Source organism: uncultured Litoreibacter sp., from assembly GCF_947487515.1.
GTDB lineage: Bacteria > Pseudomonadota > Alphaproteobacteria > Rhodobacterales > Rhodobacteraceae > Litoreibacter.
This window is the reverse complement of record NZ_CANKWO010000005.1, coordinates 1-57,671: the sequence shown is the minus strand read 5'-3', so window position 1 is coordinate 57,671 and position 57,671 is coordinate 1. Positions and strand designations below refer to the sequence as shown.

Here is a 57,671-nt window from a genome sequence, read left to right as displayed (position 1 = left end):
TGGCACTGCGCATCGCTTACAGGTTTCATCACAGTGCCGGGAAGGGTGCCGGTCTTGCCTTCCAGCGCCTTTCTGAACCGGTCTAAATCGGCTTGGTTCTTGGCAAAGGTCTCGAAGCGGAATGCGCCATCTTCCGCCAGAACCGGCAGCGCCGCGAAGCAAGGCCCGCCATCAAAGCTGCGCATGAAATCTAGCACGGCAGTATAGGTCTCTTGGGCTTGCTCGGTTGTTTGCGCGGCCACATTGGCGGAGGCCACACCTGCCTGCGGCTCTGTCGTGGGGCTAACGGGAGGCGGAAGGGAGTTGGCCAATTCGGGCAGGGGGGCCGGTTCGGGTGCGGGTTCTGGGGTGGGCTCCGGAGCCAACTCAACCCCCGTCACCGTCTGCGCCTCAAGGGTTGCGACCTGCAAGGTTTCTTCTGGCTGAGCAGAATCAGGGGTGACCGTCACTGGCGTGATTGGGGCGGCATTTACGGGGGCCACGCCTGGCTGCGGCGGTGGCGGCGGCGTATCAGCGATCGGGGTCGCTTGGGCAACGGTCGGAGGAGCAACAGCTTGCGGTGCCAAGGTTTCAACCGCAACCGGAGCAAGAGACGGCGCAAGGCTGGGGGAAGACTGAAGACTGGGTTCAACGGTGTCGGACAAAGGGGTCGCAACAGGATCCGCCGTGAGTTCCGGTGGCGGCTCTGCCCCTTCGATCTGAAGAGCGGACGCAAAAATTTTGGTCTCTGTGACTGGCTCTTTGGCCTTTGACACCTGCCCTTGATAGGTGGCAATTCCAAATTGCAGCAAGGCGAGATGTGCCAGAAAAGCTAGGGCGCCAGTGGCCAGCCAAAGCATCGGATTTGCGTCTGGACGATCCCAAATATTGGTGCTGCCAACGCTCATGACTTTGGCTTGTGTTGGCGCAGGGTTACAAGTTTTATCTCGATCCCGCGCAAGTCGGGTCTTTGTATCAGTGTCACCAAGGTTCCGGCGGCGACGTCACGATCCGCCAGTATATGCAGCCTCGGCGCAGTCGGGTTTAGCAAAGGAGTGAGGGCCGACAACAATGTATCGGAGGTGACCGGATCACCGTTCAGGCGCAACTTGTCGTCCACATCCATCAGCAGCAAAGGGCGCGGCAAACGATCAAGCGGTAGCTCGGAGGTTTCGGCAAGATCGACCGTTAGCTCTTCGGTTTCGACCAAGGAGCCGGACACGAGGAAGAAGAAGATCAGTAACAACACAATGTTGACGGTCGTCAGCGAGAAATCCAGCGGAAACTTGCGCTGCGTTTTGGGAAGAGTATTGCGCTTGTCAGGGGTCATCTGGCGCTGCCCGCGACGACTTCGACAGTGGGCACATTGGCCAATGTCAGGGCCTCTAGCACTGCGGTCATATCCTGCACAGTCGCCGAGCGACCGGTCAGAAGCACCACGCGGTCGAGGCCTGCTTCAATCAACGGATCAACCAGCCCGTGAATTTCGGAAAGGGCGACTTTTTCGCCGCCCGCCCGCAATGTGCCGCGACCCACAGACCAAACGGCCACCCGCTGTTCGTCGGTTGAGACCTGCTCATGTTTGGGGGCGTCACCTGCGGCCTCGATTGTGCCCGCGGACCCGGGTGTAAGGGACATCAGGGAATAGGGGGCCAGCGACGAGGTAAGCATGAAGAATACCAAAAGCTGAAACATCGCGTCAGCCAAAGGCGTGAACGAAAAGCCGTAGCGGCGCGCCCTGTTGGATTGGGGCAGGCTGCGGATCATGCTCATCGCGGCGGCCTCAACTGCGCCCAGAGGTGCCGGTGACGCGCCCGTAGATGGCGGCGGACATCAAGGTTTCCATGGAATGACGTTCGCTGTCTATTCGCCCCTCTAGCCAGATGGCGACAAAGTAGAACACCAAGGCAATCACCAGCCCAACGGCGGTGGTGGTTAGGGCGGTCCAAATGCCGCCAGCCAAAAGGGCAGGGTCAACCGCGCCCTCGGCCTGTGCGAGATTGCTAAAGGCGTCGATCATTCCGATCACCGTCCCCAGCAAGCCAAGCATCGGGGCGGCCTGAACCACGGCTTCCAGAATACGCATGCGCCGCGACATGGCGGCAAGCTCGATCAGCGCGGTTTGACGGCCCAACTCTTCCGCATATGTCGGGTCTCCGGGGCGGGCTTGCAGCCCCGAAAAAGTTGCCTGCAACACCCGAAGCAAGGTGGTTTTGCGGGTGGATGCCTCGCGTAGGGCGGCGTCCGACTTGCCCGACAGCCAGTCAGATACAGCGGCCTCTGCGGGCTTTCTGCGCCCAACGCCAAGGGACATGAATTGCGCAATTTTATAGAGGGTGACCGTGGTGGCGACCATGGAAAGAGCCGCCAAAGCCGTAAAAACGGCTATGGTAACGGGGTTCAAAGACGAAAAATCGGGGGCGTTCATGGATAATGCTCCGCCCCCGATAAAAACAGGTGTGCTGGCTGGGGGCCTTTCAGGTCAAAAACTAGACGCCCAGCTGGATGTCGCCGCGAGAATTCGTGATCAGGCCGGTCATGCAGAAATCATGAGTGCCATCAGCCGATTTGCAAGCAGACACATCATTGATCAAAATCCGCGAAATCGTGGCGCATTTTTTGCCTGCAAGGTTGAACTGCACCACTTTGGTTTTCCCGACCGGCAGCGCGCCAAATTCCAGAACCAAAGTACCGGTGACAAGACTGTTCTCGTCAAATAATGCGACCTGATAGGCTGTTTCCACCAAGGCAATGCCGGTGTTGTTGGTTGCAACATAGGTAAGTTGGCAGCCGTCCCCGATGTCTGTGGCGTTATTGAGCTCCAACGCGAAATTGCCGCTTTGGGCCAATGCTGGAGTGGCAAAAGCCAATGCCGCAGCGGTTGCTGCAGTTGCGGTTGCGTTAAAAATGGATTTGGTCAGCTTGTGCACGCGAGGTCCCCCGAGAAATATTGATATCAAAGGTCCCGTGATCCTGCACAAAACCGTTGCACATAGAAGGGCGCATCATGGCCTCGCTGTCAACGGAAGATCGCGGCAAGTTCGGGGCAAATTTGCCCCGAAGGTGTTGATTTAGCGATAAACGCCAGTCGCCCATGTTTGCCGGAACCGTGCGTTACGTTGCACGGCGCGTGTGGCGCGCGCAGCGGACGGGCGACGCGGTTTCGCGGCCTTTAACACGGGTTCCCGTGGGACAGTGGTGTCAAATTGGCTGTTGCCGGTCTCGGTTGGCCCGTTTCCGCGATCTTGAGAGGTCTCTGTGTGGCTGCGGAAGCGGCGCAAAGTTCCCGGTGTTGCAATCGCGCGCGGGGCAGAGGCGACGATAATTTCGAGCGCCATTGGCGCAGGGGCGGCGGATGTCACTGGCTTGGATGGGGCTGTCGCTGCTGCTGTGCTTGCGGTTTCTTGCAAGGGCGCTGCGGTTTCCGGCACGACATCATTTTCAATATGCGCAAAGAGCGGCGTGGACGTCGGGATGTTATCCGTGATTGAGCTGGAGATCGACGTATAGCGCAATAGTGGTGGTTCGGGCTGCTCAATGGAGGCAGGCTTGTCCAATACAGGGGTGGCTACATTCGACTTTTCCGGCGGAACCCATGTTGTGACGGCTGCGGCCACAAATTTTGCGGGGGCGGCGGTGTCTGTAGGGGCTTCGACTTCAGGTGAAACCTGTGCGACCACAGGGTCCTCTGCCGGTGAGGTGAGGTTCTGAATCAAGCCATAGGATGCGCCGGCTGAAACGCCGATGATGACCATACATGCACCTGTGCCGAGGAGCTTCTTGATCGACATGATAAATTTCTCCAACTAAATATACCTCTACCTTAGCAGAAGTATGACACAAGTGAGCAGGTTTTTCCAGTAAATCAAGGGAAACGGCGGATTGCAGCCCTCTCTTTAGCTTTTGAGCAAAGCACAGTAGCCTAAATACCATGAAACATGTCGCCGCATCATTGAGTTACACGTCCCGACGCATTGCCGCCCTTGTGCTGGTATTGATCGGCGGCTTCACGCTTGCGCCAAGCCCTGCCCGAGCGGAGTTTGCTATTTGTAACCAAAGCTTTGATGTGGTGAACGTTGCCATCGGGCGCGATGTGGAAGGCGATTTCCAGACCGAAGGCTGGTGGACGATCGGGACCAACCAATGCGCAAACGTTATCCGTGATGAACTGGAAAGCCGCTATATCTACGTCTATGCGCAAGACGTGTTTGGCAAGCCGATGCTGAATGGCACGACGACGATGTGCATCGAGGGAAAGCGGTTCACCATCAGGGGCATTGCAAGCTGTTGGTCGCGGGGACATGTGCAGGCGCGGTTTATTGAAGTGGATACTGAGAAAACCCAACGATGGTCTCTTTTTCTGGCTCCGCCCAACTAAGAACCAAATTCGTGCAATTTTCCCAAAGAAGTGACTCGCCGTTCGAGGGGGATTCGGGCTACACTCTTGGATAAGATTTGAGTGGAGCGGATAGCCAAAGGTCTATGACGCATATTTTTAAAGAGTTCGGGCTTCTATTTGAACGTCTGATTGCCGTCTCGGTAGTCGCGTTCTTTGTGCTTGCCGCACCTCTTTATGCACAAGATCGTGTGGCGTTGATCATCGGTAACTCTGACTACGAAGCAATTCCCGCCCTGAAAAACCCAAAAAATGATGCTGCAGCTGTGAACGACGCGCTCAGCAATTTGGGCTTTGACGTAACATTGCTGAAGGATGCGACGTCGGATGAATTCTGGCTGAAGCTGGAAGACTTCGTCAAAAAGGCAGAAAACGCCGAAACCACCTTGTTCTATTATTCTGGCCACGCCTTTCAATTGGAAGGGGCCAATTATCTGGTGCCGGTAAATGCGAAACTGCGGTCGCGTCAGGCTATCTTCGACGAAACGTGGAGCCTAGACGGGATCATCAAACGCCTGCAGGCGCGGAACCGTCAAACGCTGATCTTCTTGGACGCTTGCCGCGACAGCCCCTTGCCACAAAACATGACAGCAAATGGCGGCGGTCTGGCGCGATTGAACACTGGTATCGGAACATTCGTGGCCTTCGCAACTGAACCTGGTGCGGTGACCTATGATGGCCAAGGCGACAACAGCCCTTTTACCACGGCGCTGTTGAACCACATCGAGACGCCGTCGATCTCGATCTCGGACATGATGATTCGGGTCCGTAACGAAGTCGAAGAACGCACGTTGCGCCGTCAAACACCGTGGGATCAATCGTCTTTGCGGTCGCAGTTCTACTTCCAACCGGAATATGAAAACGCACCGACGTTGACGGCCGCCGACTATGAAATGTTGGCGCAGCTTGACCCTAAAGGCCGAGAGCGGTTTTTGGCTCTATTGGCCGAAAGCGGAATTGCAGTGGACGCGCCCGCAGAGTTGATTGAAGGCGAAAGCCTTGAATTGGCTGTGGCAGACGAAAACTCATTGATTGTTGCAGCTCCGATTCCTGCAAGCAATCCCATCGAAGTGCCAGCAACATCGGTTAAAGTTACCGAAGCAATTCGCCCAGAAGACGTTGCTATCGTAGATGACGTGGGCCTCATCTTCTCAGTGCCGGACGTTGTGAAATCGACAGAGAAGGCCGTGGCTTCAACCGGTGTGGCGGAAAATGTCGGGCCAGTGGTGATAGAGCTGGCGTCTTTGGAACGGGCGCCAAGCAACACATTGAACCGCCAGACCATTGATACGTTTTTGCCAAGCTCCGCCCCCGCCGCGACAGCGAATGGTACAATAGACATCCAGAACATTGAGGGGGCAGGCCCGACGGGTTCTGCCGCAATCGCAAGCAGCAGCGGCGCCATCACTGCAAACCAAAGCTCGCAAGCCGCAGCCCAACTTGCGCGCGCCGGCACCAAGATTGCAGCACGTGCACGTGACGAAATCGCGCTGGTTGCCTCTTTGACATCCGCCACGCGCAGCTTGCCTGCCTCCATCTTTGAAGCGCCAACCATTATCGGCCAAGAGGTATTGCCAGATACCGAAGAGAGCCGTGTGCTTCTGGCGAGCATTGACCCGACGTTGTTGAACGAACTTGCCGCGACTACCCAACCCGGCGTTGAGCAGCCTGTGGTCCCAGAAATTGACCCAGAGGAAATGGCGTCAAACGTGCAGACCGAGCTGTCGCGTTTGGGCTGCTACCGGATGCGCATCGACGGCGATTGGGGCAACGGATCACGCCGCGCGCTGACCAGCTACTTCCTGAACAAGCGCATCGTGCCTGAAAGCCTTGAGCCTAGCGTCCCGTTGCTTCGTCAGTTGAAATCTGAAGGCAGCGTTGTTTGTAAAGTGCAAGTGGCCCGCGCCAAACCGAAAACGGTGAAGAAGAAGACTGTTAAGAAGGCCGCGGTTAAGAAGAAAGCCGCGCCAACGAAAACCAAGAAGAAGAGAACAATTCGCAAGATTACCAAGCCTCAAGCTACAGCCAAAGGCACGACCCAAAAACGCGTCACAAGGCTGAACACTGGCGCGTTCCGTTAAGGTTGGTTTGGGCTTAGTCCATGGAAATTGACCCTCGCTTCAAACAAGCCAAAAAGAAGTCGTCACGCCGAAAATTCCGCAAAAATCACGGCCCCGCCATCTTCATTGGCTGTGGTGCCCTTTTGGTTATCGGCTTTGTCACATGGATTGTGATGAGCGGCTTTATCACTATTTCCGCGCCACCCGATAGGGGGACGCTAACACCCGATGAATTGGCCGAGACCCTTGAAGACCTCGATGAAGGGTTGGGCGAAGATATCACTGCCACTTCGACCGCTGACGCCCTTGCCTATGCGTCAGCCTTCGTCGACGTCGCGGGCGATCCGATGGTTTTGCGCTTTGACGCCAGCCTTGCCACAAAAGCCAAACCCCTGCCAAGCCACCCAGACCTTCCCTTGGTGCGCGTCGGGCAATTCGCCATTGATACATTGGTGCTTGTTCAAGATGATATGATCACGCGCCAAGAGAAACTTATCACCACATTGCCATCCAGCCGCGAGGAGTTCGCTTTCTTCCAAGCAAAGCGGTCGCAGCCTCTGACACCGGCCGCCGTGACACCGGTTGTCCCAGATGTGCCAGACTTGGAAAACACTTCGGATGATGAGGACAGTTTGGAGGGCGACAGCTGGGGTGACAGTGTTGACGGTGAAGAAGTCGAAGCCGACACCTACACTCAAACAGTGATTGAAAACACCACAAGCCTGACCGTTGTGAAGCGCGAAGATCAACGCAATTTGGGCTTCAACGACTTGTTCTTGCGCCTGAAAGACGCGCGGGCTTTGACTGACATCTTGGTGGACAACGGCTTTGATCCAGAGGCCGCCAAACTGTTTCAGGACAAAGGCGTAGCGCATATTCCGGAACTGGAAAAACTGCCTGCGGACCATGTGTTGGCTGTACGATCCGTGCCATCAGAAAAGGGGGCGAAAGCGGTGCAACTATCCGTCTACACCCGCGATACCTATATCGGTTCGGTCGCGCTGGAAGATGACGGCAGCGTGGTGCAATCGGCGGATCCTTGGGTGCAGGACGAATTGTTCTCCTATGTCGAGGATGACGGCAGCACGGATAAAGTATCCGCGCGAAAATACCGTTTGCTGGATGCATTTTACTCGGCAGGTATCCGCAATGGCGTGCCGACGTCGGTGGTGGGTGAGAGCATCGTTTTGCTAAGTCAGGACAATGATCTTGAGGCCTTCGCCACGACAGGTGACAAGATGACGTTGCTTTATGCGCGGGAGCCAGGGCCAAATGGCGCCGGTCCGGGTCAGGTACTTTATGCCGCCATTGAAGGGCCGTCGGGGGATAAAATTTGCTACGTGGCGCAAGTCGCGGGAGAAGGGTTCAAGTGCTTTGCGGAAAAAGGCGAAGCGGGACCGGTGAGCGGCTCCAACGGAATGGTGACGCCTGTGTCGGGTGTTTTGACGTCGCCATTCGGTCCAAGATTTCACCCGATTTTGAAAAAGGTAAAAGTCCATCACGGCGTGGATTGGGCCGCACCGACGGGGACACCTATTCTGGCCGCCTTTGCCGGACGGGTCAGCTTTGCGGGCAATGGCGGCGGCTACGGCAATGTCATAAAAATTGCCCACGCGGGCGGGCGTGAGACCCGCTATGCGCATTTGTCGAAGTTTTCGCCATTGGGGAAAGTCGGCTCGGTGGTGAGGGCAGGCGATGTGATCGGTTTTGTTGGCACGACGGGGCGCTCTACCGGTCCACACCTGCATTTCGAGCTGCGCGAAAACGGGCAAAGCATGGACCCGTTTACGGCGCCCCCCGTCGGGGCGGCTCCGGTTATCATGGCATCGGCCTCCAATGCGGTTGAAAGCCTCGTGAACCAGATCATTCGGGTGGAAAGCGCCGGCAATGCCAGAGCCAAAAACTCTCGGTCTTCGGCCACGGGTTTGGGACAATTCATCTCGAGCACTTGGATCAGGATGATGAAAACCTACCGTCCGGATCTGGCCTCTACCATGAGCCGTGAAGAACTGTTGAAGCTGCGGTTTGACCCGACATTGTCGCGCGAAATGGTCACCAATCTTGCCCGCGAAGGCGAAGCTTACCTGCGTGCAAGGGGGCATGCGATCACCGCGGGGCGTTTGTATCTTTGCCACTTCCTTGGGGCACAGGGCGCACATGTGGCCCTAAGCGCGCCGGATCAGGCGTCGATTCTGGACGTGATGGGGGCAGGGGTGATCAAGGCAAACCCCTTCTTGAAGGGCCGCGACATTGCATGGGTTAAAAACTGGGCCGAGCGAAAGATGAACCGAAAAGGGGGCAAGCTGACGATCACCAATGCTCCGGCGTCAACTCCTGCCGTGGCACGCATTCCTGCGGAAGTCGTGGCCTATAAGAAAACCATCAAGGCGGTGCTGGAACAGGCGGGGTAGTCGTTCAGGATTCGCTATGGGTGGCCAAATCTGGCCACCCACACATGCATCACTTGATGGTTAGATCTTACGAGAAGTTATACTCGAATTTCCCATCCTTCAGCGTTACTTCAACAGCGCTGATTTCGTCGCCGGATACCATCTTGTTCAAAACCTGACGGGACAATTCCGGCAGGATCGAATTGGTGATGATGTTGTCGACCATACGTCCGCCAGAATCTGGGTCGCGGCACTGGTCGACGATGTGATCGATCACCTCGTCTGCATAGGTCATCTTGGCGTTGTGATTGGCCTTCATCCGCTTCACGATTGAGCCAAGTTTCAGCTTGGTAATGCCGGTGAGCACCTCGCCCGACAATGGGAAGTAGGGGATATTCACAATTCGACCCAATAGCGCCGGTGGGAAAACCGACTGCAAAGCTGGCTTCATAGCTTCTTCCAGCGCCTCCAGATCGGGGTTCGATTGCCCACTGTCCGCCACATCCATAATCGCATCAGTTCCGACATTCGATGTCAGCAAAATCAACGTGTTCTTGAAGTCGATTGAACGCCCTGTGCCATCTTCCATGATGCCCTTGTCGAAGACTTGGAAGAATAATTCATGCACGTCGGAATGGGCTTTCTCCACCTCGTCGAGAAGCACGACCGAATAGGGTTTGCGGCGCACAGCTTCGGTCAGGCGACCGCCTTCACCGTAACCCACATAACCGGGAGGGGCACCTTTCAGCAAGGAAACGGAATGCGCCTCTTGGAACTCGGACATATTGATGGTGATGATGTTTTGCTCACCGCCGTAAAGGCTTTCAGCCAAGGCCAACGCGGTTTCGGTCTTACCAACACCTGATGGGCCACAGAGCATGAACACACCGATGGGCTTGTTCGGGTTGGCCAGTTTGGCGCGGCTTGTCTCGATGCGTTTGGCGATCATTTTCAAACCGTGGTCTTGGCCGATGACGCGCTCTTTCAGGCGATCTGCAAGGGTCAGAATGGCCTGCAATTCGTCCGTAACCATGCGGCCCGCAGGGATACCGGTCCAATCCGAGATGACGGAAGCTACGGCCTGCTCGTCAACATGCGCGTAGACCATGCGGTCGTCCGGATCACCTTCCTCGAGTTGGGTGATCTTCTCATGCAAGGCAAGACGAACGGCTTCGGGATCGTCTGCGGGGGTTTCCGCTGCTGCCGCCTCAGGGTCATCGCCCTCGGAGGAGTGTGCGTCGGCGGCTTCTTCGCCTTCTACGTCCGTGTCCTCGGAAACTGCTGCTGCGTCTTCACCCTCTGGGGCCAAGTTTTTGCGAAGGTCAAGAATTTCATCAACCAGAACTTTCTCTGCCGAATATTTTTCCTCCAGAACAGCCAGTTCTTCTTCGGCCTTGGCCATTTCAGCTTCAGCTTCTTTGATGCGGTCTTCGTTTTCTTCGCCCAGATCGCGCTGCGCAGTTTTGGCTTTGATCTCGGAGACCAAGGCCGCAATGGTTTCTTTCAAATCGGCAATGCGCGCCGGAGTGGAGGCTTGCGAAATGGCCACGCGGGCGCAGGCTGTATCAAGCAGTGATACCGCTTTGTCGGGCAGTTGGCGTGACGGGATGTAGCGGTGGGACAAAGACACTGCCGCCACGATCGCTTCGTCGGAGATACGCACGCCGTGGTGACTTTCCATCGGGCCCATGATGCCGCGCATCATGTAGCAGCATTGCTCCACGCCTGGCTCTTCAACGTTCACCGGTTGGAAGCGTCGGGTTAGGGCAGGGTCCTTTTCGAAATGGGTGCGATATTCGGCAAAGGTTGTGGCACCAATGGTGCGCAAAGTACCACGGGCCAACGCAGGCTTCAGCAAGTTTGCCGCATCGCCTGTGCCAGCTGCGCCGCCTGCCCCGATCAAGGTATGCGCCTCGTCGATGAACAAAATGATGGGCGTGGGCGAGGCTTGCACCTGATCGATGACCGAGCGCAGGCGTTGCTCAAATTCGCCTTTCATCGAGGCCCCAGCTTGCATCAATCCGATGTCGAGAGAGTGCAATTTGGTCCCGCGGAGTTTCGGGGGAACGTCGCCAGAGGCCAGACGTTGCGCAAAGCCCTCGACAACTGCGGTTTTCCCCACACCTGCCTCACCGGTCAGGATCGGGTTGTTTTGGCGGCGACGCAAAAGCACGTCGATGATCTGACGGATTTCTTCGTCGCGCCCCACAATCGGGTCCATTTTGCCAGATGCGGCATCCGCTGTCATATCGATGGAGAAGCGGTCCAGCGCGGTTGTCCCACCGCCACCTTCTGTTCCAGCCGCGCCACCCGCAGGAGCAACAAGACCGGAGCCATCCATCGGACGCATGTCTTCTTCGTCGGATTCAGCCCAAGCGGAACGCGCCTCGGACACCAAAGATTCGACGTTCAGCTGCTGAAACACCCCAGAGCATTGGAACAATGCGCGCTTGAGTTCCTTGGACTTCAAGCAGGCGACCAACGCGTGGCCGGTGCGGATTTGAGTTTCCGAGAACAGCAGAGTTGAATAATGCCAGCCGCGATCCAGAAGGTCGGTGACATGATCGGAAACAGACGGCATCTCGGTGACATTTTTCTTCATGCCGTCAATGATTGCACCTAGGTCCTTGAGGACTTGGCCACGATCGAGCTTGAAGTGGTTCAGTGTTTTGGAGATGTCGGAATTCTTGTTCGACACCACATGAAACAACCAATGCGCCAATTCCACATGCCGGTTGCCTTCACCTTTTGCGTGGCGCAGCGATTGCACAAATGCGTCGTAGCCAACTCTATTGAGCTTGCCGGCCACTGTTTCCATTGAAATGTCACTCATACTAAGATCCCCGTTTCATTAATTAATTTTCTTAGGCCACGGCTTTTGCCGGTGCCCTGTCGGTTGAGAATTGCGCTGCCTGAACATAGCGGCGCGGTTCGTGTTCTTTGGGTTTTTCCGGTTGAACCCAGCCCGTCCAGCCAAGGGCCGTATGTTCCCCAAGCTGTGCCGCTGGCACCTCATCTGCGGGTAGGGTGAGCGATACGTCGACCTCGATGGTGACGCCAAGATACCAAATGACGATATCAGTTAACCGCGTGAAGTTGTCGCCGCCTGGCAGATAGCTGCGATATTGTTCAAAACTTTCGGTGCGCACGTTGATGCAGATTTTCTCGTTCACAGCTGGCACTCGGCTGCCCAGATGTACGTTCTGCCCCAAGTTGCTGCCGCCCAACCCCATTCGGGTTAGGTCTTGTGGCTCAAAATTCATCCAGCTGGGAACATGCTCTTCGATTTCGATATGAACCTTAAGCAGTAACTCCAGCATCTGCCGCAGCCGGACCGCAGATTTCACCCGCCCAGAAAACAAGGCCACCAAAGGCAGCTTTGCCACGTCTGGGATATGGTCGCGGTCTTGAAACGCGGGCGTTCCAAGTCCTGCAAGAGAGCCGACATAGGCCTGAAACCGATCACCGGTCGGATGATCAAACTGCGCAATCGGGCGCGCATCTGCCCACGCGCGATAGAACAGTTGCAAGAAGCGGTTCGCAAAGATGTCGGTGAACCGTGCGAAACTCGGGTCGCGCGCATTGAGCCAGCCATGAACTTCGGCGGTTGTGTTCAGCGGCAAGGCACCCTGCGGGCCGTAAAAGCCGAGGAACTTGGAGTTTAACCGCGCGGGTTTCCCCGCTGGTTTCTCCTCAAACTCGGTAATGTTGGAGGCCGGAAAATCCAGAAAAGGATCTTGCCCCAGTGAGACAATTTCTTCCCTAATGGTCGCGTTTTGCCCGATGCGTGGCTTGTCGGGGTAGGTACGCTCCATTTCGCGCAAAGCAGACAAAAACCCAAAGCGCCAAGGGGCCGCCTTCAACATCGCACGACGAGACAACCCCTGAAGCTCTGCCGCGGTGGGTGCCGGTTTGGGCGGGCCCATCATCGCGGGCTTTTTGCTTGCAGGGATTTTGGTCATAGCAGCGGGCCGGATCCAGACCGCGGCGGCCAAGCTTTTACTTCGCCGCGTTGCTGCGAAACGATAACGGTTTGTGTGAAGCTGTTAATGGCCGAGTAGTCAGCAAGGAAGCGGTCCAAAATCGCGCCCAAAAACATGATGCCAGATCCTTCAAATCCGCGTTCGTCGAAAGTTACCCGAACCTCAATACCCCGTGCGGCGTGAAACCCGCCGTCCCGCTTGACCGATCGGACAACCGGTCGCGTCTCAATGCCTTTGATGGCCTGCAGTTGCTTTTCGGTGACCTTGTTGGTCAGATCGGCAAACAAAGATAGCATTTCGCGCAAGCCTGCCGCCTGATCTCTGCTCCCGCGATCCGACAGGCCGAATTGGTTCAACGACAGATGGCTGATCAAACGCCAGTAAACGTCGCCCGATTGGGTCCGGTGAGGCGCATCGCTTTCCAAATCAGCGACCGCTTCCCGCGGGGCTGTGGGGCCAGCAATACACCGAAGGTTCACTGTCAGATCGTCGTTGAGATTAAAATCAGTGCCCTTTTGGTTCAATGGCAGATACTCGGGCAAATGCCTGTTCGAACATAGGGTTTTCACTTGAAGCCGGCGCACCCGCTGGTCGTCGTCCAAGCCCTCCGGCTCATAGATCGAAATGAAGGTTTCCGTACCCTTATAGGTATGCTGCACACCAAAGCGCCGTTCGTTCTGAGTGAGGCGGCGTTCCTTGCGGCGATAGGTGAAATAGAGGGCTTCGCGCGGGTTAATCTGTTCAGCGGGAACACCATACAACGGATGGACGGGGACTTTTGTTTGCACGCCTGAGTAATAGGCAAAGGCTTCCGTGATGCGGTGGACCTCGTAATGGGAAGAGGGGCTACTATCGGGGGTGACGATGTATTCGTGCCGCAAAGGATCAACTTTTACCTGCGAGGAATTTTCTTCAAACAAGTTAATTGCGGGAACTGCGAAAAGCGCAAAATGCTGTTTCCCGACGCGGGAGGGCAGGTTGGATTTAACGGTGTTCAGCTCAATTATCAGATCGAATTCGCTGGCTTTGATACGCTTCAGTGCCTTGTTGATGCCAGACAGGCGGAAGCCCAAAAACTTCTGCGGAAACAAAAATGCCTCGCGCAATGTGCTGTATCCGCGAAATACGCGCGTATCTTCGGGGAACAGAGATTCGTCATCGTCAAAGCCGATTTGCTCAATGACGTTCGGCTCAAGCCGAATAAACGCCGGATCGCCGTTGTCATCCAGATAGCGCAAAGTCACGCGGTTTACGTTGCAAAACAGTTGCTCATAAAGGGCAATGGTTTCGCTCAGATCGCCGATTAGATGGATGGGCAGCCGGTCAACTTCCAATTCTGACATCGGGCCTTCGGCCTTGTCAGCATTCTCCATTGATGGGCGCATGAAGCTAAGCTTTAGCCCGCCCGCCGTGCCTGCCGCCACGTCAAACCCAAGCGCTTGCAAAGGGGCAGGGCCATCCAGATAGGCCGCATCTGAAATTTTTAGCGGCCAAAGCTCTAGTGGAGCAGACAGTCGGAAACGCGCAGAAATGCGCTTCTCGCGATCCACATAGCGGGCATCCATGTAAGACCCAGGAGGAAAAGACATCCCCTCCAAAAGCTCTTGGTTGTCATAGGGCGGATCGGCCTGCACCAGCATCGCCGCGGGTGTCGGGGCCAACATATTAGGAAGCAGTTGTTCCAGCAGTTCGTTGGTGAAGGTGCGAAATTCTTCCTTCATCTTCAGCTGAACGCGGGCCGCCATGAAGGCCGTGCCTTCCAGCAGACCTGCGACGGCTGGATCCATGTTGTCTTGAACCAAGCCGCCTAGGCGCTCGGCGATACCGGGGTAGTCCGTCGCAAAATCTTGGCTGCGTTCATACAGCAAGGCCAACTCACGCTCATAGGCGTCTAGAAAGGCTTTTTTCATCGATTAACCTTCAACTTAGAGAGATTAACCTTACCACCACCAACGTCAATTTCGGCAACAAATTCTAGTGGTACATCAATCGGATTTGCGGCCAGATCTGCTGCGATGTCAAACGCCAGCTTTTGGCTCAGGTCCTTATCTTGTTCACGCAGCGCAACTTCAATGGATTCTGGAATCAGGCGCGGCTCGTGATCAATCAGGGCTTGGCGCAAACGTCGCTCCAGATGGCCCCGATTTTCGGAGTTTGACGACATATTCGCCATGTCATCCATGCCAAAATTCAACACAGATTTACCCACGTATTTGTATCTGTCCAAATCTAGGGCGGCATCAAGTCGGATGGTTTGCATTAGATTCGCCAGATCTTCGTTCAGATGCGCTTTCAAAGACCCTTGATCGGCCCCATGGCGGCGTTGAACGCTGCGTTGACTGATTTCGCGTTCACCTTCTTTGTAGGATGCGCCGTCATTGGTGGCGTCCTTTTTGCCAGCAGCCTCGCGAAAGACATGCATCAGGGACACCTGATTTTGCTGGGCGGCCTTGCGATTTGAAGGGGAAGATTTGCTGTTCATCGGGCGGGGTACACTCTGGCGACGTTTGGATCAGACCATCGCTCGGAGGGAAACGCAGCGGAATGCGAGACAGCAGGTCTGCGGTTGCGGTCCGGAAGAAAGAGGGGCAGAGGGGCGCCGGCAAGCGGCGCGCCCCCTTGTTTTATGAACGAAAGGCGTCCGCAGCTTAAGCTGGGGAAACTGTGCCGTTCCATTCTTTGTTTTCTGCGATGTCCCAACCAGCGTTGGTTGTACCGGCATCTGCACCTTTGTCGTCTTGCATCGTGTACTCGATGTTGAAGCGACGGAAGTTCAGTGTCAGGGACTCTTCGATGCGGTCAAGACCGTCTTTGGAGCCGCCAGTTGTGTAGGAAGATACGATGATCATTTCCATGTGCAACTTGAAGTACTCAACCGGAGCGTCGCCACCGGATTTACGTACTGTCAGCAGGCCAGCGTCGATGTGCTTGCCGGACGTACATTTTTTGATCAGGTCGTTGGACGACTGGTCAACGTACTTGATGATGTTGATGTCTTGAACGTCGACTTTACCGCCGCCGCCGCCGCCGCCCATGTGGGTGGTGCCGGACTGAGTCATTCCCAGACCCCAGTTCAGAATATCGATTTCTTGTTTGTGGGACGCGTCCTGGGACTCGCCTTTGATGCTCGACAGTTTCAGAAAAATATCGACAGCCATGTGTCTTCTCCTTGGTTACAATAAATCAGTAGGAAACTTCGCTAATGAAATTGTTTATTTCCCACCGGGTAGTTTGGATACGAGGCTCATCCCGATATCCATTCCTTCCATTTGGAAGTGCGGTTTAAGGAAGAATTTGCCCATGTAGTAGCCAGGGTTTTCTTCATCCTCAATGACTTTCACCGTAGCGCCCGCCAGAGGTTTAAGCGCCTTTTCAGATTCGCTTGCCTCATCAGGGTTCAGGTGTACGTATTTCATGATCCAGCTTTGCAACTCGCGCTCGATTTGATCGCGGGAGCGGGACATGCCGATTTGGTCACGGACCATGCACTTCAGGTAGTGGCTGAAGCGGGATACAGCAAAGATATAGGGCAGGCGGGCCGACATGTTGTCGGATGCGGTTGCCTCTTCGTCTTTGTAGACCTTCGGTTTGTAAATCGACTGCGCGCCAATGAAGGCCGCTTTGTCTGTGTTCTTGCGGTGGACCAGCCCGATCAGGCCGGCTTTGGTCAGCTCGCCTTCGCGGCGGTCGCTGATCGCAATTTCGGTTGGGCATTTCAGGTCAGTGGACCCGTCGCCTGTGTCGAATGTATGCGATGGCAGGTTGATCACTTCGCCGCCCGATTGAACACCGCGGATTTGAACGGTCCAACCGTGCTCTTTATGTGCGCGGTTGATGTTCGCAGCCATTGCGTGTGCCGCATTCATCCAAGCGTATTGCGTGCCTTCGTGACCATCGGTTTCTTCCTCGAAGTTGAACTCGTCAACTGGCAGGGAATTCTGACCGTAAGGTTCACGCGACAGAACGCGTGGCATGGTCAGGCCGATGTAGCGGGAGTTTTCGCTGTCACGCAGCGAGTTCCATGCGGCATAGTCCGGTGTATCAAACACGGTGGACAGATCGCGCGGGTTGTTCAACTCGTTCCAGCTGTCCATGCCCATCAGGGTTGGCGCAACGGAAGACAAGAACGGCGCCATGGAAGAGGCGGCGATTTTGCCCATGTCGCGCAGCAAGCGAACATCGGCTGCGGATTGGTCGAAGTAGAAGTCGCCCACAAGCGCGCCGTAAGGCTGACCACCAAGTTGTCCGAACTCGTGCTCGTAGATCTGTTTGAAGATCGGTGACTGATCCCATTTGGCACCCGGGAAGGAGCGAAGCTCACGTTCCAGTTCCGCTTTCGAGACGTTCATCACGTTGATTTTCAAGGACGCATCGGTCTCGGAGTTGTTGACCGTATAGGCCAAGCCGCGCCAAGAAGCTTCGATCTTCTGATATTCTTCGTGGTGGATAATCGCGTTGACCTGAGCGCTCAGCTTTTCGTCGATGGCTGCAATCATCTGGTCGATAGTGTCGATTACGTCGTCGGATACAAGGTCTTGGTCTTGCATCGCGGTTGCAACCAAAGTCGTTACCGCGTTTTCAACTTCCTTAGCAGCTACGTCGGAGCGCGGCTTGAAGTTCTGCTTTAGAACATCAGAAAACTCGTCAAGCTCGCTTAGAGCTCCACCAGCTTGGGCGCCGTCCTGTTGGGCTTCTGTCGCCATTGTCGTTCCCCTTAATTATCACTTGCCCGTGCAGCACTCTTTGGCGCACAGGGGGTATATATCTCGTTACTCTTCTGCGTCGCCGTCGCCAGCTGCTGGCGTGCGCTCAGCCAAGGCAGCCATCAACTCAGGATCTTCCAGCAGCGCCTTGATCTGGTCTTGGGCCGCAGATTTTCCGTTCATGTAGCGCTGCAAGTTTGCAAGCTGGGTGCGTGCTTCGAGCAATTTCGCCAAAGCTGGAACCTGACGAGCAACTTCGCCCGGGCTCAGGTCTTCCATCTTTTTGAAGTTGAGGTTCACGCTCATCTTGGTGCCGGACTCTGGGTCCAAGGTGTTATCAACCTGCATCGCGATGCCAGGTGCCACTGAATCCATGTAGTCATCAAGGCTGTCTTGGTCGACGCGTGTAAACTCGCGCTCTGCGACAGGTGCCTTCTCTACCTCGGAAGCGTTGCCGCTGAGGTCAGACATGATGCCCATGACAAATGGCAACTCGACCATCTTGTCAGACTCGTAGGGATCCGCGTAGGAAATGTTTACCCGTGGTGGTCGGTTGCGTTTAATAAAACCGGTCGCTGAATCTGAGGCCATATTCCCTCTCCCTAAAATCTACGCGATAAGAAAGCCTTAATCACCATTTGCTGTCAACGCATTTAGGTGATTTTTCACTCTATCTTCACATTCAATTATCAATAAACCCGCTCATAGTGTCCTAAGGTCACCATTATTCGCCTTGTCCGTCGGACGCGGGCATCAATTCCTTAACTATCGCATGAAAGTCTTTATCCAAAAATCCGCGCGCTTTCAACAAAAGGATTGGAATCGGGCTGACCGGTTCGCTCCGGCGATAGAAATCTTCCACCGCTTTGATGACCGACGCGGCGTCCGGCCGAGTGGTGATCATATCCGGAATCTGCCCCTCGGCGTCACTGGGGTCTGGTCCAGAAGACGCGCGCACCTCCCCAGACAGCGACCGCAAGCGATCCATCGAGATGACAAAACCTGTTTCTGCGCCGAAGTCGATTTTGGCTTGCCCCGCATGGTCTGGCAGCAAGGTGTCCATCGCCTCGACCAATGGCTTGCCGATCAGCAAACGTGCTTGGGTCACTAATAGCAATGCGGCGGCGGAGGGTTCTTTGTTGGCGAAATACTGTTCCACAACTTCCAAAGCGAGCCGCGCCGCAGAATGGGTCGGAATGACAACCGGACCCGAAAGCGTAGAAGCTTGCGCGGGGGCTGCAGATCCGACCGCGACAGCACCTTCTTCACCTTCGATAGCGCCTGAATCATCTGCTGCGCCTTCAGCGGCCTCGGCCTCCGCACTGGAGCCCCCCAGATCGGGACGCGCTTGAACGATAAGGTCCAGCAATTCCGCCAAGCGATTTTGAAGCTTCTCAATATCCGGAGTGAAAGGGCTGTCTTCTTGGGCCTTGGTGACGTCGATTATGCGGGTCGCGGCCGTTTTGGCGGCTTCCAGTTTCTCGTGCGTTTTGTCGACTTCTTTTTGGTTGGCCTCATTGCTGAGGACCGCCAACAAGGTTCCAGCGTCCCCGACGTCTTCGTCCTCGCGCGGCTCTACCTGACCGGTGGCAAGCAGATACATCCGCTGGTTCACCGCGCCGCTGCGACGGTCTTCAGCCAGCGTGGCGTATTGCAGCGGCATGGTGACCGTGGCCAATGTGTTCAGCTCTTCGATGGCATTGCGCCGCTCGTTGTTGTCGCCGTTCACTTGCGGATGCGCATCCGTCGGATGTGCCTCTAACAGATCAGCCATCGCCGTGAAGGCGTCGCAAAACCCGTGCAACCGGCCAGCCAAAATCTGGAAGCGCGCCTGAATGCCAAGCAAACGCAAATCACGCGTCCGCTTAAGAAGGGCTTCAATTTGCTTTTCTTCACCCTTGAAATCGATCGATTTGGGGTCGAAAAGCACCTCGCGAACCAAATCATAGTACTTCGTGGGCATCCGCTCCGGTGCTTCGAAGAAGTACCCGATAAAATCCGGATCGTCCTCAACCAGCAGGTCAGCACCACAGGGCGCGTCAGGCGAAATAGGGTCGGCGATTTTATCGTATTTCATGCAAGGTCCCGAAATGCGAACGGCCATCCAAACCCGTCAAAGGGAGAGATGGCCGCTCATATCAATTCACAGCGTGTTCAATCTGAGCTTAGCGAAGGTCGATGCGCAGTTCGACACGGCGATTTTCCGGATCAAATTCGTCGGCAACACGAGGCTGTGCTTTGCCAAGACCTACGGCTGACAGGCGCTCTTCGGAAATGCCTTGGTCCGTTAGAAACGCCGACACGGCCGCCGCGCGGGCTTCCGACAGGTCGATGTTGTAGCCTTCGGTGCCGCGTGCATCAGTGTGACCTTCGACAACGAAGCGGGCAATCTCAAGACGCTCGTCTTTCATCATCAACGCGAAGACCTTCAGGCTTTCTGCAGCTTCTGGTGTCAGCGTGGCAGAATCCAACTCGAAGTTGATTCGCATGTCCAAGCCTTGTGGGACGGAAGGTGTCGCGCCGGTGTCGCACTCTTGTGCGGTGCCGATGCAGATGCCGCGTGTGGCGCCCATGTCGATGGAATTAATATAGAAATCTACAAGCTCGTCAGTCGTATATGCAGATTGTGCAGAGGCTGGCGCAGACAGGGCTGCAAACACAGCGGCGGTCGCAAGAAGACGCTTCATGGTAACACCTTTTCAAAATAATACTGCGCGCATCATACGGCGCGACAACCCATCGGTCAATGAGACGTCGGGCAACTCACTGTTTCCAAGGTGCGATTTCACGAGTGTGAATTATTTGTAATTATTGACCGCCACCGGCTTTGATCGAGGAATCATAGGCCTCTGCGAAATACGCAAGAAACACATCAAGCATGCCGTTCTCATAGGGGTGGGTTTTGGCGTCCCACCGCTCCACGAAGACTTCCCAGTTGCGGGCGCGTTTACCGCCGCCCACCACTGCCAACTTGCTTGCCCCGCCGGACCGCTTTTCGATGGCTTCGGGCGACAGGTCTTCAAGCAAACGCGCCAACGCAGGCTGAATGGCGGAATAGACCGCGGTTTGGTGCCGCTTGATGTCGCCAAAGGCCTCGACCAGCGTAGATGTCCCGTCAAGATACCCTTGGCGGGGATTCAGATACATCACATCTAGCGCTTGCGCCGCATCTGGCATGAATTTCAGCGGATTATTGTCCGTCTGACCCATCATTGTGCGCGAACCGCTTTTCACAAATTGCTTGGTGGCCGCGCGCGCACCTAGCAGGGCTTTTAGCTCTTCGGTGGTGACCCTAAGGGATTGGCCCAGCTCGCGGGCCAACTCCATCGGGTCTTTTGACGGCAGACTGTCCAAGGGCAATCCTGCGCCCTCGCAAAACGCGCGCAACACGGCGTCAGCATTTGGCCCAGCCGCGACGGGGGCCGCAGCAGTCGGCGGGGTTGCCGCCGCTGGAGCAGCTGGGGCCGCAGCGGGCGCAGAGGCTGGCGCGAACCCTTCTGGAGCCGGAGCCGCAGCGGGTGGCGTAGGGGCTACCGGCGCGCTGGCGGGCGGGGCCGCTGGTGGGGCGGGGGGGGCAACAGGTGCGGCCGCTGCAAAAGGTGACGCATCAGGCGCCGCAGGAGCGGGGGCCGCGGGTGGCGGCGTCGGTGTGGCTGGCGGGGTTGGATTGACGATAAAATTGTCGCCAAAGTCGCCACGCCACGCATTTTCTTCTGTCGGAGTGACATTCACCGGCTCCGCAGGGCCGCCCCCCAAATTCCAAGGGTCGCCGCCACTTGCAGCTGGGGCGTCGGCTGGGGCATCAGCCCCCCAACTTGCAGCAGCCCCTTCCAATACAATCACAATGATGTAGTGACCGACCTGCAGACGATCCATATGGGCTATCTGGTAGGGGCTCTCTACACGGTGGGAATGGCCCTGCAGGTAGGTGCCGTTGGTGGAGGTGTCATTTAGCCAGTAGACGCCATTTTGAAACGTGATCTCGAAATGCTGACTAGAGATATGGCGTGCCGGATCAGGCAGGGTCCAATCCATGGCGCCATCTCGGCCAACCAAAATGCCGCGCCCTTCGACGGAAATTTCCAGCGGACCACCGTCCTCTAGAAAGTCGTGATTTTCAATTCTCAGGGTCAACTTCATTTGGGGCAACAGCCTTGAACAGGGTACAATTGATAAGAATGGCAGCGGATGTGCAGATTACCGCGTGCTTCTGGGTAGATAGGGTATTTTTCAATCCCCGACTAGAGTTTGCGCCAGCGTAATGAACCGCGCAAGGTTGATTGACCGTTGGGGCAAGCCCCCTCGTGCCAAACAAGACAAGATGCCGGCATTGACGGCGCGCGGGGTACTTAGATCAACCGGCTCGTCGCGCCGCCCGCCCCCCGACACTCCGGTGGCAAGGCCAAGCCAGACGCCTGGAGTCTTGGAAGGTGCGCTCAAGGCGACGTCATAGATCCCACGCCGATTGCTGTCGGAGGGGTCATGTGCCCAGCCGCCGATCAGTTCCAGCAACTGATGGTCAATCGGGGTGAGATGTTCGCGCATTGTCGTCATGCATTCATGCGCCCACCAGACCGATATCCGCGGTTGAAACGCATAGGAGGCCATGGTCACGGCTTCTTCGGGTGTGGTGGAAGAACGCAACCGCGCGAGCAGAAACGACACGCTTTCATTCGCCCGCGGCTGAAGCTGGATGTCCTCTTTCAGCTCCGGCATCATGGCATATAGATCGGGGGCAAGCACTGTGCGCAGGTTCGACGACGGCGGGACAGTGCGGTCTCCGTCAAGCAAACCGCCGCCGGAAGTCGTTTTGGGGGTCTCGCTCATAGGGCCCACCATTTAGGGTCATTCAGGAAGGGGGTCACACAATTCATTCGACGTCGCTTCAATAAAAACTAAAATCAGGCGATGCCCCTATTCAATGCCAAATGCTGTGGCCCGTCAATCATCGCGTTAGGCTAAAGGTGCAGGAAAAGGGCGTTATTCAACGATGTCGCGAACATGGCCAAGGATCACCCCTTCCTCATCGGTGGGAAGGACGCAGACTTGGACAGCGCTTTCAGAGGCTTGGATATGCGTTTCTCCCGCCGTGTTTTTCGAAGCATCCAGCGTGACACCCAGCCACTTTAGATGGGCGCAAATCCCAGCCCGCACGGCGGCCGAGTTCTCCCCGATCCCAGCCGTAAACACCAAAGCATCCAAGCCACCAATATCCGGCAACATGCGTGACAACTCTTGGGCCGCGCGCAGGCAAAACAACTCGATTGCTTCCACAGCTTCCGGCGCGGTGCTTTCTTGCAAAACCTGCATGGCGTTTGAAACGCCAGACACGCCCATCAGGCCCGATTCCTTATAGAGAAGCTGTTCTATCTGGCGGGGTGTCATCCCCAATCCTTGCTGAAGGTAGATCAGCACACCCGGATCGATGCTGCCGCATCGCCGCCCCATCACCAGCCCGTCCAACGCCGAGAACCCCATGGTTGTCGCGACGCTCCTGCGCCCTGTCATCGCGCACATGCTTGCGCCATTTCCCAAATGCGCCACAACCACACGCCCGTCAGCCGCTTCCCCCAGATGGCGCGGCAAAATGCGGGCGATATATTCATACGACAGCCCGTGAAATCCGTATCGAATGACCCCTTGCTCTGTCAGGGAGCGCGGCAGCCCGAACATGCGGCTCAATTTGGGCTGGCTGGCATGGAACCCTGTGTCAAAGCAGGCGACCTGCGGCAAGTCTGCCTTCCAGCCGCGCACAGCACGGATCGCCCCAAGGTTATGCGGTTGATGCGAGGGGGCCAGCGGTTCCAGTGTTGTCATCTCGGCCAAATTTTCGTCGGTAATCAACACCGGCTTGGAGAATTTCGTTCCTCCATGCACAACGCGATGCCCGACTGCGGTGATCTCTCCGAACTCCGCATGGGTGGTCAGCCAACCAAGCACGCGTTGTACAATTTCATCATGCGGGGTTGCAGGCGTCATGTCACCCAAGGCATCAGCACTTGCACCCGTCGCGCTGAACTCTGGTGCACGGCCAATGCCCGACACCTTGCCTTTGAGAACCGGAGCATCTTGTGCGTTGGAATAGGCTGCAAACTTCAGGCTAGACGACCCAGCATTTAGGACCAATTGTATATCAGACATTCCTCGGTGCTCCATTAGACGCGTGAAATCGAAGCGGCGTTTCCCCACCCGAGTTGGCCTAGGCCTTCCTCAGATGTCGCGCAAGACTTAACACTATCCTTTCAGCCGCCTGTACGCGCCGAATTCCGCGAAGTGATGCGGCCGGACTTAAAGCCCACCCAGCAGCCACTAGAGCAGTTTCGATGCACCGCCGGAAAGGCCCACAAGCATCGCGTCCGCGCCAAACATCCTGTGGACCGGTCTTATAAGAACATCCGGCGCGACACTCTGTTTGGCAACATAATCTTGATTACATGCAACCCCAATTGTGCCCCATGCAGCCTCGCATGGTGTCCGGTCGGCCTGATCTAGTCCTGCAGTGAAACGATAACTTTTATCATATCGGTTCTGTCAGCAGCCAAGTCGCCGAAGGATTGTTGCAAATCCGGCAGTGATATCACCTTGGAACACAGGGCATCCGCGTTGATATGACCCTCCCGAAACGCTGTCATCACCCAGTCAAAATCCACCTTTAGCGCGTTGCGACTGCCGATAAGGCGCATCTCTCGCTTGTGAAATTCGGGGTCACTGAAGCGGATGCTTTCCTTGACGACACTGACCAACGTATATGTCCCGCCATGGCCGACGGCCCGAAAACCCTCCTCGATTGCGCCGACAAATCCGGTGGCGTCAAAGACCACGTCGAAGCCATCTCCTTGCGTTGATGCGATGGCCGCGTCAATGTCGGTGAACCCTTGGTTAAATCCAAAGCTTTCGGCCGCCATCTTCAACCGCCCTGCACTAAGATCAAGAAGCGTGACCTCCGCCCCTTTCAGGCGGGCGAACAAGGCAGTGCCTATGCCGATGGGGCCTACTCCGGTGACCAACACCCGATCCCTAAGCCCAACTTCAGAGCGGCGAACGGCATGCGCGCCAATCGCCAGAAACTCGACCATTGCCGCCTGCGTTGGGGTCAGCCCTGTAGCGGCATATAGGTTGCCCGCAGGCACGGCCAATTGCCTTGTTAGGCCCCCGTCGCGGTGCACGCCCAAGACTTCAATCTTCGAGCAGCAATTGGGTTTGCCCCGCAAACACGCTCGACAGGTTCCGCACGATAGATATGGGTTCACCACAACCAAGTCACCCGCTGCCCATCCGCTTGCGTCCGTCGCGACACGGCCGCTTAGCTCATGGCCAATCACGCGTGGGTACTCCAAAAACGGGTGCTTGCCTTCGAGGATATGATAGTCGGTGCCGCATAGGCCAACTGCGCATACGTCAATCAGGACCCACCCCTTCGGCACAAATTCGATGGCAGGCCGGACTTCAACGTCAAACCGTCCAGGTGCTACGACCACTCCGGCATCCATCGTGTCTTGGCTCATTAATTTTGTCCTCGCGGTGCCCAGCTGTCAGGGAGTGTCCCTTTTATAATCAGGCTTGGAATGTCATCTTTGTTTACGTCTTCGATCTTGAACGCCCCGACGTTGCGGCCCTTGTTCATAAGCTTTACGCGGTCGCATAGGTCAAGCACATCACGCGCCCCATTCCAATCGCCAACAGCCCCATGACCAAGGTTTGTAGCAGCACGGTCAAGCCGTCGATCACAGATAAGAAGGCAGGGCTGGTAAAGGCCAAAGACGGCGCCTAAATGGTCTTTAATTATAATAAACACTATGAAGTTCATTTTTGCAGGTCAAATGTTTTTAATTTTTACCCCGCATCGATAAATACCGTTTACAAGCGACCGCGAAACAAGAGGTGACACAGGCAATGGCCCGCACAAATACACGCTTTATCGAAGCCTATAACGATTGCTTATCCTTGTGCGAAGCAGCTGGAATCGGATCCGCGGTGCCCTCGGAAAATGCCATGGCGGACAGGTTGAATGTCAGTCGCACGATTGTGCGCAGTATTCTAACTCGCCTGATTGAGCAAAGTATCGTGACGGGTACGGGGCGCAGTAAGATCATCTCTCGCCTGCCTACGCGGGCTGACCGCTTGGATGGCCCGCCTCAGCTGCTCACCATTGAAGAACTCGAAAGCAAATTCCTCGATTGGGTGCTGCGGATGGATGTGCCTCCGGGAACAGTTTTGAATGTAGCGCAGCTGGCGAAAGATTTTTCCGTCGCCACCCATACACTGCAGGAATTTTTCTCGGCCCTCAGCCGATTTGGCATCGTCACAAGGCGCCCTCGTGGCGGTTGGAAACTCAACGGGTTTACCCCCGATTATGCCGTGGAGCTGTCGGATTTCCGGACAGTTCTGGAGCTAAATTCCGTGCGCCACCTCGTGACGCTTCCTCAAGATCACCCGATCTGGGTAAAACTCGACAAACTGGAGGCAGATCACCACGAACTGTTGGGGCGGATCGATAAGGATTACCACGACTTTTCTGTGTTAGATGAAGCCTTCCACGCCACCATAAACAGCGTGGTGACAAACCGCTTCGTTAAGGAATTCCAAAACATCATTTCCTTGGTCTTCCACTATCATTTTCAGTGGAACAAATCCGACGAACGCAGCCGCAACGAGGCCGCAATCCATGAACATCTGGCCTATCTTGAAGGGGTGCGAAGCCGTGACATCACCCGCGCCGAGGACGCCGCTCGCGCCCATCTTATGACGTCCAAGCAAACTTTGCTGAACTCTCTGAAAGCCAACAAACACTCTGAATAGATCGCGATTTTTCTAAGAGCCGTGAACGATCAGGATCGCGCGGCTTTGGTGCCCGCTGGCTACAATCGAATGAGGTCGGTCAGCGGCATATCGCACCGTGTCCCCTGCCCCTAAGGTCTCCGAAACCCCGTCGGTTGTGACAATGAGTTCACCACTAAAGACCGTCAGGTTTTCAAGGCAGCCGCGACTATGCGGCTCGCTTTCCAGCGTGCCATGGGCTTCAAACTGAAGATCGTAGATCTCCAGATCGCCCACCGTGTCAGGTGCGCTGAGCACACGAATTTGGCAAGACTTCCCCTTCGACATAATCACCGGAGTTTGCTCTGACCGGATGACCTCTTTGATCGGCCCGCGGTCTTTGTGGTCATCGTCCAGCAAGCCTGCAAAATCTACGTTCAGTGCGCGGGTCAGGTTGAGAAGGGTCGCGACAGTCGGGCTGCTTTCTCCACGCTCTATTTGCGACAACATCGACTTCGAGACACCGGCCAGAGAAGACAAAGCCTCCAAGCTCAATGACTTCGATTTGCGAGTGTCCTTCAGACGCTCTGCCAGCCGGAGGGATATTTCATGACGTTCTTGATCCATGGCCAAAGACTTGCCAGATCAATCACTGCTTATCAAGGAAAGCAAAGCCTCCCTCACATATTCCGCCAGTCCAACACGACCTTGCCGCTTGAACCACTGAGCATCGCGTCAAAACCTGCTTGAAAGTTGTCGGCCTCAAACCGGTGGGTGATGACCTTGGAGACATCAAGACCATTTTGAAGCATCGAGATCATCTTGTACCATGTCTCAAATATTTCGCGCCCGTAGACGCCCTTAAGCGTGAGGGCCTTAAACACAATGCGCGACCAATCGACTGGACTTTTGCCCGGGGGAATGCCCAGCATCGCAATGCGCCCTCCCATCACCATTGCCTCCACCATCTGATCCAAAGCTATTTGGCTACCGGACATCTCTAGCCCGACATCAAAACCTTGGGTCATACCCAAACGCGCGGTGACGTCGCCAAGGTCTTCCTTCAACACGTTCACCGGAACCACGTCAGCAACCGTCTGCGCCAATGCCAAACGGTCCGCGTTGACGTCCGTGATGACAACATTTCGCGCCCCCGCATGCCGTGCCACCGCCGCCGCCATTATGCCGATCGGACCTGCGCCTGTCACTAAAACGTCTTCGCTGACCAGATCGAAGCTCAAAGCCGTGTGAACCGCATTCCCCAATGGATCAAGGATTGCGCCAATATCGTCACTTATGTCGTCGGGAAGTGGTACAACATTGAAGGCCGGAAGCTTCAGGAATTGCGCAAACGCGCCGTTCTCATTTACCCCGATCCCCCGTGTTTGAGGGTCGAGGTGAAACTTGCCCGCGCGGGACTGGCGCGATTGCTTCCCAACCAAATGCCCTTCGCCGCTGACCCGTTGACCGATGGATAGGCCTTCAACACTGCGGCCCATTTCTACGATTTCTCCGGCGAATTCATGGCCGGTGATCAGCGGGACGGGAACCGTTGCACAGGCCCAGTCATCCCAGTTCCAAATGTGGATATCCGTCCCGCAAATGCCGGTCATATTAATCTTTATTAGAACGTCATCGGCCCCAATTTCAGGCACGGGTTCCCTGCACAGCCACAGGCCAGCTTCCGCCTTCGCTTTGACCAGAGCTTTCATCCCATTCGGCACGCTACCGATCATGCGATTACTCCAAGTTCGCGTCCAACCGCGCCAAACGCGTCAAGCGCATGATCCAAATCCGCTTTGGTCAATGTCGCGTTCATTTGGGTCCGAATGCGGGCCTGACCTTTTGGAACAACCGGAAAGAAAAAACCGGACACATAGATGCCACGGTCGAACAACTTGGCGGCCATCTGCTGTGCAACAGACGCCTCGCCCAACATAACAGGGATGATCGGGTGAACACCTTGTGGAAGAGTAAAGCCAAGCTCCAGCAATCCTTTGCGCCAATAGGCCGCGTTCTCGAAAAGTTGGCGTCGAAGGTCATCCCCGTCTTGCACCAGCTTCAAAGCTTCCAAAGACGCCGCAACAACACTGGGTGGCAAAGAGTTTGAAAAGAGATAGGGCCGCGCGCGTTGACGCAGCAAATCAATGACGGGTTGAGGCCCCGCGATATAGCCCCCAATCGCCCCTCCTAGGGCTTTCCCCAAGGTGCCCGTCAGAATATCGACCTTTGAATTCACCCCGAAATGCGAGGCCGTCCCTTGCCCCTTTTCCCCCATGAAGCCGGTGGAATGGCAGTCATCAACCATTACAATCGCTTCATATTTGTCCGCAAGTTCGGCAATTTCCGGCAGCTTGGCCAAATACCCGTCCATTGAGAACACACCGTCGGTTGCGATCATGATATGCCGCGCACCTGCGCTTTTGGCGGCCTTCAGCTGGGCCTCCAGATCCGCCATGTCCGAGTTGGCGTAGCGGTAGCGCTTGGCTTTGCACAAACGTATCCCGTCGATGATCGACGCATGGTTCAGGGCATCCGAAATTATTGCGTCCTCGGGGCCAAGCAATGGCTCAAACAACCCGCCGTTGGCGTCAAAACAGGCGGCGAACAGAATTGAATCATCTTTGCCAAGAAAGGCCGCAAGGCTTTGCTCCAACTGGCGATGAAGATCTTGGGTCCCGCAGATAAAGCGCACACTGGCCATTCCATAGCCATAGGTATCCATGGCCGATTTTGCGGCATCTATCAGCTTGGGGTGATCGGCAAGTCCAAGGTAGTTATTCGCACATAGGTTAATGACATCGTTATGCAGATGGCCCGCAAGCTGAACTTGAATCTTTCCCGCTTGCGGCGATGTGATCTCTCGTTCAACCTTCATCAAGCCCGCATCGTGGATGTCGCGCAGCGTCTCTTCGATCTGTGTGATAAAGCGGGGGGTCATCGTGATCTCCTTTGACTATGGAAAACCAATATAACGGACATATTCCGTTATCAAGGAATTTTTCATAGCAAATGCGGAACAGGTCATGTTGGCAGATAGACGGTGGTGAATGGCACTCCAACGTGAGTACGACCACCGTGAACCGGCTATACCGCAGCCATGGATGTTCCAACTCAATATGAAAACGCAGCCCCCACTTGGAACAAGAAAGTCTCGCGCCTTGGATATTCCAAGGCCTACACCGAGTTTCTTGCACAGGGCGCGCTGCGCTCCGGACCCGTTCTTGATGTGGGAACCGGCACCGGCACCTTCGCCTCTTCTTGGTTGGAGGCAGGCGGAAGTTCGGATCTTTCGCTGCTTGATCAGTCCACAGAAATGCTGAAGCAGGCACGCCAGCATTTCGCTCTTCGCGGGGTTTCCCCAAAGATCATCAATAGCAAATTCGACGACTTTTCTACCGACACCAAGTTCGATGCGATCTTGGCTGCTCATGTTCTCGAACATTTCGAAAATCCCGCAGAAGCCATGCGCAAATTTGCGCGAACCCTAGCCCCGCAAGGCCGTCTCTATTTGGTCGTGTCAAAGCCGCATTGGTGCAACTGGGTCATCTGGCTCAGATTTCGCCACCGCTGGTTCGCCCCCGAGGTCATTCAAGAGATGGCCCAAGACGCCGGACTATCCGAAGTGGCAGTTCACAGTTTTCTGTCCGGCCCACCCAGCCGCACCAGTTTCGGCTACATCTTTTCGAAAACCCAACCAAAGGACGCATAAATGCTCATTGCTCATGTCTCATTTCCAGTCTCAAACGAAAACCGATCCTTGGCGGTCAAAACCCTGACACAAGAGGTAGAGGCCGTACGGGCCATGAAGGGATGCATTGCCTTCGTGCCCTTTTGGGACGCGGTTCATGAGGGCGGCGTCGGGGTCTTGCATGAATGGGAAACAGCACAGGATTTTTCAGCCTATCTTGCATCAGACAGGTTTGCGGCGGTCGGTCAGGTTTTGCGCCCGATCATGACCTCGCCCCCCGTGAGCAAACGGTTTGACGCCACTTTGATTGAAAACGTAAACTGACGCATGCAGCCAGACGCCTATTGTTTTCACCGCAGCTTTGAACCTGCCGATCCGTCGCAATTCGAGGTGGATCGGCACTATCTGCTGTATGCGATGGAAGGAACTATTCGTCTGGAGGCGGACGGGCAACGCTGGACCCTTCCGCCAGCCCGCGCCGCGCTCATTCGCGCAGGCCATCCAATCACGATCACTGTCTTGTCCAAATTGACATCTGCGTCGGTCCTCTTTTCCACTGAATTTATGCCCGCCCCAGATCACGTTCTGACGGTGTTCGACATGTCGCCACTGGCGCGAGAGTTGGTGCGAGAATGTCGGGACTGGGGCCCCGAGAATGGGCCTTTGTCCCCCTACTCCAAACGTATCTTCGAAGCCCTCTTTGACGTTGTGCAAAAATTGTCTTTGGTGCCAAGCAAATGTGTCTTGCCCTCACCACGATCCGAGCACCTGTTAAAGGCCGTGCAACTGACCGAACGCTTGGCGCACACACCCCTTACCTTTGACGAGGTCGCACGTCAGTCCAACCAGTCGCCTCGTGCTTTGGCCCGTCGCTTTTCGTCGGAAATGGGAATGACCTGGCGCGAAGTTTTGCGCCACACCAGAGTAATGAACGCCGTGGAGGCGCTTGTCATGACCAACGCCCCGATTACTGAAATCGCGTTGTCAGTCGGATACGAATCCCTCTCCGGCTTCAACGCGGCGTTCAGGCGGCAAATGCAAATGTCTCCGACCGAATACCGCGCCAGCTGCATCTGCTAAACGCAATCGACGAAGCCCCAAAGCGACACCTAGGGTTCACAACAGGGGCCGTGCAGCTCTTTTCTGCGGACATATCGCCGCTGGTGGGAATTCCGGTTTTTTGTGGCGCCGGTGCGGGGATGGGGCCGACAGCTCTGGGACCTGTTTGCGCAAACTACGTCAATTAATTCAGCCGATTATCGACACCGCGCGAAATCCCAGACCAGCCGCAAACCGCCCGAGCCCGCCATGGGACCACTGAGTTTGGGCGAGTGTTTCCATGTCTCGTAGCCGTCAATCGTGTTGCAACCCGCATCATTCCCCTTAAAAAGCGTACCACACATTCGTGTGGCAGCTGTCTTGGCCACCTAGATGAAGGAAACTCCATGAAGAAAATTTACGGATCAGCAGCGGAGGCCCTTGATGGTTTGCTGCATGACGGCATGTTTATCGCCGCGGGCGGCTTTGGCCTATGCGGCATCCCCGAACTGTTGCTGCAGGCGATCAAGGAAGCTGGCACCAAGGATCTGACCTTTGCGTCCAACAACGCAGGCGTCGACGATTTTGGCATCGGCATTCTGTTGCAAACCCGTCAGGTCAAGAAAATGATCTCTTCCTATGTCGGTGAGAACGCCGAGTTCATGCGCCAGTATTTGTCTGGCGAGCTGGAGCTGGAATTCAACCCCCAAGGCACCTTGGCCGAACGCATGCGTTCTGGCGGCTGCGGCATTCCGGGTTTCTACACAAAGACAGGTGTGGGGACGGTGATTGCCGAAGGCAAAGAGCACAAAGAATTCCCAACCGGCCCCGATGGCGCATCCGAGACCTACATCATGGAAGAAGGCATTTTTGCCGATCTGGCCATTGTGAAGGCGTGGAAGGCCGATGAAACCGGCAACCTCGTGTTCCGCAAAACCGCGCGCAACTTCAACCCACCTGCCGCGATGTGCGGCAAGGTCTGTGTGGTTGAAGTTGAGGAAATCGTACCAACAGGCTCGCTTGATCCGGACAGCATTCACCTGCCGGGTATCTATGTGCATCGCATCATCCAAGGCGATCACGAGAAACGAATTGAGCAACGCACCGTGAGGACAGCATAATGTGGGATCGTAACCAAATGGCCGAACGGGCCGCTCAAGAGCTGCAAGACGGCACCTATGTGAACCTCGGCATCGGCATCCCGACGCTGGTGTCCAACTACATCCCCGAGGGTGTGGAAGTGACGCTGCAATCCGAAAACGGCATGTTGGGCATGGGCCCCTTCCCGCTTGAGGAAGACATCGACGCTGATCTGATCAACGCCGGTAAGCAAACCATCACCGAGCTGCCTCAAACCGCTTATTTCGACAGCTCGCAAAGCTTTGGAATGATCCGTGGTGGCAAGATCGCTATGGCGATTTTGGGCGCTATGGAAGTGGCCGAAAACGGCGACCTCGCCAACTGGATGATCCCGGGCAAGCTGGTCAAAGGCATGGGCGGTGCGATGGATCTGGTGGCCGGTGTTGGCCGTGTGGTTGTGGTCATGGATCACACCAACAAACACGGCGAAAGCAAGCTTTTGAAAGAATGCACTCTGCCGTTGACCGGTCAAAAAGTCGTCGACCGCATCATCACCAATCTGGGTGTGCTGGATGTGGTCGAAGGCGGCTTGAAAATCGTCGAATGCGCGGAAGGTGTGTCCGAAGAAGAACTCAAGGCCGCAACCGAAGCGAAGATCGTCTGATGACACAGCAACTGCTCCCCGAAGGTGAACTCACTCTGCAAACGGTGGCCTTTCCCAAGGACACAAACTCTGGCGGAGATATCTTCGGGGGGTGGGTGATTTCCCAGATGGACATCGCCGCCGGTACGACTGCGCAGCAACGCGCTCAGGGCCGTGTGGCCACCGTCGCCATTGAGGCCATGCGCTTCCACGCCCCAATTCTTGTGGGGGATTTGGTGTCGGTCTACACCCAGATCGTCAAAACTGGGAATACGTCTCTGACCATGCATGTTGAGACATGGGTGCGCCGCCAACGTACCGAAGAACTTGTGATGGTGACGGAAGGTGATTTCACCTTCGTCGCGATCAAGGATTCCGGCATAAAGCGTCCACTGCCCCCGTCTAAATAGGCGCTTGAAGGTTTCAAATTCTCACCAAAGTGAGGTCATGAATTGGTCACAGTGACCGTTCATTTCAGAGGGATTAAAATTCCTCAGGATGAAACCTATGCGCATTCTTAAACTTATTAGAATATTGGGCACCGCCCTCATGTTAGGGGCTTTCGTTGTACTTGGACACTCGTATCACACGACCATGATCGCCCCTGCCGGTGCGGCCCCCGGTCCGAAATTTGTCTCCGATTCTGGCCGCGACATTTCCCGCCCCGGAATAGGCGAGCCAAGCTTCCTCGACAGCGCAAAGCTGTTCTGGGCCAATTTCACAGGCAAAGAGGAAAAGCCGAAAAACGGCCTGAAGGACCTGCATAACCGCACGGCCCTGTCACGCGCTCCGGCCCCGCACAGCGTGGAAGCGGCCACCCGCGAGATCGAATTTTGGGCAAACATAACGTCCAAAATGGGCCTGGAAGGTCCGTGAAATATTTCCTTTCACTTCTCTGGGCGGTCGTGAGCCATATCCCCTTACTCATCTTTTGTGTCGTTCTGGGGATATCCTTCGCGCGACTCCATGCCTCCGAACAGGAAATCGCCAATGCCCCGCAACTGCCAAAGCCAGTTGGTCATTCCTACGCGGAGCCAACATTTCTGCAAAAGCTAAGCGAGGAGGGCAGCGTTGTTTTGCTGGAGTTCTACATCGCTGTCTTTCCGGGCATGGTGCCTGTCCCGCTGACGCTTGACCGCGAGAACCCCAATAGCCTAAGCGCGCTGCACACACGAACCCGCCAAAGTCTCAGGCAACTTGAACCGGTAGACTATTAACTCAATTGCGCGTCCACCTCGGCCCGCGTTGGCATCGATGCAGCGGCACCGGAACGCGTCACCGAAATTCCCGCAACGACACATCCGAATTGTGCCGCTTGTAGCGGGGACAGCCCCCGCGCCAACGCACTTGCAAAGCCGCCATTGAACGCGTCTCCTGCCCCCGTGGTTTCAACCACTTTTCCCAGTTTGGCCGCAGGCACCATTCCATGCCCATCCAGATAAACCCCCTGCGCGCCCATGGTGATAATCGGAACACCAACCCCTAAGCCCTTCAACACAGAGGCCGCTTTTCGGGCTGTGGATTCATCCGTTACCGCAACTCCGGTCAGGGCCTCGGTTTCGGTCTCATTCGGGGTGATATAATCGCAAAGTTCCAGCATTTCTTGCGAAATCTCGGCGGCAGGCGCAGGGTTTAACACGGTCGTCACCCCCGCCAAACGCGCCATGCGTAAACCTTCAAAGGCCGCGGCCATGGGCTGCTCTAGCTGGGTCATAAACACATCCGCATTTTCGATTTCTTCGCGGGCGCGTTCGATGTCAGACACACCAATTAGGCCTGCTGCTCCGGGGGATACAATAATCGCGTTGTCGCCGGACGTCTCATCCACATAGATGAAGGCTGCTCCGGTGTAGCTGTCGGCTATCTCGCGGATGACAGGCGTTACCCCTGCCTCGGCCCACATGTCGCGCGCCATCTGCGCAAATGCATCCGCCCCAAGCGCAGAGATAAACGCAACCTCTGCGCCCATCTTTCCCGCCGCCACCGCCTGATTAGAGCCTTTTCCACCTGGTCCAAGCGCAAAGGAGTTGCCTAAAATGGTCTCCCCAATGACTGGCAAGCGATCCGCCCTGAACGCCGCATCCGCTACAAAAATTCCCAAGACCGCTACTTTGCCCATATCACCTCTGCTCTAGTTCCAGCTTTACACTTCGTGCAGGCCGTATACCCTGCTCGCAATCAAGAACATGAACTGGGAGACGATCAAATGTCCATCAAAACCACCCTATCCGCGATTGCGATTGCCGCCGTTGCTGGCCCCGCTTTCGCTGCCTGCGATGAGATCACATTCTCTGACGTTGGCTGGACCGATATTACCGCCACCACTGCGGCGACGACAGTACTGCTGGACGCGCTCGGCTACAAAACCGACATCAAGCTGCTGTCGGTTCCGGTGACTTATACCTCTATGGCCGAAGGCGATATTGACGTGTTCCTCGGCAACTGGATGCCGACTATGGAAGGCGATATCGCGGCCTACCGCGAAGCAGGCACCGTGGTGACCGTGCGCGAAAACCTCGAAGGTGCGAAATACACATTGGCGGTGAATTCCGTCGCCAAAGACATGGGCATCGCAAGCTTCGCTGACATCGCGGGCAAAGCCGAGGAACTCGATGGCAAAATCTACGGCATCGAGCCGGGCAATGACGGCAACCGGTTGATCCAGTCGATGATCGACGGCGACAGCTTCGGCCTGAAGGACTTCGAAGTCGTCGAATCCTCCGAGCAAGGCATGCTTGCCCAAGTTGAACGCGCCACCAAAAAAGGGGAACCGGTGATCTTCTTGGGTTGGGAGCCGCACCCGATGAACGCCAACTTCGACATGGGTTATCTGACCGGAGGCGACGAGTTCTTCGGGCCTGATCTGGGCGGGGCAACCATCTACACCAACACCCGCAAAGGCCTGTCAGAGGACTGCCCGAACGTGGGTGCGTTTTTGGGCAACCTGAAGTTCACACTCGCCATGGAAAACGAAATCATGGGGGCGATCCTGAACGATGGTGAAGACGCGGACGACGCAGCAACTGCATGGATGAAGGCAAACCCCGAAGCCATCATGGGTTGGCTTGATGGCGTGACAACCAAAGACGGCGGCGACGCGGTGGCCGCGGCCAAATCGGCCTTGGGCCTGTAGGTTCGGCTGAGGCAATACAACATTCTGGCCCGGGCGCGGAGCGCTCGGGCTTTTTCATGCGATGGGCTGACGCGAAATCTCTTCACATTTGCCCTATGACACCCGATGATCATTCATCTCATTTGGAAAGATCCCCATGGACTGGCTGACAGACAATAAGATTCCCATCGGTAAAACTGCGAAGTCCATATTCGAATGGCTCAAGGACGCAGGTGAACCTTTCTTCGACGCGCTTTCTGCTGTGATGGAAACCCTGATCGAGGCCATTTTGTGGGTGTTGCAAAGCCCGCATCCGCTGGTCACGATCGCAGGCTTTGTCGCTTTGACATGGGTGCTGCAACGCAGTTGGAAAACCTGCCTCTTCGTCTTTCTCGGGTTTTTGTTCATCCTCAACCAAGACTATTGGGAGGAGACAACCGAAAGCCTGACTTTGGTGCTATCTGCTTGTGTGGTTTGTATGGCTGTTGGAATGCCCATCGGCATCGCCGCCGCGCACCGCCCGCGTTTGTTCGCAGCGATGCGCCCCGTGCTTGATCTGATGCAAACCTTGCCCACATTCGTCTATCTGATCCCCGCCATCGTGTTCTTTGGTATCGGCATGGTGCCGGGGCTGATCGCGACCGTGATCTTTGTGTTGCCAGCCCCGATCCGGCTTACACATCTGGGCGTGTCTTCCACACCGAAACCGCTGCTAGAAGCCGCCCAAGCCTTTGGTGCGACGCCCCGTCAAACTCTGTGGAAGGTCGAACTGCCCTATGCCCTGCCCCAAATCATGGCGGGGCTGAACCAGACCATCATGCTGTCGCTCTCCATGGTCGTCATCGCCGCCCTTGTGGGGGCCGACGGCCTTGGCGTGCCGGTTGTGCGGGCGCTGAACCAAGTGAACCCCGCCCTAGGATTTGAGGCGGGATTTGTGATCGTTGTCGTGGCCATCATGCTCGACCGTATGCTGAGGGTAGACAACTAATGACCGCCGTTGATTTCAAAAACGTCTCGATTGTATTCGGTGACAAACCTGCCTCTGCCCTGCCTGCAATGGACGAAGGCAAAGACCGCGAACAGGTGCAGGCAGAAACCGGCCAAGTGCTGGGGGTGCATGACTGCTCGCTGACCGTGGCCGAGGGCGAAATTCTGGTGCTCATGGGGTTGTCCGGATCGGGAAAATCGACCCTATTACGCGCTGTAAACGGCCTTAATCCGGTTGAACGCGGTCATGTCGAAGTCAATGACAACGGCACCATGGTCGATATCACCAATGCGGACGCCAAGACGCTGCGCCGCTTGCGTTTGGGCACGATTGCAATGGTGTTCCAACAGTTCGGTTTGCTCCCGTGGCGCAGCGTTCGCGAGAACGTGGGCCTTGGGTTGGAGCTTGGCGGCATGTCCCACGCCGAGCGCAATGATAGGGTCGAAACCCAGCTTGATCTTGTGGGCCTTCGTCCGCATGCAGATCGCAAAGTAGGTGAGTTATCGGGCGGCATGCAGCAGCGCGTGGGTCTTGCACGTGCCTTCGTCACCGAAGCCCCCATTTTGTTGATGGACGAGCCCTTCTCCGCGCTCGATCCCCTGATCCGGACCCGCTTGCAGGACGAATTGCTGGAGCTGCAACAAAAGCTAAAGCGCACGATCGTTTTCGTGTCTCACGACCTCGACGAGGCGTTCAAAATCGGCAACCGCATTGCAATCATGGAGGGGGGGCGGATCGTTCAATGCGGCACCCCTCAGGACATCTTCACCAATCCGCAAAACGACTATGTCGCGGATTTCGTGGCCCATATGAACCCGCTTGGCGTTCTATGCGCGCGCGATATGGTGGAACCTGTACAAGGCACGCCCAAGATGACCATTGATGCAGATGTCGGGGTGACCGAGATTATGGATCAGATGGCCAAAACACCGGTTCTGGGCGTGACTCGTGACGGTGAGCTTATCGGCCAAGTCACCCGCGATACGGTTCTGGCGAAATTGGTAAATCCGCGCGATTAGCCAAATGGCAAACCGCATGCGCCAATGCGTTAACGCAGGACCGGCCTTTCAACACCGGTCTTGCCCCGCCAATTGCGCAATCGGTCCTTGCTGTTGGCGGCGGCGGCGTAATTTTCCTTTCCAAACAAGTCGTTTTGGCTCTACACTCTGCGCATTAGAATTTTAGAACTTCTGTCGAAACGTATATATGTCCCGATCACTCATCATTGACACAATTGTCGATTTGATCCCGCTCGCGCCAGAATTGGGGTCCACCGACACTGTCCCCTCTTTGCTGTTGCCCGCGCTGTTGGGTGACCATGGGTCTGATTCCGGTCAAACGCATCTCTATGCCGTTCTCGACGCCGCACAGGCCACTGGCCTTGTCGAAATGCTTGAAAATCAAGATCTCCCACACAGCTGTCTTTATTCCGGCGAAGCAATGGCCAACATGGGTGACCTGTCGCCATGGTTGGTAGAGCTTCAGCCCGACAGCAGAATGCTGCGTGATTTGATGACCGCAACTGATAGCCCCGACACCGATGCCCCATGGCATTTCTGGCGCCGCCAGATCGGGATACTCATTCGCTCGGATCAGTCACTGACCACCCTTCGAGCACATTTCCGCAAGTATACCAAATTGGTTGACGAACAAGGAGATAGCTACTTCTTGCGCTTCTTCGAGCCGGATTTCTTGACCGCGCTCCTTGGTCAAGCCACCGACGGGGAAATAGCGGGTTTCTTTGCACCCTTGCATTCTATTGTCGCGATTGAGCAACCTCATCCGGAAACATGGGCGGCCAAGGTTCTCTCCGTTGATCCGGCGCTGGACGTCGCCCCTGAAAGCATGAAGCTGACCCGCCGCAAATGGCGCGCAATGCAGCTGGTCGAGTACAATCGTCACGCGCGTAAGCTATGTGTTGAGCATGACATCCCGAAATCCGACCACGCGGCCTTTGTCGACACCGCCGTGCGGCTTCAAACATATCATTTCAGCCATGACACTGATCTGCTTGGCGCATTTGACCTCTTAAAGCAGATCAACCCAAGTGAGCACGCCACATTTTGGCAGACTGTCGCCAGTGGCAAGTTCTCTATGGGGTTCATTTTATATAAGGCCCGCCAGCACTTTGGGCTCGAAAGGATTGACGCATGAGCATTTGCATGGATTGCGGAGACATTGAAATCTTCTATGTCCCTTCTTGTGGTGACCCCGCCGTTGGCAGCAGCGTGGTGCTTTTGTTCGGCGGAGACCAGGCGCTGGCGGAACTCAACGCAGAAATAACGGCCATGGAGGCGGCATTCGACGCCCTTCAAACTGCCACCCCTGACGCCAACACAGCCGGAGACCCCCACGACGCATTGGCAAACATGCTGAAGGACTACATCGATCCCGCAGGGGCGTTGACCTCCAAACATGTGGTGCAGGTGTTCAACGTGCGCAGCCGGAAGTACAACTACATTCGCTCCGACAAAATGCGCAATCACCTGCGCAGCTATCAGGTGCGCCCGCAGCTTTTGGAACCCAGACAGGTTGGCTCCAACACCGACCCAAAGCAACTTGATAAGCCGTCCTTGATCGCGGCCTTGTCCGGCGTCAAAGAACAACTGGCCAGCGATCTGGCATCGGGCGTTCAGGCCGAAGGCACGCTTATTCAGGGCAACGTTTCGGGCTCGCTGAGTAAAATTTGGGATGGCAGCTTCGCGCGATGGGTGGATGGGATCAACAACAGCCTTTTGGTGTCTAAATCAGGCGATAACTACGATCTATCCGCCGGCGCCCAATTGATGCGCGGGTACGCAGGCTTCAAAGTGAACCTTGGCCATAACCCCTCTGAAAACAGCTATGGCCTAAGTCTTGGTGGCAATGCACGCGCCAATCTTGCAGAGGCGAAGGCCGAGCTAACCGGCTACCTGCCTGACCGTGACGGCTGGCATGCGTTGCTGGATTTGGGCGGAGACGGGTCCAGCAACGGACAAACGGGCAATTCCCAGACCCAGTTGGATTTCGGCTATTTTCGCTTCAAGGCACAGATTAGCGCAGATGCAATGGTCGGCGCGTCGATCATGGGCAACGTCGGCATCGAATATAAACCCGAGGCCGACGGCAAAGTGATGGGCCGCGGGTCTGATGCGAATGGCAAGGGCGGTGTCGCCGCGGGGGCCTTTGCGGGCGTCGAAGCCGCCGCCGAGGTCAAAGGCGGGCTTGAATGGGACAACCCCGAAAAACGTCAGTCATCCGGTCGGCACGGCTGGGCCACGGTGTTTGAGGTCGGCGTCACGATCGCGGCAAATGCTGGTATCGGTGCCTCGGCCGAATTCAACATTGAGTATTACGAACCCACCGGCAAAATCTACGTCCGCGGCGGCGCACAATTGGTGATTGGCGTTGGCGCAAAGGGGGGGATCACTGCTGCCCTTGGCCTCAACACCATTGCCGATTTTATCATGTATATTTTCCATCAACTGGTCGCGAATGATTTCGCCAAGTTGAACTTTATCGCCCCTAAGGCCTTTAAGGCGATTCAGGACCTCGCTCTCTTTGTTCTGTTGGCCCCCGCACGCCTTACAATGGACATCGGTCGGGCCGTCATAGTAGCCGCGAGAGCAGTGACCGAAATGTTTAAAGACGCGCAAGAGGCGGAAGATTTCGCCCGCCGTATTCAGGCACGTCCTGATATTTTGACCTTTGGCCCGCCGGAAACCAAAGGCATGGTGCTATATCGCCTGTCTGAAACCTTCGTCAACTCGCGCGAGGAATACCAAGAAGGGGCAATCTTGGTCGTTATGGACACCATCCAGTCGCGCCGCGAATGGGAGCAGGTCATTGAGCGCGTCAGTCAGGACGGCAGCAAGACCGGAAAAGCCGCCGGTATGGCGCGATTGAACTACGTGTTGGACTTCGGATCCCAACGGAAATTCACCGAGAAGGTGCTTGAGATCGAAAGTCAGCGCGAAATTGCTCCGGACACACCAACAAGGTATTATGCATGAAGAAATGGGTATGGGGCGCACTCACCGGCGTCGTGGCATGCGCTGCGGCAGTAACCTGGGCATTGGATTCTGATGGAATGATTGACGTGGAAAAATTCTTTGGCGGCGACGGGCTGAAAGGCTACTCTGCCCCGCGCGCATCAACCCGCAACATCGAAGACCTGCGCCAGCGCGTGCTGGGCGACATGGTCTATATTCCCGGTGGCAGTTTCAAGCTGGGCAACGTGCCGGTTCCGGTCATGCTGGACGGTGAAGTTCGCAACGAACTTATCTACGGCCCTGTCGTAGACGCCGACCGCGCTCCTATCAGCATCGGCAGCTACTACATCTCCCGCTTTGAGGTCACCAATTACGACTTCGACCTCTATGCCGCCGCAAATGACCTTTCTTTGCGCCCGGATGTGCCCAACGGTCACGAAAGGCAGGGCCCCTATCCTGCGAACATCGCCTATCACCAAGCGACCGGTTTTTGTGAATGGCTTTCGGAAATCACGGGTCATCCCTTTAACTTACCAACGCAAGAGCAATGGGAATACGCCGCCCGGTCGGGTGGGCATGATGTGGCCTATGCAACGCAGGACGGCACCTACGATTATTTAGCGAAACTGTACCATGAGACGCTCAACGATCAGCCCCACACCTCGCATCTTCCCGATGCCTACCCGCCCAATCCAATCGGCCTCTATGCGATGAGTTCCAATCTTTCGGAATGGGTATTGGAAAGCTGGGCCGACCCAGAGAGCGGTGCGGTTTTTGAGAACGGCTTTGAAGGTGACCCCGCGCTGCGGCACCGCCGTGTTTGGCGCGGGTCATATCATGGGGCTCAGGCGTCACTGAACTCACTCTTCATGTATGGCGCTGCGGGTCAGCTCCATCGTGAAGACATGCTCCAATACTTTCCGAGCAAAGCACCCTATTTCGAGCCAGATCTAGACGTTATTTATGATGGCTTTTCTGTTGGGGCCCGCTGCGTTGTGAACATCGCCGACGCCCCTGACAAATCCGGTTTCGGACGGCCCCCCGGGGCCATCCCTGACGACTTTCCAAAGGCCTTTGAGCCATTGAAGCGTCGCTAATGCACCAGTCACCTCATCATTTCTTGGCAAAACGCCAATACAAGGGTACGATCATGCCAGTTATTTCATTTTTTACTCGGGTTCAATTTTCATGAACAAGCCATTCTCTCAAGATAACAAAGTCGGGAAACTTCACACGTCGCTCGGGAAGGACCATTTGGTTCTGCTGCGATTCGATGGGCATAGTGGCATCGACGAACTCTTTCAGTTCAAGGTCGAGGCCCTGTCTCACGAGCCAAATATCGACTTCAACACCCTGATCGGCACCCATGCCACAGTCGAACTTGATTCGATGTCGGGGGACACATCCTTCTTCGATGGGGTTGTAACCGAGGCCGAATGGACCGGCGTTCAGGAAAACGGCAATACCTACGAGCTGGTCCTGCGCCCTTGGTTCTGGCTTGCGACCCGTCGCCGGAATCAGCGGATTTTCCACAACCAAGACGTGACCAGCATCATCCAAACCGTCCTGAGCGAATACACCGGCCACGGCGACACGACATTCGAGATCAATCTGACCCGCTCTTACCCCGAATTGGAGTATACGGTTCAGTACCGCGAAAGCGACTTTGACTTTGTCGCCCGCCAGTTGGAACGCTTCGGCATCCACTATTATTTCGTGCATGAAGAGGGCGCTCATAAGCTGGTCTTGAACGACAACATGGACGATTTCCCAGTGATCGACCAAGGCACCGTGCCCTTTTATCCCATCGATGGGCAGCATCGCCCGCCGGAGGAGCACTTCTGGCATTGGCAACCGCGTCGCCTGCTCACCACCGGCGCTGTGACCCTGACCGATTACAACTTCAAAACACCCGTATCGCAAATGCTGACAGAGCAGACCGGCGATGCCCAATATGACAACGGTCAGATCGAAAGCTATGACTACCCGGGGGACTATCTTGACCGCGGCCGCGGCACCGAAGTGGTGAAGCTGCGCACGCTGCAAGAACGTTCCAACGATCACTACCATTCTGTTGTGGGCGATGTGGTGTCCCTGAACGCAGGGTGCCGCGTCACCGTTGGCGGGCAGCAGGTACCCGGCATCTTGGACGAGGAATTCTTGTGTCTGCGCGTAGATTACACCTTCCGTTCGCAGGCATACGGCTCCGGCGACGCAGGGGATGATGGCTACGCCTATACGGCCAGCTACATCATGTCCCCGATCGCAGAACCCTTCGAGCCAGAACGCGTCACCCCCCGCCCCATCGTCCATGGGCCTCAAACGGCTGTTGTTGTGGGCGAAGGAGAGATCGACTGCGACGAATATGGCCGCATTTGGGTTCACTTCCACTGGGACCGCGACAAGGCCTACTCGATGCGCTGCCGCGTGTCACAGAACTGGGCCGGCAAAGGCTGGGGTGGCATGATCATCCCACGTATCGGCATGGAAGTCGTGGTCGAGTTCCTTGAAGGCGACCCCGATCAACCCTTGGTCACAGGCTGCGTCTACAACGGCAAGAACAATGCGCCTTATGCGCTTCCGTCCAATAAAACCAAATCTGTATTCAAGACCGACACCCATCAAGGCAGCGGCTTTAACGAGCTGACCTTCGAGGACGAAAAAGATCAAGAAAAGATCTACATGCACGGTCAGAAGGATCAGGAAATCCACATTGAAAACAACCGTGAGAAACGGGTGGATAACGATCAGTTTGAAACCGTCGGACGGGATAAATCCATCTCTGTCGGGCAAGATCACACCGAATCCGTAGGACGAGATGCCCGCCACACCATTGGTCGCGACGTGAACTACAAGGTTGGTCAGAACCAGATCGAAGACTATGGCAAAGACCACATCCAAAACGTTGGCAACATCCACAAGCAAGCCATCTACGCGGATCACTTGATTTCGGTCGGCCGCAATGTAGAGCATGAGGTTTCCGGCAAAATGACGGTAAATGTGGTTGAAAGCATCACCACCAACACCGGCAAGCACACGCTCATGGCCTACGAGAAGTTCACCATTAAAGGCCCAGGCGGCTCGATCACGATCGGGCCTTCGGGGATCGAGTTGAAAGCGCCGAAAATTGACCTCAAAGGCATGGTCAGCATGGGTGGCTCGGGGTCTGCGCAAGTTCCGACACTTTCGGGCGCCGCAAATAAGGCCCTACCCTTGGTCGAGGAATGCCCGAAAGAGGGTGAATAAGGCGTAACAGCCACCTAATTTTCTACAATTTAAAAAGGCTCCGGTTTACCACCGGAGCCTTTTTTCGTTTCTAAATTAATGACGGTTTAGCGGTCGCCGAACATGTCGCCCAACCCACCTAGAATTGAGCCTTCGCCTTTGCTTCCCCCTGGGCCTGCGGCTCGGATCACGCGATCCGCAAGGCGAGAGAACGGCAGACTTTGGAGATAGACCGTTCCCGGTCCCCGCAGTGTCGCCAGAAAGATCCCCTCGCCACCGAAAACCATGGACTTCAGATTGCCTGCGCGCTCGATGTCATATTCGACACCTGCCGTCATCGCCGCCAAGCAACCTGTATCCACCCGCAGCACTTCCCCTGCCTGCAATTCGCGTTTGATAACCGTGCCGCCGACGTGAATGAAAGCCATCCCGTCACCATTCAGACGTTGTAGAATGAACCCCTCGCCACCAAAGAATCCCGCCCCTAGCTTGCGCTGAAATGCAATGTCGGTGGATGTCCCGAAAGCCGCGCAAAGGAACGCATCTTTCTGGCAAATCAGCTCTTCGCCGATGGCGGCCATGTCCACAGGAATGATCTTCCCCGGGTAGGGAGCCGCAAAAGCCACCCGCTTTTTACCCTGACCGTCATTCTTGAAATGCGTCATGAAGATCGACTCTCCGGTCAGCACGCGTTTACCCACGTTCAAGAGAGAATCCATAATGCCGCCGGACGGACGAGAGCCATCCCCCATCCGTGTCTCAAACCCGATGCCGTCTTCCATGTAGTTCATGGCACCAGCCTCGGCGATCACAACCTCGCTTGGGTCAAGCTCTACCTCAACAATCTGCATGTCATCGCCGAAAATTTCATAGTCTACTTCGTGGCAACGCATCTCATTCTCCTAAACTCATTTTACTAAAATCATAATGTAGGCGGCCACTATGCCCGTTGGGTTAGACAATTAGATAGGGCAGCCTTCGTCAAGCTGTGAACATGGGGTCAAATGCTCAGATATACGCGACTGCGCCCTGCCCCCACGCCTTCGAGCACCCCAGCCTCTTCAAGCGCCGCCAGATCCCGCGTGGCGGTTGCAGGTGCAATAGAGCCTAACTTGACGTAAAGACGCGCTGTGAGGCCTTCTGAGACGCTTTCAGCACCCAAGCCCCACCATTTGCGCAGCACAGCGCCCTGTCGCGCGCTCAAAGCGCTCTCGTGACGCAAGAAGAACCGGTTGCGTGCCGCGAGGAACCGCGCCTCGGCATGGGCGGCCTCCACGCCTGCCAGCAAGGCCTCGAGGAACCACCCGATGAAGGGCGTGGCGTCGATCCCGCCTTGCCCCTCTACACGCCCCGCTTGCAAAGCATCATAATAGCCCTGTTTGTCGGCTTCGATCTGGCGCGACAAGGAAAACGGCAGCAACGCAGTTTGAGCAAAAACATACTCTATTAAGGCCCGACCAATACGCCCGTTGCCGTCGCTGAAAGGGTGAATGCTCTCGAACCACAGATGCGCCACTGCTGCGCGGATCGCCGGCGGGCTTTTATCCGTGGCCAGCCAGTTAAGAAATTCTTCCATCTCATAGGCCACCCGCGCGGCAGGCACTGCGCGGTAAAGAACTTCATTCTCTCGCCCCGCGATGTTGCTTTTGGCGATGACCATGTCGAAGCTTCGCCATTGGCCAAGGTCTTCGACTTCGGCTTTTGCAAACAGGGTGGCATGCCAGTTTTGCAGCCGTTCCGCCGTCAGCCCCCCTGCCCCGCTCCGCGCGTCCCGCATCACCGCGACCACATCGTCGGCGCGGCGTTTGGGCTGTGTTAGAGCCTTGTTTGCCATACTGGCCACGATAGACGCCTGTATTTGAGAGGGCTCCAATTCCACGCCTTCGATGGAGAAACTATGCACTGCTTCGCGGGTGAATTCCCGTAAGATGATTTCATCTCGTTCGTCGTCGGTAAGACCTGCATGCATTCCGCGCACTTCGCCCACCGCCTCGGATGCGGCGGCAAGCAAGGGGGCTAGGGCCGTCGCGTCGAAGATAAATCGCGGCCAATAGGGGGAGGACCAAATTTCTGCCATGAGGGGGTTCTAACCGTTAATCAAATCAAAAACCAGCCAATTTTGATTTGATTAGCAAAAATAATCCCCTCAACACCCCCAAAAGGTAACCCATGGGTTACCCTAGAGGCTTTTGATGGAAGGGCTTCCTTCCTCGGCCAATGCATCCTCAAACGCCTTGATCGCACGCTGCAGCTGAGCCTTGGGGATCGACGCATAATCCTGTTTGGAGACGATACGGCACTCCCCTTGGCGGGCCGTCACTTTGGTCTGGCCCACGTGGAACTCGAACTTCTGCTTAGGTGCTTTGACGGATGGCTTCGCCGTGGGCGCCGCCCCTCCCGCAAAATCCGCAAGCACTGCATTCTGCGCATCCGGCGTCGCAGCTACAGCAAGGCGGGATCGCAACTCCGCGACATCCCCCTGCCCTGCTTTAAACGCGCGCGCAACATCGACGCCAAGATTGCGCGGCACCGATTTGGGCCATGACAGGTCTTCCTCCAAGGCCTCCAGAAGTGTCACAAAACTGCGGATGTAAGACTTCTTCATCTTGTGCAAAGCGCCATACAAACGCCCCACTAAAACATCCGCCGAGCCCTCTTCGACTTGCGCATCAGACGCGGCGGTAATGGCCACTTGCGCCATCTCTGCGAAGGTCAAATCCTCGCGCACGACGTTCTCTTCGACCATGTCAATGTAGCGCATCAGGCGGTTATCATCAGCCTTCGCGATCCGCGCAATGATACCAGAGTAGGCCTCATCCCCCGTCTCCGCGAAAAGCTGGCTCAGGGCGGTGAAGCGGCGCCACCCTTTCTTCAACTGCAAACGACCGTCATCGCCGCGGTAAAGCTCCACCGGCTCCTTTTGCCCGCGGGCCATGATGGAGGATTTCAGCTCCTCCATCTCATCGCTTTGGGCAACGGCGTCCAACTCTAGACGGTCGCGGGGCAAATCATCGGTGTGAACGTCGGACAGAATAACGCGTTCCAGTACCCGCCCTTCATCGGCCGCCGCGCGGAAGGCTTTGGCGTCATCGGCGTTCTGGCGCCGCTGCTCTACCTTGGCCTCGGTGCTTTCGGTCAGGCTTTCAGCTGCATCCCGTACTGCCGCCCCCATCGGGCCCACCGCCCGTTCGCGGGGCTTTACGGATTTGGTCTCTATTGGCGCGAAGCCGAATTTGTTGTCGCGTGTCATGTGATCAATCCTTTCCCTGCTCGGACTGGCGCTTCCATGAGGCCAGCAGAGTGTTTCGGAATTCGTCATAGGCGCGGTCAAAGCTTTGCCGTGCACGTTTCCACGTCTCGCGGGTCATTTGCCGATAATCCTGCTCGTAGACGCTCATCTGGAAGCGGCCCGATTGCTCCACCGCGCGGGTCATCTCAATGGGGTTGGCGCAGACATCTGCGCCGAACACATTGCGAAACGCATCCATCATTGCGGCGTGCAAGGGATTGTTGGCTTCAAAGCGCGTCATCAGCAAACGTACATCATGAAACTGTTTGGGCAGCGTTAACCCTGCGTCCTCAGCCAAGGTCGCAAACCCTTCGGAGATGTCCTGCATCGCATCCCCCAATTGACCCAAGTAAGACGTCGTCGAGTCGTATTCCCAATAGCCAGGCCCCGAGGGGATGTAGAGAATATCTGCCGCAAATGCGGCGTTTAGAGACTGATATCCAATCGCGGGAGGGCAGTCGAAGATGATCAAGTCGTATTGATCGTCGGGCAATTCATCCAGATATCGCGCGACGCATCCAAAGAAGCTCCATGCCTTATGCAAGGACCGGTATTGCGCAGAAGCGAACTCAACGAAGGCCGCATTTGCACAGCTTGGAATGATGTCGATAGTGGGCCAGCAGGTGGGCTGAATGAAATCTTGGAACCGCTGTGCGCCGATGGATTGTACATCCTCCGGCAACTCATCCGAAGACGGGTAGGGGCAGTCGTCAGGGTCGTCATAGCTGTCTGCAATACGGTCCGCCTCACGGCACAAATCGCGACACATGATACCCCAAACAGTGTTCGTCTCCTTGACCTCATTGAGCCCCATGGAGTGTGTTAGGGTCGCTTGCGGGTCAAAATCGATGCACAACACGCGGTACCCATCCAATGCAGCGGCATTGGCCAGATGCTGGGCGACGACGGTTTTCCCGACGCCGCCCTTAAAGTTGGACACCGCAACCCGCATGGCCCGTCCCTTGGGCCGCTCAGGGCGTAGGGTCTTGCCACGAAACTTGACCCGCAAACGCAGCTCATTGATCTCCTCAAGGGTGAACCAGCGTTGACGCCCGTCTTCTTGCGTCTCACCCTGCGGAAGGGAGGGGTCATCCGCCAACTTCTTGCGCAAAGTGTCCGCTGGAACATCAAACATGAACTGGGAGATCTCCCAAATCGAGAAAGGTCGGAGGCTTTTCACCTCACCCGGAGAGAAGGTCGCCCGACGCACGGCCGTTTGCTGCGCCAAGGAGCGTTCGTTCATGTCTTGAAGATTTGAATGGTCTCGCATTTTGCCTGCTCTTGTTATTGTGCATTTTCTGCTAAATAACGGGAAAACTCGAAACACGCAAAACACAAATTCAAAAATATCGCGTTTTTCACCGATTCTATAGATTTGCGCGATTTTGCACGCGGCTATGACAAATCCATTCTAAATACGGTGACAGTATTTCAAGATAGACCCTAAATAGGGTGACAGCAGACCCTAAATAAGGTGACATCACTGGTGTCACCCCTCACCAATAAACCTATATTTTCTTTTTGATTTGGGGAAATTGGTAGATATCCCGTATTTTCAAACAGGTTGACAGAAAACGGGAAATCATGCCTTTGTCATCCTTAAGCAGAATCGCATCCAAAGAAGGTGCAAGGATCAAATGATCCAGAGGCAAAAAGTCGGAACATAGTGAACCGGCGCAAGGTGACAGGCATGGTATCGTGGAACTTAAGAAACTGACAGGACCTCAGGCGGGGTCTTTGAAATATGACTTGCTGACAGCCCTCAACGTTGCGGGACTGCATGGAAGCCTGACGCTACAAACGTCTCTAATGCGCCTGAATGCTGTGATCACAGCCAGATACAACTGGCGTCTGGATGAGGTTTCAATTGGTCATACAGAACTGGCACGAATGTGGCGGGTCAACGAACGCACAGTAAAACGAGAGATGAAGCGACTTACCAGCGATGGTTGGCTCATCTGCATTCGACCAGGAGTTCGAGGGCGGGTCGGGGCCTATCGGCTCAACTATCCGCGCATCTATTCACAAACTGAAGATTGCTGGCCTGCGGTGGGCACGGATTTTGTTGAGCGCATGCAGGAGATGTCCGGTGCTGGGCGCGTTGTAAAAGTTGACTTCACCTCAGCTGCGACAAAACCGGTTTCATTGAGTGTCGTTCCGGAGGGCACGACTGGCTGGCCTGCAGTCGCGCGACGCCTTCAGCAAACGCATCCAGAAATTTATGAAAGCTGGTTCGCGAAGCTTGCGGAAGGGGAAGAAACAGGAGGCGAGTTAAAACTAATTGCGCCGAACTCATTCGTCGCGGGATACATTGCAACACATCTTTTGAAATTTATTCATGAGGCGGTCAAAATTGAAGCTAAAGCGGCTCACCATCCAGTTCCGAAGGTTGTATTGTCGTGTAGGCGACAGTAGCGAGTTTGCGACGTCATATCTAAGTGTCTGTAATTGCGACTAAACAGATGGCCTGTAGCATGAGGTCAACACAATAGATTTAGATATTCTTAATTTAGGCAGAATTATGCCTAACTGTTGATAGTTATCTCAATTTGTGCAAGCTTCCGGTCAAACCGTTATTCCGGAGTTATTTTAAATGTTCGTCACGTTTGCCCAGTCGATTTCCCGCTCAAATAGTTTTATGAAATCTAGGCTACGCTCTAGCACTTCGATGTTGGCAGTTACTGCGCTTGTAGCGATTGCTTGGGCCTACCCCGTGACACAGGCCATCGCGCAAGACGTAGAGTGGGTGGGCTCCAGCGGAACACCTGGCGCGGCGAGTGGAGGGGATTGGGATACCTCAGGCCCTAACCAGAGCAACTGGCTTCCTACCTCTGGGATGGGGGGACCCGGCTTTACAAATGGGGATACCTTACTCTTTGATGTTGGCACCTATACGGTAGCCGTCGGCCAGAATGCGGTTATCGGCGATTCGACATTCAATGGAAATGTTACGTTTTCCGGCGGCGGTGGCGGGTTTACGCTAGGGGCTGATACGGTTGGCGGCGACAAAACCTTCACAATCAACGGCGCTATTTTGGTTGACGTGGATGTGGTTGGCGGAAGTTTTGCAACAACCGGAACCGGTTCTCTGACCTTCGGGCAAGACGTTACCCTTAGCGGCATCGCTTTAATCACCAATGGATTGGCCACTGGCGATGGCATGGTCCTGAATGGCACCAGCGTCCTGGGCGGTGGTCTGATCAACACCGGTGTCCTTACGGTGAATGGGGATTTGACCCATAGCGCCGGGGCTAGCGTATCAAACTCTGGGACGGTCACCATTTCAAACGGTGGCAGCGCGCAAGCGGTGAACAACTCTGCCACCGGCACGGGTACTATCAACGTTGAGGGCACGGTAGCTTCGGCTAACAACCTTGGTGACGCCAATGTTTCAACCATTAACCTAGAAAGCACTGGGGTCGTGACCGGGCCTGTTAACAATGCCGAGAACGACATTCTTACCGTTGATTCAGGCGCTACTGTCGGTGGCCTACTAACAAACGAAGGTGTCGCAACGATCGACAGCGGCATGTTTGCAGATATAACCAACACCTCAACAGGAGATATGGACTTAGCTGGCACTAACACGCTGTCAGGTAATCTGAACAACTCTGGTGAAATCACGAACGCCGGCGGCGGCGCAGTCGTTGTGAGCGGTGCGACAGCCTTTGGAAACTCAGGTGACATTGATGCTGGTGGGGGCTCGATCTCGATCTCCGCCGGAACGGTGAGTCTGAATTTTGGGAGCACTTCCACAGGCACGGTCAATCTGGCATCGACTGTTGGCGACGTCACGGTCAACGGCAGCTACACCAACGAAGGTGCAATTACGGGCACGGGCGTCGTGGCGGTTGGTACGTCCGGCGTGCTGACCAATGCGAGCGGCGGTTCTATCGCTCAAGATGTTAACAACAACGGCACATTGAACCTGAACGGCGGTAGCTTCGGCGGCGGCATTACCAATGTGGCGGCCGGTGATCAGATCAATGTAAACGACAGCACCGTTATGGCGGGTGATCTGACCATCACAGACGGCACTATTACCAATGTTGCAGGCGACAACGCGATTACAGGTGTCGGCGCATTCAGCAACGCAGGTGTTCTGGACATCGCTGCGGGTTCGTTGAGCATCGAGGCCACGTCTGTCGATCTTGGCACTGTCACGGGCGCAGGGGCTGGGGCCCTTGGGCTGGTTACGAGCACGCTCAACGTGGCTTCCGGCGAATCTGTCACATTGGGGAACAGCACGAATATCTCAGGCAACGTTGCAAACGACGATGGCACGTTCCGCTTGGTTGACGGAACTATCGGGTCCTACACGCAAACGACGGGCGGCAGCGGCCAAATTGATGCGAATGGCACGGTCACCGGAACTGCGGATATCGATGCAGGTACATTTGCGTTGAATGACGGCACCGTAGGCGCGCTTGATATCGCAGACGGCCTCACGGGTAGCACAATCACTGGTACAACTGCGACTGGCAGTACGGTTTCGGGTGATTTAACGCTGGGCGATGGCTCTGAAGTTGAGCTGTCGGGCAATGTGACCATAAATGGTACGATCAATGACACATCGACGACTGCAGGCGGTGGGGGCAGCACGCTTGGTGTTGCGGCAGGTGGTGCAACGCTCCTTGGTTCTTACACCTATGTTGCGAACGGCACCTATGGCACCGTAGGGCGGACGCTGACATTTGGCGGCGCCGGTACGCTGACATTAGGATCAGACTCAGTTTCCGCTGGGACGGTCTCCCTGTCTTTGGCCAACCTGAATTCGAATGGTACATTCACTGCGGAACCGGGGCTGACCCTATCGGGTACATTGACCAACACCGGCACATTTAACATCGCAGATGGTGAGACGTTCCAGGCGGCCACGATCACCAACAACAGCGGCTCCATTGAAGTGGGCGCGGGGTCCACGTTGAACGGCACCGGCAACACGCTGAACAACATTGCAGCCATTAACGTGGCCGCGGGCGGGTCTGTTACCGACGCGGGCAATATCAACAACAACGGCGCGAATGCGACCGGTGGTGGTGCTGGGACAATTACGTTTGCCGACGGCGGCACACTGACGTCCGGTGATACGATCAACAACTCGGGCACAATCACAGTTACGGCTGGCACGGTGACCGCCAGCGGTACGTTGGTCAACGGTGCCGACACGGCTGCTACCGGACAAGGTGGCAACGTCGGGGGCGGGGTACTGGATTTGAGCACCGGCTCAATGAATTTGACTGGCGCAATCACCAGCCAAGGTCTTGGTGGTGGGGGCAACAGCAGCTCGATTACTGTTGGTGCGGGCCAGACTTTGACAGCCACAGGTGGCATCGCCAATAGCTTGAACAGCACGATCACCAACGACGGGTCCATTGGTAACGGGACCACATCTACAAATATCTCGCTGACGGGCGGCACATTGGACAACACCGGCGGCTCTGTGACTGGTGATGTTACAACTGGGGGGTCGAATCCGACGGGCGGTGAAATCTTGAATGCTGGTGGTTCTATCACCGGTGATGTTGGTGCTGACAGCGGGCAGCAGCTGGACAACACCGGCGGCACGATTACCGGCAATGTGACCGGTAATGGCGGCACATTTGATAATACGAACGGTACTGTGACCGGTACTGTGTTCAACAGCGGAACGCTTACAAATGCGGGCACGGGCTCCATTGGCAACCTGACCAACAACGGGACTGCGAACCTTTCGGGTGCGTCTACGGTTGGGACAATCAACAACGTATGGTCGAGCGTGAACCCCACGACGTCGACGGTTAACATCACCACCAGTGTTGCGACCGGTGCGGTCGTGGGCAACGCGCGCACTATCGTTAACTCGGGCACGATTGGCGGATCTTACACCGCGAGTGCTTTGGGGTCTTTGGACAACACGAACGGCGTTGTGCAGGGTAGATTGCTTGGGTCTGGTACCGGCGCGATTGTGAATGCGGGCGGCCAGATTAACTCTTTGGGTCTCGATACAGATGACAACCAAACAGCCGGTTCTGTTGATAACTCGAACGGTGTCATCACAGGGAACCTGATCACAACGCTGGTTGGACCGGTAGACAACTCGAATGACGGCGCGGGTGGTGGTAACATCACCGGTAATGTGACCGCGAACGGAGCAGTGGACAATGACAACGGCGGCAATGCCACCGGTGGTCAGATTGCTGGCAATGTGACCTTCACCACAGCGGCCGCATTGAACAATGATGGCGGCACAATCGGTGGCAACGTAACTGGCGGCACGACCATCTCCAACGTTGGCGGGACAATCGGCACTGCGGGTGCACCAAGCACCAACGCGCATACAGCGACTGGCGCTGTGACCAACACGGGTGCTGGCTCTGTCATTCATGGTTCTTTGACAACCACCACAGCCGCAGGGACTGTGGACAACTCCACCGGTGGTGTCATTAACGGCGCAGTGAGCACGCAAGCTGCTGTGACCAATGACGGCGGTACAATTGCGGGTACACTGACCAGCACGGCTGGCGCAGTGTCCAACGTGGGTGGCCAAATTAACTCTGGCGGCGTTGTCGGAGATACGAACTCCGTGGCGGGTGCCGTGACCAACACGGACGGCTCGATCATCGGAAACCTGAATTTCACAACCGGTGCCGCGTTGACAAACAACAGCACCGGCGTGCTGGGAACGTCTCCGGCAAGCATCACCGGCAATGTGACCAACGCGACAACGATTTTGAACACCGATGGCACAATCGGTACCGACACCAATAACGCCCATAGCGCCACTGGCTTGGTTACCAACGACACGGCCGGAAGCACCATCAACGGTGACTTGGACTTGCTGACCACCGGCTCTTTGAGCAACGCGGGCGATGTGACTGGCGTGGTGACAAATGCGACGACGATCACCAACACAGGGACGCTTGGGTCAACCGGCGTGGCGGCGACGCATACGGCTGCTGGCGACGTCAGCAACACCGGCGGCACCATCAACGGTGGCGTGACCAGTTCAGCGGGTGCTTTGACAGGCAACTCCGGCGGATCCATCACAGGGAACGTGAGTGTCGCGGGTGCGTTGAACAACGCTGGCGGCACAATCGGGACTGCTGGCGCACCAAGCACGAACGCTCATGCGGCGGGTGGTGTTGTGACGAACACTGCGGGCTCGATCATCAACGGCGGCCTGACAATCACAGGTGCGGCGAGCACTTTGAACAACACCGGTGGCTCGATCACGGGCAATGTGACGACAGCAGCGGGCGTCACCAATGACGGCGGCTCAATCGAGGGCACACTAATCAGCACTGCTGGCGCGGTGACGAATGACGGAGCCGGCTCGGTCATCGGGACATCCGGCGGCGCTGTTGAAGAGCACAATGTCACGGGTACATTCTCCAACACTGGCGGCGGCGTGGTTCACGGCAACCTGACGGGCGGCAGCACTGTCGACAACAGCACAGGCACCGTAAACGGCGACGTTGATGCGGCGGGTAACCTGACGAACAATGGCGGCTCGATCACTGGCAATGCGACGACGACTGCGGGTGGTAACCTTGACCAATCCACCGGCGGCGCGGTTGGTGGCACGGCGGTTATCGCTGGCAACATCGACAACTCTGGCGGCGGCACCATCGGGACGGCTATGTCCACCGAAGGCGTAACCCACACGGCTGGCGGCACGGCGAGCAACACCGGCACGATCACCGGCAACCTGACCACTGGCGGCGACACGACGAACACCAACATCATCACCGGCAATGTGGCCTCGGGCGGCGCCCTGACCAATACTGGTGGCACAATCGGTACGACAACTGGCAACACCCATAGTGCTGCTGGGGCCTCGACGAACTCGGGCACCATCAATGGTAGTCTGACCAACACGGGCACAACTGCGAACACAGGGTCTATCACTGGAAACCTGACGACAGCCGGTGGTAGCAACTCTGCTTCGATTGGTGGAAATCTGACCAACACTGGTGGGACATTCTCCAACAATACCGGTGGTACTATTGGCGGCGTTACGTCGGTGAATTCTGCTGGCAGCACAATTGTCGCCAATGGTGGTACCTTCGGGACCGTTGGCATGACGGGTGACGCGGTGTTGGTCGACGGGGCAACAGCCACGTTCGAGATCGGTGCGAACACCGAGATCAACGGCAATCTGACCAATGTGAACGGCGGGACGATCACGACATCTGCCGTTGCAGGACCATTGGTGGTGAACGTGAACGGTACTGGGATAGCAGGCAGCGGGGATGGCACGTTTAACAATGATGCCAATCTGACCGACGCCACGACTGCCGGTGGATTGACCGTGAATGCGGCTAATATCGTTTTGGGAACGAATTCCAACGTGGGGTCTGGTGTTACCTTGAACGGCAACATCTCCAACGCGGGTATTCAAGACCTCGCGGCTGACCTGACGGGCAACCTGACGGTTGCTGCAATGGGTGACACTGATGTGGTTTCCAACGTTGACGCGGCGGGCTTTGACATTACCAACGACTCCAGCACGACAGCTGGTGGTGATGGCCTGACTGTAGAGACCGGTGTGGCAGTCACAAACGTGCGCTCGCTGGACAATAACGGCACTTTGGTGCTGGCAGACAATGCGGCCGTGACGGTTGACCCTGCTCAGACAGGGCCTACGACCAATGGCAACAACGTTGGTCAGTTCACCAACAACGGGACAACCAGCATTGGCACAGGGGCAACCTTGACCGCGGGCAGCATCACGAATGAAGCCGGCACCATCACAGTGGGCGGCTCTTTGGTCGGCACCGGAAACACAACAGACAACAACGCGGCGGTTGTTGTGCTGGATGGCGGCAACCTTCAAGAGAACCTCGGCAACTACAACAACAACGCGACCGGCACGGTCGACTTCCAAGGCAACGGCACGTTCAATGTTGCCGGTGCGATCAACAACACTGGCACCATCTCGACGACAGGTGCTGCCGGATCTGACGTGAACCTTGCAGGATCCACCTTGTTGAACAACGGCTCCGACGGCGTGGGCGCTGCGGCTGGTGCTGCGGGCGCGCTGGTGGGCGGTGGTACAATCACCATCGCAGATGGCACAACTTTCGGGGACACCGGTTTGACCGTGAACAACCAAGGGACCGGAGCGGGTACAGCATCCACGATTAACATCGGGAATGGTGCAACTCTGGAAACGGATGTTTTGAACAACAACGCCTTTGGTACGATCAACAACGACGGCACAATCACCACAACGGCGACGACATTGGTCAACGCGGCGGATGCCACGATCAACAACACAGCCAACGGCAATTTGACCCAGACAATCAACAACTCTGGGACGGTCACATCGACCGGTACATTGGCAGCCGTGAACACTTTGGCGAACGGTTCTACAACTATCAATGGCGGCCAGACTGGCGCGCTGGATGTTGCGACCAACGGTACACTGCTTGTTACCGGAACAAACGCCACGGGCACGGGGGCGATCACCAACGCGGCTTCAGCCAATATCAATGGCGGCACAGTTGACAGTCTGACCCAGTCGGACGGCAACAGCTCCATTGGTAACGCTGCCGCGACGGCGACTGTGACCAACAACGTCACGATCAACGACGGGACTCTGGTTGTCGGCACCAACGGTGTCATTGGCGGCAACCTGCTGGCAGGCGACGCAATTGACGGAGCGAACTCGACCATCGTGAACACTTCAGGCACCGTCACTGGCCAGCTGATCACCGAGAGCGACAGCCTTGTAAACATCAACGCAGGCACTGTGGGGAGCTTCCAAGCGAATTCCGGCTCCAACACGACGCTAGGCGCTGGCGGCGGTACGGCTTCGATCCTTGGCGCAGCGACGTTGAATGCTGGTGTGTTGGCTGTCGAGGCGAACGGTACAATCGGCGGGCTGACCACCGTGGGCGACGGGGTGCCGGGGACGGCGTTCTTTAACAGCGCCGGTACTTTGGGTGCAGTGAACACAACATCTGACGGCATCACCAACATTAACGGTGGCACCGCGGGCGCGTTGGATAACGCGGGTGGTACGCTGAACGTGAATGCGACTGCTGCAGCTGGCACAGGGGCGGTGACGTCTTCTGGCACAACAGTTGTGGGCGACGCAGGCGGCGGTTCTGCCACTGTGGCGAGCCTTGCTTTGAGCGCTGGCACTACCACTGTTGGCACAGGCGGCACGGTAACCGGCGACACGACGACGCTTGCGGGCTCGACCGTGAACAGCTCTGGCACTTTGGGCACCGTGTCTTCCAACGCGGGTGATCTCAACGTTCTGGCTGGCACAGCAGGTGCGGTGACCAACAGCGGTGACGTGACCAACGCGGGCACAATTGCGAGCTTGGTGCAGAACACCAACGCCGCGGCGACCACGACCAACACGGGCACCATC

The 57,671-nt window shown here is 56.1% G+C and carries 49 protein-coding genes (1 of these 49 running past the window's edge); 21 read left to right on the top strand and 28 right to left on the bottom strand.

The window, feature by feature from the left end; genetic code table 11:
• The 6 genes from Q0746_RS16505 to Q0746_RS16480 form a co-directional block, all read right to left on the bottom strand.
• Positions 1-887 carry the 5' portion of a hypothetical protein gene (locus Q0746_RS16505; RefSeq protein WP_298262207.1) on the bottom strand. The gene continues 409 nt to the left of window position 1, outside the view, so only the first 887 of its 1,296 coding nucleotides appear in the window; the start codon lies at positions 885-887; its stop codon lies beyond the left edge, outside the window.
• Positions 884-1,309 carry a biopolymer transporter ExbD gene (locus tag Q0746_RS16500; RefSeq protein WP_298262206.1) on the bottom strand — a complete coding sequence of 142 codons (426 nt, stop codon included), beginning with the start codon at positions 1,307-1,309 and terminating at the stop codon, positions 884-886. The genes Q0746_RS16505 and Q0746_RS16500 overlap by 4 nt, the downstream gene beginning before the upstream one ends.
• Positions 1,306-1,752, bottom strand: coding sequence for a biopolymer transporter ExbD (locus Q0746_RS16495; RefSeq protein WP_298262205.1), 447 nt, complete (start codon positions 1,750-1,752; stop codon positions 1,306-1,308). Before Q0746_RS16495 ends, Q0746_RS16500 begins: the two co-directional genes overlap by 4 nt.
• Positions 1,753-1,762: 10 nt before the next feature.
• Positions 1,763-2,407 carry a MotA/TolQ/ExbB proton channel family protein gene (locus Q0746_RS16490; protein ID WP_298262204.1) on the bottom strand — a complete coding sequence of 215 codons (645 nt, stop codon included), beginning with the start codon at positions 2,405-2,407 and terminating at the stop codon, positions 1,763-1,765.
• A 61-nt stretch (positions 2,408-2,468) separates the two neighbouring features.
• Positions 2,469-2,909: a hypothetical protein gene (locus tag Q0746_RS16485; protein ID WP_298262203.1), complete on the bottom strand. Its 441-nt coding sequence runs from the start codon at positions 2,907-2,909 to the stop codon at positions 2,469-2,471.
• 141 nt (positions 2,910-3,050) lie between these two features.
• Complete coding sequence (locus Q0746_RS16480; protein WP_298262202.1) at positions 3,051-3,770, bottom strand: hypothetical protein; 720 nt, start codon at positions 3,768-3,770, stop codon at positions 3,051-3,053.
• A 140-nt stretch (positions 3,771-3,910) separates the two neighbouring features.
• On the opposite strand from Q0746_RS16480, the gene Q0746_RS16475 reads away from it, so the two are divergent.
• From Q0746_RS16475 to Q0746_RS16465, 3 genes are all read left to right on the top strand, one after another.
• Entirely contained in the window at positions 3,911-4,357 is a 447-nt protein-coding gene (locus Q0746_RS16475; RefSeq protein ID WP_298262201.1) for a DUF1036 domain-containing protein, read from the top strand.
• A gap of 104 nt (positions 4,358-4,461) precedes the next feature.
• Entirely contained in the window at positions 4,462-6,456 is a 1,995-nt protein-coding gene (locus tag Q0746_RS16470; protein ID WP_298262200.1) for a caspase family protein, read from the top strand.
• A 20-nt stretch (positions 6,457-6,476) separates the two neighbouring features.
• Positions 6,477-8,846, top strand: a complete 2,370-nt coding sequence (locus Q0746_RS16465) for a peptidoglycan DD-metalloendopeptidase family protein (protein WP_298262199.1) — start codon at positions 6,477-6,479, stop codon at positions 8,844-8,846.
• A 67-nt stretch (positions 8,847-8,913) separates the two neighbouring features.
• Here Q0746_RS16465 and tssH read toward each other — a convergent pair whose 3' ends face one another.
• The 14 genes from tssH to Q0746_RS16395 form a co-directional block, all read right to left on the bottom strand.
• Positions 8,914-11,658, bottom strand: a complete 2,745-nt coding sequence (tssH, locus tag Q0746_RS16460; RefSeq protein ID WP_298262198.1) for a type VI secretion system ATPase TssH — start codon at positions 11,656-11,658, stop codon at positions 8,914-8,916.
• A 31-nt stretch (positions 11,659-11,689) separates the two neighbouring features.
• Complete coding sequence (gene tssG / locus Q0746_RS16455) at positions 11,690-12,787, bottom strand: type VI secretion system baseplate subunit TssG (protein ID WP_298262197.1); 1,098 nt, start codon at positions 12,785-12,787, stop codon at positions 11,690-11,692.
• Entirely contained in the window at positions 12,784-14,718 is a 1,935-nt protein-coding gene (gene tssF / locus Q0746_RS16450) for a type VI secretion system baseplate subunit TssF (RefSeq protein WP_298262196.1), read from the bottom strand. Before tssF ends, tssG begins: the two co-directional genes overlap by 4 nt.
• The gene (gene tssE, locus Q0746_RS16445) at positions 14,715-15,230 is read right to left on the bottom strand and encodes a type VI secretion system baseplate subunit TssE (RefSeq protein WP_298262195.1); all 516 of its coding nucleotides are present in this window, start codon (positions 15,228-15,230) and stop codon (positions 14,715-14,717) included. Before tssE ends, tssF begins: the two co-directional genes overlap by 4 nt.
• 226 nt (positions 15,231-15,456) lie before the next feature.
• Positions 15,457-15,966 carry a type VI secretion system tube protein Hcp gene (locus Q0746_RS16440; RefSeq protein WP_298262194.1) on the bottom strand — a complete coding sequence of 170 codons (510 nt, stop codon included), beginning with the start codon at positions 15,964-15,966 and terminating at the stop codon, positions 15,457-15,459.
• 54 nt (positions 15,967-16,020) lie between these two features.
• Positions 16,021-17,511, bottom strand: coding sequence for a type VI secretion system contractile sheath large subunit (gene tssC, locus Q0746_RS16435; protein WP_298262193.1), 1,491 nt, complete (start codon positions 17,509-17,511; stop codon positions 16,021-16,023).
• A 66-nt stretch (positions 17,512-17,577) separates the two neighbouring features.
• The gene (tssB, locus tag Q0746_RS16430; RefSeq protein ID WP_298262192.1) at positions 17,578-18,102 is read right to left on the bottom strand and encodes a type VI secretion system contractile sheath small subunit; all 525 of its coding nucleotides are present in this window, start codon (positions 18,100-18,102) and stop codon (positions 17,578-17,580) included.
• Between the two features lie 133 nt (positions 18,103-18,235).
• Entirely contained in the window at positions 18,236-19,588 is a 1,353-nt protein-coding gene (locus tag Q0746_RS16425) for a type VI secretion system ImpA family N-terminal domain-containing protein (RefSeq protein ID WP_298262191.1), read from the bottom strand.
• A gap of 88 nt (positions 19,589-19,676) precedes the next feature.
• Positions 19,677-20,198 (bottom strand): OmpA family protein, encoded by a 522-nt coding sequence (locus tag Q0746_RS16420; RefSeq protein WP_298262190.1) that lies wholly within the window; start codon positions 20,196-20,198, stop codon positions 19,677-19,679.
• 121 nt (positions 20,199-20,319) lie between these two features.
• The gene (gene tagH, locus Q0746_RS16415) at positions 20,320-21,651 is read right to left on the bottom strand and encodes a type VI secretion system-associated FHA domain protein TagH (RefSeq protein WP_298262189.1); all 1,332 of its coding nucleotides are present in this window, start codon (positions 21,649-21,651) and stop codon (positions 20,320-20,322) included.
• A 90-nt stretch (positions 21,652-21,741) separates the two neighbouring features.
• On the bottom strand, positions 21,742-22,338 hold the full coding sequence (locus tag Q0746_RS16410; protein WP_298262188.1) for a hypothetical protein: 597 nt from the start codon (positions 22,336-22,338) through the stop codon (positions 21,742-21,744).
• Positions 22,339-22,491: 153 nt separating this feature from the next.
• Entirely contained in the window at positions 22,492-23,652 is a 1,161-nt protein-coding gene (locus tag Q0746_RS16405; protein WP_298262187.1) for an acetate/propionate family kinase, read from the bottom strand.
• A 347-nt stretch (positions 23,653-23,999) separates the two neighbouring features.
• Complete coding sequence (locus tag Q0746_RS16400; protein WP_298262186.1) at positions 24,000-25,016, bottom strand: zinc-binding alcohol dehydrogenase family protein; 1,017 nt, start codon at positions 25,014-25,016, stop codon at positions 24,000-24,002.
• Positions 25,017-25,140: 124 nt separating this feature from the next.
• Positions 25,141-25,269, bottom strand: coding sequence for a hypothetical protein (locus tag Q0746_RS16395; RefSeq protein ID WP_298262185.1), 129 nt, complete (start codon positions 25,267-25,269; stop codon positions 25,141-25,143).
• A gap of 135 nt (positions 25,270-25,404) precedes the next feature.
• Here Q0746_RS16395 and Q0746_RS16390 point away from each other — a divergent pair, with 135 nt between their 5' ends.
• Positions 25,405-26,310, top strand: a complete 906-nt coding sequence (locus tag Q0746_RS16390; protein WP_298262184.1) for a GntR family transcriptional regulator — start codon at positions 25,405-25,407, stop codon at positions 26,308-26,310.
• Positions 26,311-26,322: 12 nt separating this feature from the next.
• Here the strand turns inward: Q0746_RS16390 and Q0746_RS16385 are convergent, their stop codons facing one another.
• From Q0746_RS16385 to Q0746_RS16375, 3 genes are read right to left on the bottom strand one after another with little or no spacing between them, the layout of a single operon-like run.
• Entirely contained in the window at positions 26,323-26,895 is a 573-nt protein-coding gene (locus tag Q0746_RS16385) for an XRE family transcriptional regulator (protein ID WP_298262183.1), read from the bottom strand.
• 53 nt (positions 26,896-26,948) lie between these two features.
• Positions 26,949-28,004 carry an L-threonine 3-dehydrogenase gene (gene tdh / locus Q0746_RS16380; protein WP_298262182.1) on the bottom strand — a complete coding sequence of 352 codons (1,056 nt, stop codon included), beginning with the start codon at positions 28,002-28,004 and terminating at the stop codon, positions 26,949-26,951.
• The gene (locus Q0746_RS16375) at positions 28,001-29,209 is read right to left on the bottom strand and encodes a glycine C-acetyltransferase (RefSeq protein ID WP_298262181.1); all 1,209 of its coding nucleotides are present in this window, start codon (positions 29,207-29,209) and stop codon (positions 28,001-28,003) included. Before Q0746_RS16375 ends, tdh begins: the two co-directional genes overlap by 4 nt.
• Positions 29,210-29,368: 159 nt before the next feature.
• On the opposite strand from Q0746_RS16375, the gene Q0746_RS16370 reads away from it, so the two are divergent.
• The 8 genes from Q0746_RS16370 (at position 29,369) to Q0746_RS16335 (ending at position 33,937) form a co-directional block, all read left to right on the top strand.
• On the top strand, positions 29,369-29,980 hold the full coding sequence (locus Q0746_RS16370) for a class I SAM-dependent methyltransferase (RefSeq protein WP_298262180.1): 612 nt from the start codon (positions 29,369-29,371) through the stop codon (positions 29,978-29,980).
• Complete coding sequence (locus tag Q0746_RS16365; RefSeq protein ID WP_298262179.1) at positions 29,981-30,283, top strand: antibiotic biosynthesis monooxygenase; 303 nt, start codon at positions 29,981-29,983, stop codon at positions 30,281-30,283.
• Between the two features lie 3 nt (positions 30,284-30,286).
• Positions 30,287-31,039 carry an AraC family transcriptional regulator gene (locus Q0746_RS16360; protein WP_298262178.1) on the top strand — a complete coding sequence of 251 codons (753 nt, stop codon included), beginning with the start codon at positions 30,287-30,289 and terminating at the stop codon, positions 31,037-31,039.
• A gap of 365 nt (positions 31,040-31,404) precedes the next feature.
• Positions 31,405-32,118 carry a CoA transferase subunit A gene (locus tag Q0746_RS16355; protein ID WP_298262177.1) on the top strand — a complete coding sequence of 238 codons (714 nt, stop codon included), beginning with the start codon at positions 31,405-31,407 and terminating at the stop codon, positions 32,116-32,118.
• Positions 32,115-32,741, top strand: coding sequence for a 3-oxoacid CoA-transferase subunit B (locus Q0746_RS16350; RefSeq protein WP_298262218.1), 627 nt, complete (start codon positions 32,115-32,117; stop codon positions 32,739-32,741). Before Q0746_RS16355 ends, Q0746_RS16350 begins: the two co-directional genes overlap by 4 nt.
• Entirely contained in the window at positions 32,741-33,130 is a 390-nt protein-coding gene (locus Q0746_RS16345; protein ID WP_298262176.1) for an acyl-CoA thioesterase, read from the top strand. Before Q0746_RS16350 ends, Q0746_RS16345 begins: the two co-directional genes overlap by 1 nt.
• A gap of 97 nt (positions 33,131-33,227) precedes the next feature.
• The gene (locus Q0746_RS16340) at positions 33,228-33,596 is read left to right on the top strand and encodes a hypothetical protein (protein WP_298262175.1); all 369 of its coding nucleotides are present in this window, start codon (positions 33,228-33,230) and stop codon (positions 33,594-33,596) included.
• The gene (locus Q0746_RS16335; protein ID WP_298262174.1) at positions 33,593-33,937 is read left to right on the top strand and encodes a hypothetical protein; all 345 of its coding nucleotides are present in this window, start codon (positions 33,593-33,595) and stop codon (positions 33,935-33,937) included. The genes Q0746_RS16340 and Q0746_RS16335 overlap by 4 nt, the downstream gene beginning before the upstream one ends.
• Here Q0746_RS16335 and Q0746_RS16330 read toward each other — a convergent pair.
• A complete protein-coding gene (locus tag Q0746_RS16330; protein WP_298262173.1) occupies positions 33,934-34,839 on the bottom strand; it encodes a ribokinase in 906 nt (301 codons plus the stop codon). The two genes, Q0746_RS16335 and Q0746_RS16330, sit on opposite strands and share 4 nt — an antisense overlap.
• 87 nt (positions 34,840-34,926) lie before the next feature.
• Here Q0746_RS16330 and choX point away from each other — a divergent pair, with 87 nt between their 5' ends.
• The 7 genes from choX (at position 34,927) to tssI (ending at position 44,037) form a co-directional block, all read left to right on the top strand.
• Entirely contained in the window at positions 34,927-35,853 is a 927-nt protein-coding gene (choX, locus tag Q0746_RS16325) for a choline ABC transporter substrate-binding protein (protein ID WP_298262172.1), read from the top strand.
• Between the two features lie 136 nt (positions 35,854-35,989).
• Positions 35,990-36,820, top strand: coding sequence for a choline ABC transporter permease subunit (gene choW, locus Q0746_RS16320; RefSeq protein ID WP_298262171.1), 831 nt, complete (start codon positions 35,990-35,992; stop codon positions 36,818-36,820).
• Entirely contained in the window at positions 36,820-37,839 is a 1,020-nt protein-coding gene (gene choV / locus Q0746_RS16315; RefSeq protein ID WP_298262170.1) for a choline ABC transporter ATP-binding protein, read from the top strand. The genes choW and choV overlap by 1 nt, the downstream gene beginning before the upstream one ends.
• Before the next feature lie 187 nt (positions 37,840-38,026).
• A complete protein-coding gene (locus tag Q0746_RS16310; protein WP_298262169.1) occupies positions 38,027-38,974 on the top strand; it encodes a DUF4123 domain-containing protein in 948 nt (315 codons plus the stop codon).
• A complete protein-coding gene (locus Q0746_RS16305; protein WP_298262168.1) occupies positions 38,971-40,812 on the top strand; it encodes a hypothetical protein in 1,842 nt (613 codons plus the stop codon). The genes Q0746_RS16310 and Q0746_RS16305 overlap by 4 nt, the downstream gene beginning before the upstream one ends.
• Positions 40,809-41,888 carry an SUMF1/EgtB/PvdO family nonheme iron enzyme gene (locus Q0746_RS16300; protein WP_298262167.1) on the top strand — a complete coding sequence of 360 codons (1,080 nt, stop codon included), beginning with the start codon at positions 40,809-40,811 and terminating at the stop codon, positions 41,886-41,888. The genes Q0746_RS16305 and Q0746_RS16300 overlap by 4 nt, the downstream gene beginning before the upstream one ends.
• A 91-nt stretch (positions 41,889-41,979) precedes the next feature.
• On the top strand, positions 41,980-44,037 hold the full coding sequence (gene tssI / locus Q0746_RS16295; protein WP_298262166.1) for a type VI secretion system tip protein TssI/VgrG: 2,058 nt from the start codon (positions 41,980-41,982) through the stop codon (positions 44,035-44,037).
• A gap of 86 nt (positions 44,038-44,123) precedes the next feature.
• On the opposite strand, the gene Q0746_RS16290 is transcribed toward tssI, so the two are convergent.
• The 4 genes from Q0746_RS16290 to Q0746_RS16275 all read right to left on the bottom strand — a co-directional run bounded on the left by Q0746_RS16290 (position 44,124) and on the right by Q0746_RS16275 (position 48,575).
• The gene (locus Q0746_RS16290) at positions 44,124-44,909 is read right to left on the bottom strand and encodes a TIGR00266 family protein (protein WP_298262165.1); all 786 of its coding nucleotides are present in this window, start codon (positions 44,907-44,909) and stop codon (positions 44,124-44,126) included.
• A 107-nt stretch (positions 44,910-45,016) separates the two neighbouring features.
• Complete coding sequence (locus Q0746_RS16285; protein ID WP_298262164.1) at positions 45,017-46,093, bottom strand: Fic family protein; 1,077 nt, start codon at positions 46,091-46,093, stop codon at positions 45,017-45,019.
• Between the two features lie 102 nt (positions 46,094-46,195).
• Entirely contained in the window at positions 46,196-47,266 is a 1,071-nt protein-coding gene (locus tag Q0746_RS16280; protein WP_298262163.1) for a ParB N-terminal domain-containing protein, read from the bottom strand.
• Positions 47,267-47,270: 4 nt separating this feature from the next.
• Positions 47,271-48,575, bottom strand: coding sequence for an AAA family ATPase (locus Q0746_RS16275; protein ID WP_298262162.1), 1,305 nt, complete (start codon positions 48,573-48,575; stop codon positions 47,271-47,273).
• Between the two features lie 428 nt (positions 48,576-49,003).
• Here Q0746_RS16275 and Q0746_RS16270 point away from each other — a divergent pair, with 428 nt between their 5' ends.
• Complete coding sequence (locus Q0746_RS16270; RefSeq protein ID WP_298262161.1) at positions 49,004-49,720, top strand: DnaA N-terminal domain-containing protein; 717 nt, start codon at positions 49,004-49,006, stop codon at positions 49,718-49,720.
• A gap of 223 nt (positions 49,721-49,943) precedes the next feature.
• A partial coding sequence (locus Q0746_RS16265) for an S-layer family protein (RefSeq protein WP_298262160.1) occupies positions 49,944-57,671 on the top strand: 7,728 nt, incomplete at its 3' end.

Coding starts and splice junctions, on each gene's coding strand:
- Q0746_RS16500 (WP_298262206.1), bottom strand. CDS start 1,309: ATGACCCCTGACAAGCGCAATACTCTTCCCAAAACGCAGCGCAAGTTT.
- Q0746_RS16495 (WP_298262205.1), bottom strand. CDS start 1,752: ATGAGCATGATCCGCAGCCTGCCCCAATCCAACAGGGCGCGCCGCTAC.
- Q0746_RS16490 (WP_298262204.1), bottom strand. CDS start 2,407: ATGAACGCCCCCGATTTTTCGTCTTTGAACCCCGTTACCATAGCCGTT.
- Q0746_RS16480 (WP_298262202.1), bottom strand. CDS start 3,770: ATGTCGATCAAGAAGCTCCTCGGCACAGGTGCATGTATGGTCATCATC.
- Q0746_RS16475 (WP_298262201.1), top strand. CDS start 3,911: ATGAAACATGTCGCCGCATCATTGAGTTACACGTCCCGACGCATTGCC.
- Q0746_RS16470 (WP_298262200.1), top strand. CDS start 4,462: ATGACGCATATTTTTAAAGAGTTCGGGCTTCTATTTGAACGTCTGATT.
- Q0746_RS16465 (WP_298262199.1), top strand. CDS start 6,477: ATGGAAATTGACCCTCGCTTCAAACAAGCCAAAAAGAAGTCGTCACGC.
- tssH (WP_298262198.1), bottom strand. CDS start 11,658: ATGAGTGACATTTCAATGGAAACAGTGGCCGGCAAGCTCAATAGAGTT.
- tssG (WP_298262197.1), bottom strand. CDS start 12,787: ATGACCAAAATCCCTGCAAGCAAAAAGCCCGCGATGATGGGCCCGCCC.
- tssF (WP_298262196.1), bottom strand. CDS start 14,718: ATGAAAAAAGCCTTTCTAGACGCCTATGAGCGTGAGTTGGCCTTGCTG.
- tssE (WP_298262195.1), bottom strand. CDS start 15,230: ATGCATGTCTTTCGCGAGGCTGCTGGCAAAAAGGACGCCACCAATGAC.
- Q0746_RS16440 (WP_298262194.1), bottom strand. CDS start 15,966: ATGGCTGTCGATATTTTTCTGAAACTGTCGAGCATCAAAGGCGAGTCC.
- tssC (WP_298262193.1), bottom strand. CDS start 17,511: ATGGCGACAGAAGCCCAACAGGACGGCGCCCAAGCTGGTGGAGCTCTA.
- tssB (WP_298262192.1), bottom strand. CDS start 18,102: ATGGCCTCAGATTCAGCGACCGGTTTTATTAAACGCAACCGACCACCA.
- Q0746_RS16425 (WP_298262191.1), bottom strand. CDS start 19,588: ATGAAATACGATAAAATCGCCGACCCTATTTCGCCTGACGCGCCCTGT.
- Q0746_RS16420 (WP_298262190.1), bottom strand. CDS start 20,198: ATGAAGCGTCTTCTTGCGACCGCCGCTGTGTTTGCAGCCCTGTCTGCG.
- tagH (WP_298262189.1), bottom strand. CDS start 21,651: ATGAAGTTGACCCTGAGAATTGAAAATCACGACTTTCTAGAGGACGGT.
- Q0746_RS16410 (WP_298262188.1), bottom strand. CDS start 22,338: ATGAGCGAGACCCCCAAAACGACTTCCGGCGGCGGTTTGCTTGACGGA.
- Q0746_RS16405 (WP_298262187.1), bottom strand. CDS start 23,652: ATGTCTGATATACAATTGGTCCTAAATGCTGGGTCGTCTAGCCTGAAG.
- Q0746_RS16400 (WP_298262186.1), bottom strand. CDS start 25,016: ATGAGCCAAGACACGATGGATGCCGGAGTGGTCGTAGCACCTGGACGG.
- Q0746_RS16390 (WP_298262184.1), top strand. CDS start 25,405: ATGGCCCGCACAAATACACGCTTTATCGAAGCCTATAACGATTGCTTA.
- Q0746_RS16385 (WP_298262183.1), bottom strand. CDS start 26,895: ATGGATCAAGAACGTCATGAAATATCCCTCCGGCTGGCAGAGCGTCTG.
- tdh (WP_298262182.1), bottom strand. CDS start 28,004: ATGATCGGTAGCGTGCCGAATGGGATGAAAGCTCTGGTCAAAGCGAAG.
- Q0746_RS16375 (WP_298262181.1), bottom strand. CDS start 29,209: ATGACCCCCCGCTTTATCACACAGATCGAAGAGACGCTGCGCGACATC.
- Q0746_RS16370 (WP_298262180.1), top strand. CDS start 29,369: ATGGATGTTCCAACTCAATATGAAAACGCAGCCCCCACTTGGAACAAG.
- Q0746_RS16365 (WP_298262179.1), top strand. CDS start 29,981: ATGCTCATTGCTCATGTCTCATTTCCAGTCTCAAACGAAAACCGATCC.
- Q0746_RS16360 (WP_298262178.1), top strand. CDS start 30,287: ATGCAGCCAGACGCCTATTGTTTTCACCGCAGCTTTGAACCTGCCGAT.
- Q0746_RS16355 (WP_298262177.1), top strand. CDS start 31,405: ATGAAGAAAATTTACGGATCAGCAGCGGAGGCCCTTGATGGTTTGCTG.
- Q0746_RS16345 (WP_298262176.1), top strand. CDS start 32,741: ATGACACAGCAACTGCTCCCCGAAGGTGAACTCACTCTGCAAACGGTG.
- Q0746_RS16340 (WP_298262175.1), top strand. CDS start 33,228: ATGCGCATTCTTAAACTTATTAGAATATTGGGCACCGCCCTCATGTTA.
- Q0746_RS16330 (WP_298262173.1), bottom strand. CDS start 34,839: ATGGGCAAAGTAGCGGTCTTGGGAATTTTTGTAGCGGATGCGGCGTTC.
- choX (WP_298262172.1), top strand. CDS start 34,927: ATGTCCATCAAAACCACCCTATCCGCGATTGCGATTGCCGCCGTTGCT.
- choW (WP_298262171.1), top strand. CDS start 35,990: ATGGACTGGCTGACAGACAATAAGATTCCCATCGGTAAAACTGCGAAG.
- choV (WP_298262170.1), top strand. CDS start 36,820: ATGACCGCCGTTGATTTCAAAAACGTCTCGATTGTATTCGGTGACAAA.
- Q0746_RS16310 (WP_298262169.1), top strand. CDS start 38,027: ATGTCCCGATCACTCATCATTGACACAATTGTCGATTTGATCCCGCTC.
- Q0746_RS16305 (WP_298262168.1), top strand. CDS start 38,971: ATGAGCATTTGCATGGATTGCGGAGACATTGAAATCTTCTATGTCCCT.
- Q0746_RS16300 (WP_298262167.1), top strand. CDS start 40,809: ATGAAGAAATGGGTATGGGGCGCACTCACCGGCGTCGTGGCATGCGCT.
- tssI (WP_298262166.1), top strand. CDS start 41,980: ATGAACAAGCCATTCTCTCAAGATAACAAAGTCGGGAAACTTCACACG.
- Q0746_RS16290 (WP_298262165.1), bottom strand. CDS start 44,909: ATGCGTTGCCACGAAGTAGACTATGAAATTTTCGGCGATGACATGCAG.
- Q0746_RS16285 (WP_298262164.1), bottom strand. CDS start 46,093: ATGGCAGAAATTTGGTCCTCCCCCTATTGGCCGCGATTTATCTTCGAC.
- Q0746_RS16280 (WP_298262163.1), bottom strand. CDS start 47,266: ATGACACGCGACAACAAATTCGGCTTCGCGCCAATAGAGACCAAATCC.
- Q0746_RS16275 (WP_298262162.1), bottom strand. CDS start 48,575: ATGCGAGACCATTCAAATCTTCAAGACATGAACGAACGCTCCTTGGCG.